The sequence below is a fragment of the Ruminiclostridium cellobioparum DSM 1351 = ATCC 15832 genome, assembly GCF_000621505.1.
Lineage (GTDB): Bacteria > Bacillota > Clostridia > Acetivibrionales > DSM-1351 > Ruminiclostridium > Ruminiclostridium cellobioparum.
In genome coordinates this window covers 57,672-101,152 of record NZ_JHYD01000032.1, presented here as the reverse complement: position 1 = coordinate 101,152, position 43,481 = coordinate 57,672, and the positions used below count along the sequence as shown (strand labels likewise).

Sequence of the window (43,481 nt, the reverse complement as noted above, 5' to 3'; positions counted from 1 at the left end):
GAGGACCGGGATGGACGAACCTCTAGTGCACCAGTTGTCATACCAATGGCACAGCTGGGTAGCCAAGTTCGGCAGGGATAAACGCTGAAGGCATCTAAGCGTGAAACCCACCTCAAGATGAGATATCCCACCGTAAGGGTAAGACCCCATGTAGACTACATGGTTGATAGGTCAAGAGTGTAAGTGCAGTAATGTATTAAGCTGATTGATACTAATAGGTCGAGGGTTTGACCCAAAGAAACAGGTATTCAAGAGTAGATAGTCTTAAAAAATCTATGAGTTAGTTTCAAATCTTCTTATTACTTCGATACATTATTTAATTCTCAATGAGTAGATCTCAAAGGAATTAGTTAAAAAGTTAAAATCTGTAAAATTTTCTGGTGGAAATGACGAGATGGATACACCCGTTCCCATACCGAACACGGCAGTTAAGCATCTCAGTGCTGATAATACTTGGCTGGCAACGGCCTGGGAAAGTAAGTCTCTGCCAGATTTATATCAAGGTCTTAAGCGTAACAGCTTAAGGCCTTGTTTATTTTTTGGTACAATATAGTAAGCACGAGAAACAAATTGCTTCAAGGGTAACCGTCAAATAAAAGGGTGGATTGTTTTCCACTCCTTATTCATGAGATAATCTCCATATATACTAGAACGCTAAAGTAACTTAAGGTTCTTAAGGCATTTTAGGTTTTGGATCCAAATTTGGAGAATACCTCATTCATATGCATCACCGGCAAGCATAGCTCACATAATGTATCAGAAATATGTAAATGCCGTTCCATTATACCGACAAGAGGCTGATTGGAAAAACCTCGGCCTGGAACTGAAACGTCAGACCATGTCGAACTGGATATTGGAAGCCTCAAAAGAATGGTTGATGCCAGTGGTAAATCTACTTCACCGGAAACTTTTAAAGGAAAAATATATACATGCTGATGAAACCAGGATTCAGGTATTAAATGAAAGATGAGAAGAAAAAACAGCGACAGGAACGTTTAAAGCTCGTTCTTGATGCCTTTTGGTCATGGGTAGCGTAAGTAAAGACACCTGTCTTCCAAAATCAAAGCTTGCAAAAGCATTCGGATATGCTTTAAATCAAAAAGAAGGTCTGATGAACTTTTTAAAAGACGGAAACATAGCGATTAGTAATAACCTTGCCGAAAATAGTATTAGGCCATTTACAGTTGGCAGACGTAACTGGTTGTTTTCCGGAAGCCCTGAAGGAGCTACCGCAAGCGCTGCCGTATACAGTATAGTTGAAACTGCAAAAGCTAATGGATTAAATCCTTACGAATATTTAAGATATATTTTAAAATTTATGCCTGGATTACGTTTTAATGAAGAATCTGAATTTCTTGAAGATCTTCTTCCATGGAGTCCGGATGTACAAGCGTTTTGAACTAAAGCCGAAAAGTGATTATTATATATCAACTTTCCGGCTTTTTCTATGCACCTTTTTATTTGACGGTTACCCTCATCCAGTAATAGTAGCTCTTAATCCCGACATTATTTTGCTCACACCATAAGGAGAAATTTAATTATGTTGGATGTTTCTTTATGACATCATACATTGGTTGGAGCCATTCATGATCTAACAGAAAGTTTATTGCTTTTATCTTAAATTTGTCGTAATAACTTGATATAATAATTATAACAAAATTAAAATTTCATTTTTTATAAGACTCAGTTTGGATGGACTTCTAACATCTTTAAGAAACAGGACTAAGGAAACTGTTTATTTTATTTGCTCAGATCCATAAAATTACCAGTTATTTATACAACTATTAGAGATAATGGTATTCAAGAAAACAAGAGTATATTAAGGGAGGCCTGGTATGTATAAACTTCTTATAGCAGAGGATGAAGAAATATTCAGAAAAGTACTGCCATCAATTATTGATTGGAATTCAATAGGATTTGAGATAATTGGGGTAGTAGAAGATGGATTTGAAGCTCTAAAACTTTTGGAACAAGTAGAAGTTGACGTTATCTTGACGGATATACGTATGCCGCATATAAATGGGTTGGAACTGGCAATGGAAGTGAAAAGCAGATTTCCAAGGATAAAAACTATTCTCCTCAGTGCATTCAATGAATTCGAGTATGCCAGAAAAGGGATTGACTGCGGTGTATATGGATATCTTTTAAAATCTGATGATGAGGAAAGCATTGAAAAGTACTTTGTTAAACTTTCAAAAGTGTTATCACAAGAAAACCTGATAGGAAAAAACGATGAAAGCCTGTGGGGTTATAGAGAAGCGTTTTTGAAAGATATAATCAATAATAAAGATTTTGATATAAATACTATTTTCGAGCGGGGAAAACAGGTTTATATAGACATACCTGCCGATAAAGTTTTCATATCAGTTATAAGGCTGGATGAATACAATAGTATAGTTCAAACATATAGTGCCGGAAAGGTAAAAAGTATTATTAAAACAATAAGGACATTTTTGGTTAAAAATGTTGAATTGAAAAAAAAGGGTTATATCATTGAACTTGATGATATGATATGTATAATATGGAATCAACCTGAGGCGGTTTTCAAACAAAATGTAGAAGCATTATTTAAAGAACTTACAACTGAGATGTCCATTTCGGAAGTTATTCATGGTAAAGAACTAACAGTGACTTTTGTATGCAGTGGATCTATAAATGAATTTCTTAGCATTGGACAAGTTTATAATAATATACTTAAGGCGTTTAAATATAGAACATATCTGGGTGGAAATAAAATCTTATTCATTACCGATTTTAAAGACAGAAATGAACCTGTAATGACTTTCGGTGAAGAGAATAATATTATAAGGAAAACTCAAGGATTAATACAAGATGAAAACTCAAACAGTGTTATACAATATTTCGACGAGCTGGAGGAAGAATTGGTAAAAAAATGTTTTACAGATATTAACCAAATTATTACCTTGAGTATTAAGATTATATTAACAGTTTCCAGTGATGTGGGGAGAATGAGAGGAAACAGCAGCCATGAGGTTTTTACAAAGTTTAGTTACCAGATAAGAGAAATTGGCTATTGTGAAACTATAGCATCTGTTTTCGGGCAGATTAAGGCATTCCTTGCTGAAGTAATTGTTCTGCTGAACAGAGAAAACTCTCCGATTAATAAAAAAATTATAGAAGAGGCTGTTAGATTTATTCAGGAAAACTATGCCAAATCCATTAATCTGGAAAGTGTTGCAAAACATGTAAATGTCCATCCTGTCCATCTTTCCAGACTGTTCAGCCAGGATATGGGAAAGACCTTTAAAAGTGTGCTTACAGATATTAGGATTGATGAAGCGAAAAAAATGTTGATGGATATTAATAATAAGGTTTATGAAGTTGCATTTGCGGTAGGTTATGAAAACCCGAGGTATTTTAGTGAACTGTTTAAAAATACTACCAATCTGACACCTGTTGAATACAGAGAAAAATTCAAATGCTGATTTCTAAGGAAGGTTGCGTCCAATTATGAAAATAAGCTTTAAATATACTCTTCGGGGCAAAACTGTAATTTATGGGACTATACTGTCAATGCTGGCTGTACTTCTTACAATTTCATCAGGTTATTTTGTAAGCCATAAGCTTACTAAAAATCAATTTGATTATGTTAATAAAATTACAACAAGTGCTGCAGTAGAAAGAACAAATATGTATATGGGTGAAATTGCCATGACTTTCAATTCGGCAATGAATAGCGACGCTTTCGATATTCTTGTAAGCAGCAAATATACCAGCGATTATAATTTATTTAAGGCACAGAATGACTATGAAGCATATTTAAAAAGGTTAATTCCGTTAAATGATAAAATTGATGCGTTAGTGCTGGTAAACAATAATAACGATATATTTATAAACATTGGAAATGTGGTAGGTAAAGATTTCAGCGAATACAAAGCTCCTGAATTTATCAAAAAAGTTCAGGGCTATGTAAAAGTAAGCGGCAATACAAATCAAGTTTATCTTAATAGGTACTCCAGAAACAGTTATGATAGAATTTCTGTTATTAACCCTGTTATTAATTCCGAAAATATGCAGGTTGAAGCAATAGTTATAGCTGTATTAAGTAAGAAACTTACAGAAGACCTGCAGTTTGCCGGAGGAACAATCAATCTTGCCGATGGAGCAGGAAATTATGCCACGGTTATAAATCAGGACAACTCGGAAATATTAGAGGACAATCAGTATACCTTTAAGAATAAGTTGAATTTTAACGGTTGGACTATTTATAATTCTTATAAATTTGACAAGATACAAAATTTATTAAATCTTTATTTTTTATCTATTATAAAATATGGATTATTGTATATTTTTCTATCCTTAATATTATTATTGTGGTTAAGCAAACTTTTGGTTAAGCCAATCAGCCAGATGGAAAGAGAAATAGGGAACTTAAATGTGCATGTTTTTGAAAATAAACCGATTAATTTAAAAAAGAGAAAATTGGGTTTCAAATCGACTATTTTAATATTATACACGGTTATTGTTACTATTCCTGTTGTATGGTTTACAACAGGGGCTTATATAAATTCCAATAACATTATTGAGAACAGATTAGGTTCAGTATTTGAATATGGAGCCAAAATTTTATATCAGCATATTGATTTTATCTTCAGTAATTATTATAAAAAGGGAGCGGAAATTGCAGTCTATAATAATAAGGTACAGACATACATGGATGAAATGAACAATTCTGAAACAAAGAGCAGCCTTCAGTATATACTGAATGATTTCCTATTGTCTAACAATTTTGCAGGAAACAAAATATCAAATGTTTCTATATTAGACAAATCTTTTAATATTATGTGTTCGTCAATATATAACAAGTCTCTTACATTAAATACTATTGAGAAAAAGGATTTTGAATATCTGAATAACAATTATGGAAGATCTTTATGGAAGTACTATACAGATACAAGTTTGAATAATAGTTTTGTAAGGATTGGAATGAGTATTAGAGGAAATGGCCAGGATGTGGAAGCGGGAAAACTTTTGGGCTATATGTTTATGGATTTTGAATCCTCCGAAATAAAGCAAATGCTGGATAACTTCTCTCAATACAGTAATGTGTGGGTATACCTGACTGATGAAAATGGGCAAAATACAATTGGAAAGGATGACATTATTCCCCGAACAAAGGATACTATACAGTTAGGTATTGGCTTATCCCAGGACAAAGGTAAAGAAAGGGTATCCTTTAAATCTGATGGAAACAGCTACATCATGATTGTAAAAGAGTTTGCTTTGAACAGTTTTAAGCTTATATATATACTTGAAAATTTTGATGAAGGAAGACAGATACTGTATACCAGCATTACAATACTTGCAATACTGATTTTCTTAAGCCTTATATTCTCTTATGGCTTTTCAGTTATGTTATCAAGAAATTTTACAAAATTGCTGAAAACTATATTAAAAATCAAGGCAGGGGATTTAAATGCCCGATTTAAAAGCAGTACTGTAGATGAGATTGGAGTTCTGGGGGATAGCTTTAATGAGATGTTGGATCAATTAAATAGAATGATAGATGAAAAGTATATTTCAGAGGTTAGGCTTAAGGACGCAGAGATAAAGGCCAGGGAGTATGAGTTAAATCTTCTTCAAGCGCAGATTAACCCGCACTTCTTGTATAATACGCTAAAAACCGCACAGTACATGGTATATGATGGTGATCCAAGAGCTGAAAAAATGATCAAATTACTTATTGCACTTTTTAAGACAGGTATTACCAGAGGAGAAAAACTTGTTTGCGTAAAAGATGAAATTGATCATGTAAAGACTTATATTGATATCCAGCAAATGAGATTTTCTAATAAGTTTGATGTTATATATAATATAAGCGATGATCTGATGAAATTTAAAATACTTAAGCTTATCCTGCAGCCGTTAGTTGAAAATGCCATATACCACGGTCTGGAATTAAAAGCTGGTAAAGGTGAAATTAGAGTTGACGCGATTAAATATGATAATATGATTGTGTTCAAAATCAAGGATAATGGATTGGGTATTAATACCAATAAACTCAATGATATAAAAGACCAGCTAAATGGAAAGAGCCAAAGTAAAAGCATAGGGTTAATTAATGTAAACGAAAGAATAAAGCTCCATTTTGGAAATGAATATGGCCTGGATATTGAAAGTCAAGAAGGTGAGGGTACAGAAGTAACTGCGACCATTCCTGTTTTGACCGATTGATAAATAAATCATTCTAATCAGTTAAATTTACAATATGTTTTTTGAGGCAAAAATAGAAAATAATTGCCCTCGACCCTAATAAAAGGTTTGGGGGTTTTGTTTTGCCCTTTTTTGAATAATTCGGATATTAATCCTGTTAAGAAATCTGAATAAATGCTAAATTTCATTCGTGTTTTTCTTATGTATACTTAGCTATAATATACACATGCAATCGCAAGATACAATATAAACATAAGGGGAGAACAAGATGAGCTCGCAGCAGACCGGTACCGAATGCTATAAATCAATTGGTCGACGTTTCACGTTAGAGAAGAAACTAAAATTGATTTTATACCATAAATATTTATATCTAATGCTAATTCCAGTATTAATCTGGTATATTATTTTTTGTTATGTCCCGATGTATGGAATAGTCATTTCATTCCAGGATTATAGCATGAGTAAGGGCGTATTTGGAAGTACATTTGTCGGGTTAACACATTTTAAGGAATTATGGCAGGATGAAGATTTTTGGAGGGCATTTTGGAACACCGCAATAATTGCTGTTTACAGAATAATAATTGAATTTCCTATTTCTATTGTAGTAGCTTTGTTATTAAATGAAATACGGCATATAAAGGTTAGAAAGACAATTCAAACCATAGTATACTTACCTCATTTTCTATCATGGGTAATAGTAGCATCCATATTCATGACCTTATTAAGTCCCGAGAGCGGCATTATTAATGCTATATGTACAAGTATGGGTATAAATACACCGGATATCATCTCAAATCCAAATATGTTCCGTGGAGTTCTTATATGGTCTGATGTCTGGAAAGAGGCAGGATTTTCTTCAATAATCTACGTTGCAGCTATGGCGAGTATAGACGCTGAGCTTTATGAGGCAACAGATATAGACGGAGCAAGCCGGTGGCAGCAGATATGGTATGTCACATTACCCGGAATAAGGAATATCATTGTCATTATGTTTATTCTGATGCTGGGACAGGTTTTAACATGGGGGTTTGATCAGGTTTACAATTTTTATAATCCAATGGTATATGACAAGGGTGATATTATAGATACTTATATTTTCAGGACAGCCTTGGGAGATAATAAGTTCAGTTTTGCAGCTGCCGCAAGTATGTTTAAGTCATTAATTTGTATGACATTGCTGGTTGTATCGAACTCTGTTGTTAAAAAATTAGGCGAAGAAAGTATCTATTAAGGATTATAAGGAGGACACTTATGAAATCAAGATTTAAATTCGGAATAGCTGATATATTAATCTATCTGGTATTGATTCTTTTTTCGTTAGCCATTCTATTACCTATGTGGCACATATTTGTCATTTCAACGTCTTCACCAGATGTATATTTGAGGGATACATACCATTTGGTGCCTAAAAGTTTTAGCTTAGACGAGTATAAGAGAGCATTCTCCAGTCTGGGCGGTATTATAAATTCATTATTTGTCTCAATAAAGGTAACCGGATTAGGCACGGCTTTAAGTATGCTGCTTACTTCAATGGGAGCATATGTTTTAAGTAAAAAGGGACTTCCCGGCCGTAATTTTTTGTTTAAGATACTGGTTTTTACAATGTTTTTCAGCGGAGGTTTAGTACCATTCTATGTACTTGTCAAAAATCTGCATCTGGACGATACAATTTTTGCCTTAACAATACCTCTGGCGATTTCAACCTATAACCTGATAATCATGAAAAACTACTTTGCAAGTCTCCCTGAAAGTCTGGAGGAAGCCGCCAAAATTGATGGCTATAATGATGTCCAGATTCTTTTTAAAATAATAATACCTGTTTCAAAGCCGGTATTTGCCGCTGTAAGCCTTTTCTATGGAGTAGCATACTGGAATGACTATTTCATGGCAACACTGTTTATTAGTTCAAATAATATGTATCCTCTACAAGTTGTTCTGAGACAGATGATTATACAAAATCTTGTTATGGCACAGGTAGGTGTAGCAACAGTGGCTTCCAATCCCGAACAGTTCAAAATGGCCTGTATAATTATCGGAATCATACCAGTTTTAATTATATATCCATTTGTTCAAAACTCTTTCAGTAAAGGTATCATGATGGGTGCCGTTAAAGGTTAATACAGATACTCACATAGAAAAATCCACCGTAAAACGGTTGATTAATATAAAAGGAGGATAAAATGATGTACAAGAACATTTCAAAGTCATTGGCAATATTTTTATCAGTTGTAATCCTAACTGCTGTATTAAGCGGTTGCGGGAGCAATAAAGCAGCTGATGAAACAGCTGCAGTAAGCAGTAGTTCTGCAAGTACTGGTTCGAAAGAGGTAGAAAAGGCGGCTACTGAGCCTGTTACTATCCGATGGGTCAGAGCCGCAAATGAACAGGATCCTGCCAAGGACAGAATTTTGATTGAATTACAGAAGAAAACAAATACTAAGCTGGATATCGTTACTTTTCCCTGGGATCAGTTTCCAAATAAACAGAATATAATGATGGCATCAGGAGAGCAGATAGATATATTGAACTGTGATGCAGGTAAAACGCTGAATGAGTGGGTAAAGAATGGTCTGGTTTTGGCATACGATGATTACTTGAAAGATGGTAAATATCCTTACGTGAGCTCAGTTATTAATGCGGATGTATATAAGCTGCTGAAAGTTAACGGAAAAGCATATTATAAACCGATAGGCTTATGTCCGCAACAATGGGCATACATAATCCGTCAGGATTGGCTGGATAATCTCGGGATGAAGGTCCCAACAAATATTGATGAGTTGTATCAGGTAATCAAAGCCTTTAAGGAAAACGATCCGGACAAGAACGGTAAAAATGACACCTATGGTTGGTTTGCAATGGAAAATGGGAAGGTTGATCCAGCAGATGTATTCCAATTTATAAACAGGGCATTTGCTGTTAATGCCGGTTCGGGAAAGTGGGTTGAAAAGGCTGATGGAACTGTAACCAGATGGGAAGTATCTGATGGAGCGAAGGAAGCAACCAGATTTGTTAATAAAATTGTAAATGAAGGACTTATAAATAAAGATTGGTTAAGTTTGAAATTTGATTCTGCACAGGGACCGGAATCAGATGCATTTGCTCAAGGTAAATATGGTATAGCATTGACATCTATCCCAAATGTATTTGTTGATAAACTCAAAAAAATTAATCCTAATGCAAAAGTTGCAGCCTTTGCACCAATAAATGGAGTTAACGGAGTCCCGGCAAATGGAGGACATACAGGCGGATACTGGTGGGGTAATGTTATTCCAAGTACAAGCAAAAATCCTGAAAAGGCAATAGAACTTATGGATTATACTCTGTCACAAGAAGGCAGAGAGCTCACTGAGTTTGGTATAAAAGGTGTGCACTTTACAGAATTCAAAGAAGAGAACGGCGGAAGAGTATATTATATAAATAAGGCAGAGTGCGATAAGGATTGGGATACAAAAAAGAATGGTTACCTTTATCCTTTGACTTGGGGCGCTATGAATTATCATGAATATGCGTATATTCCCATAAAAGAACACAATTTCAACTATGATGAGGCTTTTAAGGACGTCAGGTCATGGTTGCCTGACGATATGGCAACGGGACAGTTTGCAGACTGGCAGGCAAATAATGCCAAATATGCTATTGCAAGTCCTTTGACAAATGTAGTTGACGATTCAGTACTCGGTGATGCCAATAAACTGTTATCAATATTCGCGGAAGGGTATCTCAAGGCAGTAGTTGGAAATAGCAATGATTTTGATAAAGCATGGGGCGAAATGGTAGATAAATGGTTGAAAGCAGGCGGAGATCAGGTTATAAAGAATGGTAACGATTTTTATAAGGCTAGCAAATAATGCAACAGATGCAGCGATTGCTGTGATATGTATTAATAAAAAGTAGCCTAAGAATAACTGAATGGAGTGTTATTGCTTCATTCAGTTATTCTTAGGGGATACTTTTGAGGATATCGTTATTTTTAGTGAGGAGGTATTAATTGTGAGTAATAATTATGAAGAAAATACATATTTAATTGACCTGGCAGGACAATGGAATTTTCAACTTGATCCCGAGGATACAGGTTTCAAAAGTAAATGGTATATGGGTGAACTGGACAATAAAGGTTTTTGCCTGCCCGGGACAACAAATGAAAATAAGCAGGGTGAACCGCTGAAAATGGAACCTGTCCTGGCAAAGGAAACAGTTAAATGTCTAAGACAGAAATACAGGTATGTTGGGGCTGTGTGGTATCAAAGATCAATCAAAATCCCGCTTGAGTGGAATGAAAAAAGGATAGTAATTTTTCTTGAAAGAGTGATGTATCAATCTATATTATGGATTGATGGAAATGAAGTTGGCCAGCAGGATAGCCTGTCAACCCCACATGTTTATGATATTTCTGATTATGTAATTCCGGGGAGAGAGCATAATCTGACTATAATGATTGATAATAGAGATATCCATAAAATAGGACCGCATCCAAGTGCATATACAGACGAAACACAGACCATATGGAATGGTATCGTGGGAAGAATGAACATATATGCTACTGATAAGGTTTTTTTAAGTGATGTTCAGATTTACCCTGATCTTATCAATAGAAAGGTTTTTTTTAAAACTAAAATAGAAAATTATACAAACTTAGATTTAGAATATACTCTTACAGTCAACGTAAAAAGTATTTGTGATAATAACACTCATAGGATTGAACCGGCAATATTTAAAATAAATAATAAAGATGCTGGTATTTTGCAATTTGAATACCAAATGGGAGAACATTTGCTTTTATGGGATGAATTTTCACCCAATCTTTATGAAATGGAATTATTGCTTTCAGGTGCAGGAGGACAACAGATTATTTCGGACAGAAAAAATGTAGTTTTCGGAATGAAAGAGTTCAAAGCCTCAGGTACACAGTTTACTGTAAATGGCAGAAAAACATTTCTCAGAGGAACATTGGATTGCTGTATTTACCCGTTAACAGGCTATCCGCCTATGGAGGCAGAGGATTGGCACAAAATATTTAAGACAGTTAAGGAATATGGACTTAACCATATAAGATTTCACTCGTGGTGTCCGCCTGAAGCTGCATTCAAAGCAGCAGATGAAATTGGAATATACTTGCAGATAGAAGGACCGGTATGGATGGATACGTGGACCAATTATACCATAGGATGCTACCCGGAGCATTATTCATATCTGCCAGCTGAAGCGAGAAGAATTATCAGCACCTACGGTAATCATCCTTCCTTTTGTATGTTCAGCAATGGTAATGAACTAAATGGAGATTTTAATCTTCTGCATGACATTATTTCCATGCTTAAAGAAGAAGATGGCAGATTTGTTTATACCCTTACATCAAATTGGGACAGAGCAGCGGATGAAGCTGATGATTTTTTTGTAGCACAATCTGTAGATACGGTTGGAATAAGGGGACAATATTATCTTGATAAAATGGCGGAAACTACTGAACTGGACTATGAAAACGGGGCTGCATTAAGAAATATACCAATTGTATCCCATGAAGTTGGACAATATTGCGTTTACCCTAACATGAATGAGATATCCAAATATAAGGGAGTGCTTAGACCGATTAACCTGGAGGCAATTTACAATGATCTGGAAAATATGAATATGCTTAAATATTCTGAAAACTTCATGAGAGGTTCAGGAATGCTGGCACTACAGCTTTACAAGGATGAAATTGAAGCTGCCCTTCGGACTAATGGATTTGCGGGATTTCAACTTTTAGATATTCATGATTTTCCAGGACAAAGTACTGCCACTGTGGGTATACTGGACAGTTTCTGGGAATCAAAGGGATTAGTTGAGCCCGAGAAATTTAGACAGTTTTGCAGCCCAACAGTTCCACTCCTTCGAATGCATAAACGTATATACCTGAACGATGAAACCTTCGAGGCAGATTTGGAGTTTGCGCATTTTGGCAGTGATGATATTAAGTATTCAACAATTTATTGGAGTATCAAAGATGAACAGGGTAAAGAACTGTTTTCGGATAAAACAGGCGGAGTTTCAATACCCGTTGGAAATGGGATCAAAGTATATTCTATCCGCGGCATAAGCCTTAACAGTGTGAAAAAAGCTTCCAAGCTTACAATAGTTGCAGGTATACAAGATGCCAACGTAACAAATTCATGGGATATATGGGTATACCCTGTACAGGAATATATAGATGCAGATAAAATAAAAGAGAGTGATATATTATTTGCCAATACCATTACTGAAGAGGTTAAGGAAAAACTGAAACATGGCGGAAATGTGCTTTTGTGTCCTGAAGCATCACTTCTTAATACAGTTTATCCAGGTAAATTTTTTCCTGTATTTTGGAGCCCGGTACATTTTACAAGCAAAGATCCGTGTGGTATATATTGTGACAATTCTCATGCTGTTTTTAACGATTTTCCTACGGATTTCTATTCCAGTTATCAATGGAAGGATTTATTAGAAAACTCTGTATCTGTTTGCCTCGATAGCATGCCTGAAGGATATGAACCAATAATACAGGTTATACCGAATTTCTTTAATAATCACAAGATATCAAACCTCTTTGAAGCAAAGGCAGGCAATGGGAAACTGCTGGTTTGTTCGATGGATATTGAAAGTGAACTTGAAAAGCGCCCTGCTGCCAGGCAGCTAAGACAAAGTATATTGAAATATATGGGAAGCTCATGTTTTGAACCTTCACAGGAACTTACTGTTGAGCAAATAAGCTCTCTGTTTAATACAGACAAAAAAATTAATACAGATCTGCGACATAATCTGGCGCTGAAGAAACCTGCTGTTTCAGACAGTGAAAAATCAACAGGTTATTCCGCTTTAAAAGGAAACGACGGTAATATATACAGTAGATGGTGTGCCAATGATGCACATGCAGGTCACTGGTGGCAGGTTGACCTTGGTGAGATATATGCAATAACTGGCAGCAGGGTGGTGTTTGAAGAGGAAGGCAATTACCTATATGTTATTCAGGTCTCAGATGACGGACAAAACTGGAGACTGGCAGTGAATCAGACAGGACAAACAAGCAGTGCACGTATAAGGGAGGATAGCTTCAGTGAAAAGGCCAGATATGTAAAGATAGTTTACAATGGATTGCCTGACGGAGGCTGGGCTGGTCATTGTGAGTTTGATGTTTATGGAGAATAGCAATATAGTTTATGGTAGAAAATTATAATAACATTGTCATAGCGGATAGGGCTTATCTAAAAAATTAGTGGAAATTTTCTTTTATAACCGGATGTTAGAATTTTATGACATCCGGTTATTTTGTCTCCAGCAATAACATTGTCAATAGAGGGTATTATTTTCAAATAAAGCTCTAAATAATTACAAATATTGAATTATATGTAAAATAATGGTACAATATAATCAAACTAACGGTATAAATATACAATTTAGTGCAATACATATCTTTTATTTACAAAGTAGTGCAGAAAATATATACGTATACGGAAAAATATATTTGGAGGTGGTGGTCGGAAAAGTAGCAGTAAGTATTTCTTTTCCATAGGGTAAGTCAAGAGAAAGTAATAAAGTGGAGGTGGTAAAAATCAGAATTGTGCCTGGTCAGTTAATCAAGTAATAGATTTTATATGTAATAAAATTATTGTCATCGTATTTGCAATACATTTTATGATGAGTTTTTGTTAGCCAATCCTGAGAATGATATTTAAGTATATATCTTAAAGATGATTTTTTATTGCGTGTATATCCTAAAAACGAAAGGAATGAAAATTATGTGTAAATTATCTAATATGATAAGAGTATCTATTATTATTCTAGCAGTGGCTTTAGTTGTTTCATCGGGACAGGTCAGTGTGTTTGCAGCTGAAGTTCAACATCCGGACGGGTGGACTAAAGAGACTCATGGTGATGTAGACGGAAACTATACTGTGGTATTCCCGGATAATAAAGTTCAGCGTATGGATATAACTATCAGTCCTGAAAATTACAGGACAATGGAAACAGACCTTAACAATTTAAACATGACAAGTACTCAAAACCCCGTTTATGTACCTGCTACTATAAAATTTAACAATATTACATGGTGGAATGTGGGTATAAGGTACAAAGGGCAAAGTACACTGTTCACACCTAAAATGAGCGGAAAACATAAGTTTCCGTTCCGTTTGAATTTCGATAAATTTGAAGATCAATATCCTGAAATAAAAAATCAAAAATTTTACGGATTTAAAGAACTGGCATTTAGCAATAACTGGTTTGATCCTTCATTTGTCAGGGATAAAGTATTTAGTGACATGCTGCGGGACGGAGGTATACCAGCGGCTAGATCCACTTTTTGCAGAGTATATATAGATACGGGCAGTGGTCCGGTATATTGGGGATTATATACAATGACAGAGGACCCGGCGGATGAAATGCTAAAGACACAGTTCCCTAATTCCAAAGGTAATTTATATAAGGGGGAAACGGGAGCAGGTGCAGATTTGACCACATTTAACCAACAGGGCTTTGAAAAGAAAACCAATGAAAAAGCAAACGATTGGAGCGATCTTCAAGCACTGGTTAATAAGCTCAATGCACCAAGAACAAATGCAGCAAGTTGGAGAGCCGGACTTGAATCAGTCTTTGATGTAAACAAGTTCCTTCGGTGGCTGGCTATAAATACAGCTGCAGTTAATGTTGATACATATGGCTGGGTGACGAAAAACTATTACTTATACCAGGATCTGTCTAATAGCGGCCGGATGATTTACCTGCCATGTGACTTTAACATGTCACTCAATAATAATCCGTTTGGCATGCCAATGCCCGGAATACCTGCAAGTCTCTCGCTTAGGGAAATTGGCAATAATTGGCCTCTTATCCGCTTTTTAATGGATGATCCGGTTTATAATAATATATACCATAACGAAATGCAGAACGCAATGAGCGGTTGCTTCAATCAGACGGCTATAACATCCAGAATAAGGCAGCTGCATGAACTTGTAAGACCCTATGTGGTGGGAGCTGAAAGGGAAAGCAGCAATTACAGCTTCCTGTCGTATGGCGAGACCCAGTTCAACCAGGCTGTGAATGATCTGGTTAATCATGTAAGTTCCCGACATACTACAGTAAGGGATTATCTTGCAACTGTTCCTATCACACCGATATTTAAAAAGGGAGATATTAATAATGACGGGCAGGTTGATGCCTTGGACTATGCGCTCCTTAAAAAACATCTGCTAAATGAAGCCATTTTGTCGGGTGATGCATTAAAAGCGGCGGATGTGGATTCAAGCGGGTCTGTTGATACTCTTGATATGGTCATGTTTAAAAAGTATTTAATGGGACAGATACCTGGTTTTTAAATTCAATTGATGATTTATGGTCATTGATATTATAAATTGATTAAATTTATTGCTGAGAGCGTGAAATAATATACAGTTAACAAATAAAAGTAAATATTTAAAATTTAAAAGTAGATGAAAAATATTGATTAATATTTTTCATCTACTGCTGTTAGTAAAGATTTATTTTTTGTATTTGTACAAATTATAGATGTAGTCCATTTTTATCTGAATATTATTAAGCTAAGGTTTGTAATAAATCAAAATAAGTCACTTCCTTTAGAGTGGTATTGAAACTGCTGTCCAAAGAGCAAACTGAAGAGATGTGGAAATTATCAATTTCATACATTTCAAAGAAACATGATTTTAACTCGTTATCGGTAATGACTGAGATTGAATCATTATTTATCTCAATAGAAAAAGAGTCAAGAGGTAAGGATAGGCCTCTTCCATCTGCTTTTATATAGCTTTCTTTTAATGTCCATAGTGTGTAAAAATATCTTATCCGATTTTTTGGATCCTGTTTCACCAGGCTGTCATATTCATAATTTGTGAAGAATCTTTCGGCAATTTTTAGGTCTATATTTTTAACATATTCAACGTCTATACCGACAAGCTTGTCTGCTACAGCACAAACGGCCCAGTTGCCGGAATGGGATACATTGAAATGTAAATGCTCAGGGGCTACTAATAATGGCTTATTATATTCATTTACCATGAATTTAAGTTCACTGTTTTTTAACCCAGTTCTTTTACCAAGGGCGTAACGGGAAAGTAGATCTCCCAACAGGCACCTGAGAGCATCTTCTCTATGTACAAACCTTTTTATTCTTTCTTTTTTTTCGTTGGTAACCAATTGCATTAACGAATCTGTTGCTTTGCTGTCTAAAAAAGAATTGGTCCGAATTCTATAAGTATCTACCATAATTAATACCAGTCTTTAATTATTATAAAGTTCCAGTGCCATATTTATGCAAAGCAAAATATAAACTTTATTGGATATTTTAATTATATACAGGAATATTTGTAAAATCAACATTGATCATGAGTAAATAAAAATTTTTTTGAGGAAGAGACTTCCTGGGGAGAGCTCCTATTTTGCAGGTTCCAAAACAATTTTGGCATTTTGAACTGATTTGCACATGTCCAAAAGCTGATCACCGTTAATGCATTCAATTACATTTTTGTGGCAGTATACTTTTGTACATGATTTAAAATCACCCAAAGTTATAAGCATACCTCTGTAGATAGAGTTATCACTCATGCATTTGAACAGATTCATGGCTAATTCAACGTCTATAACCTGCTGAAGACCATGTTTCCACACCTCGGTAAATTGAATATTGTTCAACAGAAGGCCGCTTCCGTCTATTCCGCAAGCGGCAGTGGGTTTAACCCTATATCCCAGACGTTTTAGAACTTCCATGATGACAGACATATAATCCTTGAAGTTTAGATATAGCAAATCCTCTTTAGTATTTATAACTTTTAAGATTTGATTTATTTTTCTTTTATAAAATACCCTATAAGTTAATTCAGTTAATTTGATTAACACAAGTAATGTTATAAATAATAGCAGCATAGTAATCACCCGCTATTATTCTTTTCATTAAATCATTTTATATACCGGATATGGCGATTTTAGCAAAAAAAATAAAATGCCTGGGCTCTGGCCCCTCGGATTCAGTGCACAGTGTGCAGGCCCAAAGAGATCAAGTTTAAAAAACTTAATTTACCGCAAGACTACTTTAAACTACTTGTAAAATCGCACACTTCAGATATCCGGTCTCAGGTGATGCCAGTAAAACAGGATGATCCTTGGCCTGTGACCTGTACTCTGCAACCCTGACCTTGCGCCTGGAGTCGGCGGCGTCATACAAAATGTCCATAAACAGCTCAGAATCAACATGCTGTGAACAGGAGCACGTAATGAGATAGCCTCCTCGTTTAATTATCTTCATTGCGCGAAGATTTATTTCCTTGTAACCTCTGATAGCACCCTGAACCGCATTTTTGGTTTTGGTGAAGGCAGGAGGGTCAAGCACAATAGTATCAAAGGTTTCACCCTTATCGTAAAATTCGCGCAATATATCAAAGGTGTTTGCTGCCTGAAATTTCACGACGGTGTCCAGACCGTTTATTTCGGCGTTTTTGGCGGCACACTTCACCGCATGTTCCGAAATATCAATACCCAAAACACTGTCCGCACCAAAAAGGCCGGCATGTAACGCGAAGGAACCTGTATATGTGAAACAGTCCAGAACTTTGACACCTTTAACGAATGGAGCAATGGCAGCACGGTTTTCCTTCTGATCCAGAAAAAAACCTGTCTTTTGACCGTTCTCAACATCTACAAGAAACTTAACGCCGTTTTCGGTCATTTCCACAAGTGTATCAAAAGGGCCTTTAAGAAAACCTTTCTGTATTTCGAGACCTTCCAGCTGTCTGACCGGAACGTCGTTTCTCTCATATATGCCGCGGGGTTTTATTATATCGTCCAGGATATCGACGATTTCCTTTTTAAATCTGTCCATACCAAGTGCAAGAGTCTGAACAACCAGAATATCCGAGAATTTGTCAACGACCAGTGCCGGCAGAAAGTCCGATTCGGAAAAAACCGCGCGGCAGCAGTTAACATCTGCCGTTGTTTTCTCAATCCGGGCATATTTAATTTTCTGAATGAGGCTTTTGACATGTCTAGTTGTCTTTTCTCAGACTCCTTCTGTTACCGTCTTTGTCAACGATTACCGTATTGTCAAGCGTTGCCTTCAGATTTGCCTTGAAGGCGGCAATATATTCTTTTCTAAGTTCATCTCTTTCAGCAAGTTCAGCTTCTGAAAGGGATGAAGTTTTGGCTTTTTTAGCAAGCTCATTCAATCTTTCAATCCTGCTTTTTTCCATAAAGACCGTCCTATCTATATTATTTAAAACCTTTTTTATTTGCAGCATTTTTTACATTTAATATGGAGGATATGAATTATTACTATTGTATTTATTATTCAAAATGGCACAGAATTTATTATATCAAAAATAATGTCCTTTAAAAAGCGTGTATTGTGTGATATTATTAAAAATATGATACACAAAATTTGGGAGGTGTCGGGAATGGCTGACATACAAGTTGTTATATTTACATTGAACAATGAATTATGCAGTATAGAGGCATCAATGGTATTCAAAATAGAAAAATACAGCGAAGTATCACTTATTCCACAAATGCCCGATTACATAAAAGGACTTTATGATCTCAGAGGCAGAGTAGTTCCCGTAGTTGATTTAAATAAAAAGTTTAATTTGGGCGATTCGGAAATTACTAAAAAGACAAAGATTATAATTACCGAAAAAGAAGGACAGCTGTTTGGCTTTATGGTAAACAATGTTCTTGAGATAATTAATCTGAATGAAAATTCAATTGACAAGTCAGAGGCAATAATCAAAGTCAACAATAAGAAATATATTAAGGGCGTTGGGAAAAAGGATGAAAAGTTGTTCTCAATCATTGATCTTAACGAAGTTCTCCTTGACAACGAAGTTGAGCAGGTTACAGAAGTAATTGCAAGCAAGGTGTAGTAGTAACGGTTAAAATTGCAGCTTATATGATAAATTCATATAGGCTGTTTTTTTGGTATAATGCTATGACAAGCAAGGCGGCAAGCATACTATGACAGAGGGAAGAGGCAAGCTGACACGTATAGATATACGGTTTTCGACAGCCTGAAAACAGTGGTGAATCCTGATAATAAAGATTAAGCCAAAAGTGTGACCTTATGGGAAATGCGGCTTGCAGTACCGACTAAAACAGCAACAATACTGTTTATACTTATGACAACAGGAGACTAATGCTGGAAAGGAAGGTATTGGAGACAGGTGATAGAGTAAGCTGTACCTATGATGAAGCCGGAGACAGAAAAACCATGTCTGATGCCTGGCGGAATAAGTTTTTATAGACATTACGGCAAGAATAAGTTATAGCTATGACCAGGTCTTAGTTTAAACCCATTTTAAACAAAACCCCCTTCATATCTCCATTTAAAGATATGAAGGGGGTTAAAACGTTATATTATCATCATCAAATGTATCACTTTTAAGTTCTTACACATTAAACCTGAACAGCGTCACATCGCCGTCCTGCATAACATATTCCTTGCCTTCTGATCTGACCAGGCCCTTTTCCTTTGCGGCGTTATAGGTGCCGCAGGCCATAAGATCGTTATATGCCACAATCTCAGCTCTGATAAAGCCTCTTTCAAAATCGCTGTGTATTTTGCCTGCTGCCTGGGGAGCCTTTGTGCCTTTAATTATGGTCCAGGCTCTGACTTCCTGCGGGCCTGCGGTAAGGTAGCTGATAAGGCCGAGAATTTTGTAGCTGGCTTTTATCAGTTTGTCCAGTCCGGATTCGTCAAGTCCCATTGCTTCGAGGAAATCGGCCTTTTCTTCATCAGCCAGCTGAGCGATTTCTTCCTCAACCTTGGCACAGATGACCATTACCTCTGAGCCTTCATCGGCGGCAATTTCCTTCAGCTCAGCTAAAAACTTGTTGGCTTCCAGGGAAGAGAGGTCGTTTTCCGATACATTCCCCGCGTACAAAACAGGTTTCAGCGTGATAAGGAACAGCTGGTCGACTATTTGCTGCTGCTCACTGTCAAAGGTCATTGACCTGGCAGGTTTTCCGCTTTCCAGGTGAGCTTTGATTGACTCATACAGTTCCATTTCTATCTGGAACTTTTTATCACCGGATTTGAGATTCTTCCTGGTTCTGTCGATTCTTCTCTCCAGCATTTCCAGATCTGCAAAAATCAGCTCAAGATTAATGGTTTCCACGTCTCTCTTAGGTCCGATGGAACCGTCTACATGGACAATATTTCCGTCTTCAAAACATCTTACAACGTGAACAATTGCATCTACTTCTCTAATATGGGAAAGAAACTTATTTCCAAGACCTTCACCTTTGCTGGCACCTTTAACCAGACCGGCAATATCAACAAATTCAATAACCGTAGGGGTTATCTTTTCGGGATTATACATTTCGGCCAGCTTGTCAAGTCTTTCATCAGGAACTGCTACAATGCCTACATTGGGCTCAATAGTACAAAAAGGGTAGTTTGCACTTTCTGCACCGGCTTTTGTTATGGCATTAAACAGTGTGCTTTTACCTACATTCGGAAGTCCTACAATACCTAGTTTCATTAATATATCTATCCTCTCATTATTACTGTCATCGAAAATACCATAAAAATTATATACTATATAGTACTTCAATGCAATAATAGTTGAAATTCAAGGGACATATCAATCGGATATTTCATACCATAAGTACATCTTTATAGTACTCAACAATCAATTTATCCAGATCCTGACTTAAAGCCAAAAGCGACTCGTTGTCCAGACTGCAGTTTTCAACCTGTTCATTAAGAACCTCTCTTAAGTTATTTATTTCATCAACCAGCATATTAAAACCCCCTATCCAACATTTTTTCTCATAAAACGTCAAAAAGCTCATTTTTTGTCTAATGTGTTCGTGCGATGGTTCGTAATGCAAACTTCCAATATAGTTGAATTATGTAATAAATTGGTATTAAATTTATTATAAAATGCAAAACGCAATTTGTCAAATAAAAATTTTAAAAAAATAGTTGAAAAAAGTCATTATGAAGTTTGAGAAAAAAGTAATTAATTGACATATAAACAAATTTATAGTTATAATATTATAAGAAATATGTCAGAATAAATGTGAGGAAAATGAACCTATGGAGATAACGATTGGTGAAAGGTTAAAACAATTGGTCAGCAGGAAGTTGCCATCCAGCTTAATTTAAAAATACCCACCTTCAACGGTTATGTAAGTAACAAAAGGGAACCGTCAATATCAAAGCTGAAGCAGCTTGCGGAATATTTCAACGTATCTGTGGATTACCTGATAGGTTACAGTGACATAAGAGAACCGTATCTTAAGCATTTGCCCGAAGAGATAAGGGACTTCATACATGATCCCTCAAATGAACCGTACCTGGGGTTGGCAATGGATATCAAGGAACGGACTGCGGCAGTGGGCAGTACTCATTATAAAGAAATCAAACGATAAATAATACAATAAATAAAACGGATACAAATATCATAATTACCAAAACATATAAAGTTTTTTCTACAGGTTAGTATTTATTCAAGGAAATTTTATAGTCCTGAAAAATGAGCCATATTAAAGTTGACAATGGACATCAAGGACCGGTTGCTACGGTAGGCAGCAATGATTATAAAGAAATGAAACGGTAAATAAAACGGAAATATTTTCATTACTATCACCTCTTTTGCCAATAAAAAATTATTTGCTTATTGTGTTCCATGTTCTTTATAAAGATTTTTCGCAACATCCTCAATGCCCATGCCAATATCATTTAGTTTCCACCTAACATTGTCAAAATTTGAATGATCCGCATACAACTCTATATCTTTCAATAATTTATTTAGTTTTTCCGAAGCAAGCTTTTTATCTTTGGTTACCATGGAATTCCTGAGATATTAAGTATTGGAAATAAAGCGACACCTGTAATTATGAATATTTGTGAAGTACGAGGTATAGATATAAGCAATTTGTCCAATATAATAGCTGAGCCGAACATTTGAAGAGACAGTATATTAGCAAGTACTAATAAGCAAAGTATCACTGCAACTACAGGACTTGAAAGTATGGCTTTTATTAACCATCCCTTCACCAGGGTACGTTTCCGGCTTATCAGATATGTAATTAAACTAAGCTGTAAAAAACGTGCAGGCAGTGAGGTCATAAAGTATATTAATAAATTGTTTCTGATATCATCCATCGTCAACCCGGTTCCATATAACACAAACGGCAAATATATGAATTCAGTAATTCCAATAGAAAGAAAGCCATTATATAGAAGATAAAAGCTTTTAATATCCACTTTATTGCACTTACATCTCCGAAAATATCATTTCTAAATATTATAAGAACATACATTAAAAGCGGGGTTAAAAACTGAAAAAAGCCTGAATGCGAACCAATATTTATTAAAATATTGGATAACAAAGCACCTACGGTAGTCGGCAGGAAAACCCTGACATAGTCGAATCTGATTTAAATTTATAATTAAAAAGATAAAGTTATACGTTATTTAATCCGGATTTAATGAAATTAAAAAAGCCATGCCCTGCGGGGGTTATTGAAAATATCTCAAGCAGCACTCCGAAACATATTGCTATAACATACATTTTCAGGTTAAAAAATAACAGAATGCAGCAAAGTACCAGCAATATGCCAAGGTATACGATGGAAAGCCTCTTAAATTTAATAATAGCGGCAGGATCGGTTATAGGTTTGGTTGGTGTATCTTTTGGAGCATACTTTATCAGCATATGAAGGCTAAATGCAGATACAATAAACAAAAATATAGCAACTGCTGCCATACTCCAGTAGATATGAGTATATTGAGATATCAAAGCAGTCATTATGGTGAGTGCCATTGAAACAAAAAGACATTTACCGTATGTATCGAAGTGATACCCTCCTGCAAATAGTCTTAAGGAGGCCAATACTACTACAGTCACCAAGGCTGGAATAAAAATTCCTAGAAGTAGAGATACAGAAATCAATATAATACCTTTTACCAGTGTACCAAATAAAACATAAAAGCCATAATAGTAAACTGATCTCTTATTATGATTTTCATTCAAAACATACGCTAAATGTTTTGCACAAGCATATGACCACTTTTGGACAAACCTCATTTAATCTGCTCCTTACATAAATATTCAATATATTCCAATTTTATCATAGCGCCATACAAAAATCACCATATTTTTGAAGTTTTGGCGATGAACACCTGTAAACTGCCTAAATACATCATTTTTAGTAGACTTTTTTAAAAAATTAATATATATTAATCAGGTATAAATAAAAGGAACTATATGTAAAATTCTACTAATTTTAATATAGGATAATTTATTTCAGACATACTTTGTACTTAAGCGTATACTTAGGTGTAATACATTTTCGAAAGTTGTATGAAAAGACGAATGACTTAACGATAAATATCAAAACAGGAGGTAAATATTATGTATTGTAGAAATTGTGGTAACGTTATGAACGATCAGGCAGCGATATGTGTTGCGTGCGGAGTACCTGTTGGAAAGGGAAATAATTATTGTCCGTTGTGCGGTGATATAACAGATTCAATGGCTCAGGTCTGTATGAAATGCGGGGTTAATTTTAACGCATATGGCCAGCAGAAATCCAAACTTGCAGCAGGTTTGTTCGGAATTTTCCTCGGAATGTTCGGAGTTCACAGATTCTATTTGGGATATATCGGACTTGGCTTGGCACAGCTGCTCCTAACGTTACTATCATGCTTCATATTCTCACCGTTTATATATATATGGGGTTTGATCGAAGGTATACTGATATTGGCAGGTACCATAAACAAGGATGCAAAGGGTTTTCCTTTAAAAGACTGATAAACGGATAAAGTTGAATATAAATAAATTGAGAAGGGGTTGTCGCATTAGCTAAAAATAGCTGCGCAGCCCTGTTTTTGTGCCTTATTTATATTTTTTATAGAAATAATTTCTACACTATGGAGTCAAAGTTTGATGTTATTTGAGATATAAAAATAACTTAGTATCCTGATTTTAATTTTAGTTATAACAATAGCGTTTTTTATACTTTTAGTGTACTAACCGGGCACAATACGGTGCCGTATCAAAATGGAGCAAACAGTTGAATAGATCCGACAGATTTCTACAATGCTTCATGCAGTGGATCACGCTTGTGTCGAATATGTAAAAGAAGGATTATTTTACAAAAAATATTTACATAATTCGACAATGATGTTAGAATTAAATGGATAAAATGGTTTTTTCTAAGTCAATACAGTCATATTCCATTGGTGTGTGATTAAAACGTATTTACAAATAATAAATGACAAACGGAGGACGAAAAATGAAGAAAAAATATTTATCGATTGTAGCTGTTCTGGTGCTTCTTTCCTTTACTTCTGGCGCATTTGCGGCAACGAATGTTACCGCCATCAAGGCGTTCCTTAATAAAGGGATTGTTATCAATATCGATAATGCAAAATTCCAGCCGAAGAATGACAAAAAGGAGATATTATATCCCATTGTCTATAATGGGAAAACATATGTGCCAATAAAGGAATTTGCAGAAGACCTTGGTGCTGCGGTCAAATATGACAGTAAAGGTGACGGTACATATAATGTTACAAGTACAGCGGGTGAAGATGGCATACCGACGCAGGATGGCAATTCTTCAAGCGGATCCAAAACAAGCGGTTCAACAACAAGCGCCGATGGTTCTTTAAGCTCGCCCGTTCCTATAAATGAAAAGTTTACCTGGTCATCAACCTCTCAGTTGACAGAGAAAGATAATAAAATCAGCGGCACTTATTCTTGTACCGTAAAAAAAGTTACTCCAATTACCAAGGATGAGATTGCTGCATTGGGAATTAAGAATAGTTCAAATGATTCACGGATTGAATATGTTATGGTTAACATACTATGGGAAGTAAAAGATGCAAAAGTATTGATAAATAATACAGGCATGAAAAGCAGTTTGTCAACATATTGGACCCCTAATATCTGGGGAGTGGAAACAGCGGATAAAAGTTGGATTATCGGAACAAGAGACTATGGTTTTGAAGGCTCTCTGAGCAGTGCGGTAAGCAAGGCCGGGACTGCGAGATTGGATGTTGGTATGACGGAATCATACTCTGCCGAAGGAAAAGCAATTATTCCGGTATATAAGAATGATACCAATTATTTAGTGCTTCGTAAATCAGGAGAGAAGGATGCTGAAAAATCCAAAATACACTTTAAGCTGAAATAAAATATTTTCTATGCTGCACATTGTACTGAATAAGTGCTGCAAATTTAATACAGAAAACATGAGAGTAAGTCTGTGAAATAACGATTGCTCAGCGCCAAGCAGTTGGTGTCGTGATCATATCTAATCAGGTGTAAAACAAAAAGGCGTTGTCTTTATAAAAAAGGCAGCGCCTTTTTACCGGATGACAAAAAGGAGTATAAAGTTATGTTAGTCTCAAAATTTAGCAATGAGTATATTCATGAAAATATCAATATTTTTGAAGATAAGTCTGGTCCATTTACGCCTTTCCGATTAATTTCTTCAGCCTTCCCCCAAGAGAGGTGCTTTTCCGTTCTCTCCAGCTGGTGATATTTCTGTCGACCTCCTGGAAGTGTCTGTCAAGTTTGATCTCAAGTTTTCTTGAACTGTTTTCAACACATGCTCCCAGCTCAAGCTTCGATTTATGTATCTCCTTTGATATCTGTTCCCTGGTTGACAAAAGCTCTGTAGAAATATTATTAAAAACCTGTTCCTTCATATTGTTGAGTGCATCGATAATTGCAGTAAGCTCGGTGCTGCTCAGTTGTGAAGCAGCATGGCCCATGATCGCGGGCAACTGAGCCTCATTAAGCTGAACTGATGAATTTAAAGCTGTACCCGGAGGATTGACCTTTATGATATGCTCATCTTCCAGTATTTTTCTTATGGCTTTAAGTTCGAGTCCCTGATCGCGCATATCCTTGATCTGGTACATGACATTCGCCAGCTCGGTGGTATAAAATCTCCTGCCTCTGCTGTCCTTGGGGATTTTCAGCCCGAACTCCTTTTCATAAAATCTTAAAGCATGATCAGTTATATTTAAACATTCGCTTAACTCTGTTATAGAATACCGATCCTTTAAAATATCCATATAAAATTCCTCCTGACAAATCCTTTTTCATTTGTAGAACCGGTATTTTAACCCGGCGCAAATCTATTTCATATGAAGATAGTAGCATATCAGGAGGTTGATGTAAAATATTTACAGACTATTTCGCATTATTTCCAGCACTGCCTTCATGTCCTGGGGCAGTTCAGCATTGAAGATAACTTCCTTATGGGTTTCAGGATGAACTATTTTGGTAATATGGGAATGGAGAGCCTGGCGGGAAATTAATAAACCTGTATTTTCAGAATAAAGTGTATCTCCATATATGGGAAAACCCATGGCCTGGCAGTGGACTCTGATCTGGTGGGTTCTTCCGGTTTCCAACTTAAATTTAAGTAAAGCTGCATTATGCAAAGGGAAACTCTCCATGACCGCATAATGTGTTACCGAAGGTGCTCCCGTCTCGGAAACATGTCTCAGCATAATGCTTCCGGGCTTTCTGTCAATGGGCAGATCAATGGTGCCTGCGTTTGAAAGTGGTATACCCTGGACAATGCCCAGGTACTCCTTTTCAAAAATTTTTGCCTTCATCTGCCGGATAAGTGCCTCCTGTGCAAACTGATTTTTTGCAAAGATAATAATGCCGGAGGTTTCTCTGTCCAGCCTGCTGACAGGTCTGACTTTTTTGGAAATGCCTTTTCCCTTAAGATAATAAACAATCCCGTTTGCTATTGTGGAATCGGGATGGCTGCTGGTAGGGTGAACCACGGTTCCGGACTGCTTGTTCAGCACCAGGAGACAGTTATCCTCGTAAATTATATCTATGGGAATGTCCTGTGGTTCAATATACTCACAGTATTCTTCAAGTTCGAGTTCAACTCTAATCTGATCGTTTTCTTTTATAATAAAATTTACGTGAACAGCTTCACTGTTTACATAAATTTTATTTTGGAATTTTAGTTTTTTAACCAACCTTTCGGATATTTGCAGTCTGCCCTTCAGAATGTATTTCAGGGGCCTGCCTGCATCGGAAATATCAGCTTTGTGCTCTAAAATCATTATTTCCTCCATGGTTGAGCAGCCATAATAAAACTTCTACAGCTATTATACAGGCATTAAATAATTAGCTCAACTTTGAATATTCTTATTTTGTAAAGTAAATTACGGAAAAATATGATAAACATATTGGCAGGCTCGAAATGATAAAACGAAAAAAATCACAAAATAAATAATATTGTAATTAATTGAAATATATTCCAAGCGGTGTTACAATAAACATAAACTGGAAGATAATGTATTCTGTAATATTATCTGTAGTTTAAAGGAAGCTTTCGATCAATTCTTACTTGGTCGGTATTCTTGATCGAAAGCTTTCACCAACCTCTTTACAGAGAAAAGGTATATTCATTATATACCTCTATGGGATATTTGTGAAGAGAGAACTAATAAGAAGGAGGAAAGTCAGGTACTTGTTATCTTATCCCATGAAACTATAAATTTTGGAGGTATTTTTATGAAAAGATTTAAAAGTTTTTTATGTATTTTAATTGTTTTGTGTTTCAGCATATCGGTTTTTGGTATTTATGCTGAAAATGATGATCCTGCTGTTAAACCGGATTTATTCATTGGAACAGAAAAAGTATGTGTAGGTTTGGAAACTTCAGCAAGTAATGTGGTTATTGAAAGTAACGGATATTCTGAATTTGTTGATTGTTATGCAACATTGGATGACAATACAGTAATGAATGTTAACTATGATGCAAAATGGGAGACTGATAATCAAAATATTGCTGTTGCATTTGAGGGCAGGATATTAGCAAAAGGTAAAGGGAAAACAAGGATCAAAGTATCATACGAAGGGTTTGAAAAATATATTGATGTTGAAATTTTAAAAGAGATAGACCTTATTAAAGAAGAAAAGGCTTTAAATGAAATTTTTAAAAGTAGGAAAAGCAATGATGACATGCTTGGAACTCTTAGCTTAACCAATTCTGAAAGACAAGAAATTCGTGATAAGGCTATGGCTATGATAGCGTATATATGGAGACCTGCTAAAGATTTAACAGGATGGAAAGACTTATATACATTTGAGAAAGATACGACCTGTATTGGTATTCCATATTCACAAACACCAAACCAAGTAGATGAAGCAGGCTTTAAATCTGCACAGTCAAAAAGTGATTTTTATACTTCAATTACTTCTCCAAATATTATGCCAAGATATGGGAATGATTGTTCCGGTTTTACAAGTTTCTCATGGGGGATATCAAGACAAACCACTTTAAGTTTTTATAATGGCATAAAAAAAGGTACTTATCCAAAAGTCGGCAGTTATAATGCAGATACTCCTACTTCGCCCTCGGCTTCAGAACTAAAAAATTCATATAAGTTGTTGCAGACCGGTGATGCTGTTGTATATCGAACTTCAGACAACACTGGAGGCCATGTTTTTGTGATCGCAGTCAATTTTACCACGGATTCAAAAGTTCAGTGTTTTGAGCAAACGGATCCTTATTGTGATATTACATATTGGACTTATGATCAATTGGCAAATAGGAAATATATGCCTTTCGCTAAAAAATAGGTAATTATAAATGCCTTCGTAAACATAAAAAGTTTTTTATTGCTCTTTACGAAGGCATTTTAATTTTTATTGTATATAATGGAATTAAGAAAATAAGTGGAGGTACTATTTTATGAAGTGGTTGGCAAGCTTTAAACTGGTTGTATTGGTTCTGTCAATTTTAATTCTGCTGCCGGGGTGCAGTACAATAAATGAAAATAACTCGAATGAACCTTATGGCACACATGGGAATCAAATAACTTCAACTTCCACCGGAGATGAAGTTACACTGGAAAAAACCGAATCAAAGTTATTTGCAGATATAAGCAAATATACAATAGAAAATCCCAAAGCATACAGTAATGATGAATTTAAATTAAGTGTAGATTATCCTGCAGAGTGGGAAGTTTCCATTGATGGCAAATCATCACCTGATTTGCCGGATGGTGATCCCCAGCGTGGTATTTCCATATATGTTGAAAGCAATAAAAATGATCTCATCTATGTTTATCATCAGTTTGGTCACATCGGCCTCCTGACAGACGGTTTTACAAGTGAAAACTTTACCACAACTGCCGGAGTCAAAGGGAAAATTCTATACCAGAAATCACAAGAAAATATAAAGATTTATCTTGTTCTTGGAGATGCATTCAACGGTGCAATAATAAAAATGAGTGAAACTTCATTTCAAAAAAACAAGGGGCAGATTTTAGGTATTTTAAAAAGCATAAAAATTGCAGAATTTGAATAGCACATAAGTCGACTTCCAATTTGAATAAAATTTTGTTCAATTACAATTAAATATTTATTATCTCTTAATTATTGCATTTATCCTCCGCCTTAGCTGCAAAAATTTTCTACGCCGGCAATATACGTTTTAGATGTTACAGACACTAGCTAGCGGCTTCAAAATGGTATATAATTCTATTAAAAAGCTAATTTTTATTTATACTTATACGAAAGAGGAATGGTTGATGGATTTTAAAATAAGGGAATATTTGAAACAGTACTTTGAAATTGAGGACAGGGTGATTGAACTGGCTGAGCAGGCCGAAAAGGACGCTCAGAAGGTTTTTGAAAGAATAGAGAATACCAAACAGATAAACCAGTTAAAAGTAATCAAGGCAATGCAGGACAACAAACTCAGCGATTCACATTTCAACGGAACTACCGGCTACGGTTATGATGACAGGGGAAGGGAAGTTCTCGACAGTGTGTATGCAAATATTTTTTGTGCGGAAGATGCACTGGTCAGACATCAGATAGTCTCAGGTACACAGGCTCTGGCACTGTGTCTTTTTGGCAATCTCAGACCGGGAGACCAGCTGGTGGCCGTTACCGGCAAGCCCTATGATACATTGGAGGAAGTAATAGGGATCAGAGGTGAGAACTGCGGTTCTCTGAAGGAATTCGGAGTCAATTACAGACAGGTGGAATTAAGGCCTGACGGGAAACCTGATTTGGAACAAATACGCAGGGTTGTCACGCCTTCAACAAAAATGGCAATGCTCCAGCGCTCAAGAGGGTATTCCTGGAGAGATGCATTGTGCATTGAAGACATAAAAAGTGTTATAAGCACTGTCAAGTCCATAAACAGTTCAATAATTGTCATGGTTGACAACTGCTACGGGGAATTTGTAGAAGAGGTTGAACCGATTGAGGCGGGGGCAGATATAATAGCAGGCTCCCTTATAAAAAATCCGGGAGGCGGACTGGCTTTGACAGGGGGCTATATTGCAGGCAGAAAAGAGCTGGTGGAGCAGGCTGCCTTTAGACTGACATCTCCGGGACTGGGAAAAGAAGTAGGGGCTTCACTGGGCAATAACAGACTGATGTTCCAGGGCCTGTTCATGGCACCTCATGTTGTAGCCGAAAGCTTGAAGGGAGCGGTGTTCTGTGCTGCCCTTATGGAACGTGCCGGCTTTGAAACACTGCCTTCAGTCGATGCAAAAAGAAGTGACATAATCCAAGCTGTAAAATTCGATAACGAACAAAGCCTCATAGCATTCTGCCAGGGTATCCAGAAGGGTTCACCGGTGGATTCCTATGTAACACCCCAGCCCTGGGAGATGCCCGGCTATGATTCCCCGGTGATAATGGCGGCAGGAGCCTTTGTTCAGGGCTCCTCCATAGAGCTCAGCGCCGATGCGCCCATAAAGAGTCCGTATATAGCGTATATGCAGGGCGGTCTGGTATATGAGCATGTAAAGCTTGGAAATATCATAGCGCTGCAGAAATTGTTCAATAGCAGGGACAAATAGCCGCTGCGGAAATGGAGTTGTACATGAGTGTTTTTAAAAAGCAGAGTGTCAGAATAGGAACCCTCATAGCAGGTGTATTTCTGTTAATATACCTTCCGGCGCTGTTATTTATCATATATGGAAACGGTGTCGAAACTGACATACTCAAAATAGGCAAGATAGAGGACACACAGAATATAGACGGAGTTTTCATAAGAAATGAAGAACTCATTTTGTCGCCCGAAACAGGCAATTGTGTAATGGATGCGGTAGACGGGGAGAAGGTCCCTGCCTTTTACAGAATAGCTTCTGTAGTCAAAAATGTTCCGGTATCCACCTATGAGGAGCTAAAAACCAAGGAAATGGAGATTGAGCGGGCACAAAAGGCACAGAAGGAAAATATAAATATGTTTTCCAGTGACATAAAAAAACTGGATTCGGAAATAATTGAAGAGGTTAAAAATCTTGCCCAGCAATCCATCCGCGGCAGCCTTGTTGAAAGCTACAACAGTCTTTCCAGCATAGACAGGATCGTTTACAGGAAGTCTGATATTTTTGGTGACAGCAGCAAGTCGGCGGCGTATATAAACAAGCTTAAGAATGAAAAAGCCGCTATACAGGGCAAATTGAACAACAATATCAAAGAAATACGGACAAAGAGTTCAGGATTGATATCCTATGCCATAGACGGCTATGAATCCATACTCACTCCGGAGACCATCAGGAATATTACACCGAAGGAGCTTGAGAAAATAACAACCAGGGAAACCAACAGGGATTTCAATGTCATTGATGCGGCCAAGGGGAAACCTGTTGCAAAGCTGGTCAAGGATCTGGACAGCTACATGGTGACGGCTGTTGATGAAAAATACTGCAAATCCCTGCAGCTTGATAAAACCGTCACCCTCAGGATCAATGATACGGGTTTGAATATCGAAGCAAAGATAGTTTACAGCTCTGACCTTATAGACGGAAAAAGAATCATAGCCTTTAAATTTGATGCGGGCTTAAATGAGACAGTGGGTTTGAGAAGGGTAAACGCAGATATAATATTATCCAGCTATACGGGTTTGAAAGTACCCTACAGTTCTTTGCAGAACATTGATACCAAAAACAAAACTGCGCTGATCACCGTTGTCAAGGGTCATACGGCTGCCATAAAAAAGGTGAGGATCGTAGGTATGAATGAGAGTGCAGTCATTATCGACAATTTAGAGGGCGAAAATACAAATACCATCGCCTTGTATAATACATATATCCTAAATCCTAAGAATATACAGGAGGGACAGACAGTTGATTGATACAGAGATTAAAAGCAATCTGGATAATATTTTTAAAAGGGTGGGAGCGGCAGCCGAAAAGAGCGGCCGCTCAGTGGAAGACATCAGGGTGATAGCCGTTACCAAAACTGTTGAGGCAGACAGGATCAAAAATGTATATGAATACGGTATTCTTGATATGGGTGAGAACAGAGTGCAGGAATTGACCGAAAAATATGACAGGCTTCCTTCAGACTGTAAATGGCATTTGATTGGGCATCTCCAGACCAATAAAGTCAAATATATAATCGATAAGGTTGAAATGATACATTCCGTGGACAGCATGGAGCTTGCCAAAGAGATTAACTCAAGGGCTGCAAAGCATGGGAGGAAGATCGATATTCTTTTGCAGGTCAATGTTTCGGGAGAGGATACAAAATTTGGAATAAGTCCTGGTGATGTAGATGAATACGTAGGTATAATTTCCCGGATGGAAAATATTTCTCTCAGAGGACTTATGACCATAGCCCCATTTACTCAGGACCCACAGGTCATAAGGCCTGTATTTAGGAATCTTTATAATATATATATTGACATAAAGCATAAAAATATAGATAATGTTAATATGGATTATCTTTCCATGGGTATGAGCAACGATTTTGAGATAGCCATTGAAGAGGGGGCAAACATTGTCAGGATCGGTACCGGTATATTTGGAAAGAGGGATTATACAAAGAAGTAAATTTTACAAGCGAAAAGATTAAATAAATTACTAAAGACGCAGGAGGTATTTGAAATGTCAAAACTTCTAAACAAAGTTTTTAATTTCGTCGGATGGGAAGCAATTGACGAGGAAGAGGATGAAGACTTAGATCTTCGCGATACCGACTATAGGGACGATATTAAAAGCGAACCTATTCAAACGCACTTCTTCAACAATTCCAAAAAGCAGCAGCAGTCAGGCAAAGTAGTAAATATTCATTCTGCAAATCAGTTTAAGATGGTTGTTTCTCAGCCGGATACATTTGATGATGCTCAGGATATCTGCGACCACCTGAAGAGCAAGAAGCCTGTGGTTATTAATCTGGAAGGCATAGAAAAAGCAGATGCCCAGAGGATAATTGACTTCTTAAGCGGTTCTATCTATGCTCTTGACGGAAGCATACAGAAGGTATCCTGTGATATATTTGTTATAGCTCCAAACAATGTGGATGTCAGCGGAGACTTGAAGGAAGAACTCAGAAATAAAACAGTATTTCCATGGGCTAAATAGGAGAACATTGACTGGTGATATTTGGGGCTGATAATAAGGTTTTCTTATTTCGGAGGAATTTTGATGGATGCAGTTTTATATGCTATAGATTGGGTATTGAAAATATTTGAGTTTGCACTCATTGCCAGAGTGCTTATCTCATGGCTGCCGGTATCGAGATATAACAAGGCAGTTGATTTGTTGTACACAATTACCGAACCGGTGCTTGCACCAATAAGAAAAATGTTGAATCAATCCAGGCTAATGAACAATTCCATGCTTTCCATGATTGATTTTTCGCCCATAGTTGCATTTATACTTATAGGTGTGCTGAGAAGAGTAATTTATATTTTGTTTAATATGTTTTATTTTTGACGCTATATATGAATAAAAACGAATTATTAAAAATGGTTTCCGGGATTGAGGATAGGGTAATGGTTTCGCGTCTTCTGGATAAGGCAGAACAATGCCGTTATTCCTCTTTTGTGTATTCGGATTTTCTTTCTCCCCATGAGGCGGTTATTGTCAAACGTGTATTGGACAAGGTCGACGGGATTTTTTATACCTTTACGGGTGGTTTTGAAGGGGCGGAGCGGGTTATGGCCGCTATGAGCTCTGACTTCATTGATGAAGAGGAAGCTCTGGACAATGCTCCCATAAGCTATCTGAGGATAACACCTGTTATTGATAAGGACTTGTCTCACAGGGATTATCTCGGTTCGATCCTGGGCCTTGGGATAAAGAGGGAAAAGGTAGGGGATATACTTGTCTACGAGAACTATGGTGATGTATTTTTAATTGATAAAATTGCGGAATATATTTCATACAATCTGGACAAAATTGGTAATACAAGGGTTGAATGCGAACTTCAGCAGGTCTACCGGTACACCCCTCCCGAAAGGAAGGAAAAAATAATCAATACCACAGTTGCGTCTGTAAGAGCTGATTCTGTGACTGCAAGCGGTTTTGGCATGTCCAGGACCAAGGTTATGGAGTATTTTAAAGCCCAGAGGGTAAATGTAAACTGGGAGCCGGTTTCAAACCCGTCGAAGCAGCTGTCGGAAGGCGATGTAATTTCCATTCGGGGCAAGGGAAGGATTTTATTGGACAAGGTTGGCGGAACTACTAAAAAGGATCGCATTAATATAATTATCAAACGTTTTGAATAAGGATATTATATCAAGGAACTTTTAATTCCTTGGAAAGGTTGGCTTATTATGAACTATACTCCAAATGATCTTGATAATATCAAGTTTAAGAAGAACTTCATGGGCTATAAGGAAGATCAGGTTAATGAAGTTCTGGACAGCATTATACAGGACTACGAACTATACATAAAGGAAAACATTGAACTCAAAGACAGAATTTCTGTTTTAAACGAAGGAATACAGCACTACAAAAATATAGAAGAGTCCTTGCAGAACACATTGATCGTAGCACAGCAGACAGGTGAGGAAATAAAGAAAAATTCCTACTCCAAAGCCGAAAATATTGTAAAAGAGGCTGAATTAAAGGCCCAAAAGATTATCAATGATGCAAATCAGGAAGTAATAAAGATCCGTTTTGAATATGAAGAAATGAAAAAGAGACTGCATTTGTTTAAAACCAAATCGGAAACTCTTCTGCTGTCACAGCTTGAACTGTTGAAGCAGGTCTTTAGCACGGACGATGATCTGGAATAACTGACTATATGTATATTTCTCATAGTTACTCAAACCCCCAAAAATGAACCAGGCAGCGTTGAAGCTTGGTTCATTTTTGGGGGTTTTATATTAATAGATGACAAAGAAGCGGACTTTTGACGGGTGTAATTTATAGTGCTATACTGAATTATCTAAAAAACACACATATATGGCTTGATAGGAGAATTTACATGGAATCTTCAAAAAAGTCAAAAAGGACCCTTTCTATCAGAACAAAGATATTTCTGTTTATGCTTGCGGTAGCAATCATCCCCACTATTCTGATCACTGCGCTGGCTGCGTTCAATACCTATGATTCGCTGTACAGGCAGTTGATTGCAATAAACAAGGATGGAATGCTGTGGGGCAGCGACAGGGTGTCACAGTTTTCAGACGAGTTGAAAAATACCTTCTACTCCATGGAGTTCGACAAAAGCTTCAGAAACGCTGTCCTCAAATGGGGTAAAGACAGCGATTCCTATCAGGACAGTGCAATTCTGCGAAATACCTTCAATGCTACCTTAAATAAAAATAATCTGTTCTCTTCCATAGAATTATACCTTGTCAGTGACAGGAGTGTTATTAAGGCCAAAAGAGCCGGAACAACACTTCAAAGTGATGAGGAGGGTTTTTCCAATACCTTTAGCCGCCCGGCCGAGATGCAGACCAATATGTATTTGAAACTAACCGGTCAGGGCCTGTATGCCGTACATAACATAAATACTTTCGAAGACCGCAACCTGGTTGCAAAACTGGCATTGCAGCTGCGGACGGTAGAGCTTCAGGGAATTCTTGAAAAGCTTAAAACAAGTCAGGATGAACGGGTTTATCTTCTCAACGATCAGAGTGAAATTGTCATGTCAATTAATAAGGGGTTTGATGATAAGCAGCTTTTGGCAAAAAGTATAAGCCTCATCAATACCGGCGGTTCCGGAGAGTACTTTTCAATTGACAACAATATAATATTTTACGGTCAGGACAGGGGTGGGAAACTTGGCATAATAAAAATAATTCCCCGGAATGAAATAGTGAAAGATACCAGACCAACCGTATTTGCCGGTATCTTTATGGGTATTGCCTGTGTTTTTGCCGCAATAATGCTATCAGCATTGATTTCTTTTTATATAAGTTCTCCTATCCTGAAATTGACCGACAAGGTAAAGAATATACAAATGGCCACGTTGGAGATAAAAACAGGTGAGGATTCCAGGAATGAAATCAGTGTACTGGAAAATCATATAGCCCTCTTTGTTCAGAGGATTAAAGATCTGATACATCAGGAATACATCATAAAGCTCCAGGCTAAATCAGCCCAGATCAAGGCCTTGCAGGCCCAGATAAATCCACATTTCCTGCACAACACCCTGCAGCTGATAGGCAGCATATCACTGTCAAGGGGAGTCAGGGAGGTCTACAATATTGCAGGTGCATTAAGCAGCATGATGCGCTACAGCATGGATTTCGAGAGCGGGTTTGTGACATTGGGAAGTGAATTGGAGCATCTTGACAATTATTTGCTCATACAGAAGGAAAGGTTCTATGACAAATTCAGTATCGAGCTGGATATACAGGAGGAAGTAAAAAACTGCCTCATGCCCAAGCTCCTGCTGCAGCCCATAGTTGAAAACTGCTTTCAGCATGGATTTGACAGGAGCACCGGGGATTGGAAACTCTGGGTAAAAGCATATTTGTCTGAAGATAAAAAGGTTCACATTACAGTCCGGGATAATGGCGGCGGAATGAGCCGGGAACAGGTGGAGGCCCTGAATGAGGAAATGAAGGATGCGGCCTGTGGAAGCATAAAGAACGGCCGGCATATCGGACTTATGAACGTAAATTCCAGGATAAGGCTCAACTTTTCTGAAAACGACGGGATAACCGTATACAGTGAAAAAGAAGAGGGCACCCGTATAGAGTATATATTTGATGCACAGGGAGTGGGGGAAGACAATGGGTTACCGGGTAGTGATAATTGATGATGAAGCCTGGACAAGGGATACAATAAAGAGAATCGGTAACTGGCAGGAATATGGGTTTCAGATGGTAGGCGAGGCCGCCGACGGGGTTTCGGGTATAGAATGTATCAAACAGTTGAAGCCCCATTTGATAATAACCGATATGAAAATGCCGGGAATTGATGGGGCAGAGCTGCTTCAGCTGCTCTCACAGCAGAATATAAAGGCCAAGGTCATAGTTATCAGCGGCTATTATGATTATAACTATACCAGACAGGCGTTGAACAGCCATGTAATGGATTATTTGCTGAAGCCCATAAAAGAGGATGAATTCAACCGGCTGATAAAACGCTGTTCTGATGAACTGGACCGTGAAATGCTGATGGAAGAACAGAATGAAATAAGTCTGGTTGGAATTGCCGATACAAGCTGGTTGACGAAATATATCGAAGCACGGGATGACACCAGAAAATGCCTTGAAGGCCTCTCCAAAAAAGGAGTCCGGTGTGCTCTGGATAAAATGAAGGCTTTGCTTGAGCAGCAAAAGGATGACAGGGCAAAGCTGAAACTGGTCATTAATATGAATTATGATCTGCACAAGATAGTGGAGGAAACAGTCATTGCCAAATATAGTGCAGCCGTGGACCGGTCATTGGCGGTTGAGCTGCCCTTTACCATCAGAGAAAGCGGAAGCCAAGAGGAGTTTATCAGGCACTATACTGCCATAGCGGATAAAATAATAGATGAAGTTAATTTGCAGAGGCAGAGAAAAAACAAGATAGATATTCTGGCAATCAAGCAGTTTGTGGATAATAATTTTTCCGGTAACATTTCTCTGGAGGAATTGGCCAAAACCAATTTTGTAACAAAAGAATATCTGTCTTCCGCATTCAAAAAGGAGCTGGGTATTACTTTTTCCGATTACCTGACCGGAGTCCGCATGGAAAAGGCAAAAGAGCTGATTGTGGAATATGGTCTGCCCATACAGGCTGTTTCGGACATGACCGGTTACCTGGATATTGCCCACTTCTACAAAACCTTTAAAAAGTATTTTGGAACGTCCCCGGGTAAAATGAGATAAAAAAGCTGAAAATTATGACATTAAAATTTGACTATAAATGTGATTAACAAGGGCAAATGTAAATTTGCATTTTCCGAAGTATGATAATGGTACAGAGAATAATTTATTTAGGAGGAATTAAAATGAAAAAATTACTGTCGGTACTGTTAGTCATTTGCATGATCTCAGTAATGCTTGCAGGGTGCGGCAGCGACACTCAAGGCACAAGCGTAGCTTCGGCAGCGCCGTCTTCGGCTGCGGTTTCCGGTCAGGCTGCAGCCTCAAGCAAAGCAGAACCAACCAGGGCAACTCTTAATGTCATGATGAGTTTTCCACGTTTTACAGATCAGATGGAAGCATATTTGAACCAGTTCAAGGCAAAAATTCTGGCTGAAAAGAATGTGGAAGCTGTAATAAACCTTGAAATGCCAAGCAGTGACCAATACGGAAATATTATTCAAACAAGACTTTCTTCCAATGATGCTCCTGATCTTTTTACACTTCATGCCTCTGCCGATCTGCCTACATACGTTAAAGCAGGTTATGTTGCAGATCTGACCTCACAGCCTCTGGCTGATAAGCTGTACGACGACGTACGCAAAACAGTTACCATTGATAACAGGGTTTATGCCGTACCATTTGAGAGTACTGTATGGGGCTATTTATACAACAAGGACATATTTGATAAATTGGGCTTAAAGGTCCCGGACACTCTCGACCAGATGAAGACAGTAGTAAAGATCTTAAAGGACAACGGGTATACTCCTTTTGAACTTGCCTTCCAGGAACAGTGGGTGCCGCAGCTTATGACCGCACTTACTCTGGGAGGAAAAGTAAGCGGAAGTATTCCTGACTGGACCGACAGAATGTACCAGGATCAGGGCTCCTACAAAGAGGTTGCTGAAATTTTTGATGTTATAGACCTCATTATGCAGAATGGAACCAAAAATGCTCTGGATAAGGGCTCTGAACAGGGGGCCGCCGATTTTGCAAACGGCAAGGCGGCAATGTTTGTACAGGGAACCTGGAGTGCCGAAAGCATATTAGGGGTCAATCCCGATATAAAAATCGGCGTGGGCGCACTTCCGGTAAATAACGATATCAACTGTACAAAGATAAATCTGGCCACAACCACTTCTCTTGCAGTGTATTCAGGCACGAAGGAAATAGAGACGGCGCTTGCTCTGGCAAACTATATGCTGGATGACAAGGATTCCTCAGCTTTGTATAAAGAATTAAAATTTAACCCGGTGGCAAAATGCCACAGCTTTGCACAGTATTCCTGGGCAAAAGAGGCAAGCAGCTATGTTGAACAGGGACGTTCCTACCGGGATCTCGTATTGCCCAATGCCGTCACCGATGAACAGGGCAAGCTGCTGCAGAGCTACTATGCAAAGAAAACCACTAAAGATGAGTTCATAAAAGTTATGGATAAGACCTTCAAGGATGCCAACAGGGCAGCGGCCCAGGCCAAATAAATATAACAGGTGTGGAACCGGCTGTATCAAAAAATAAGACAATTGCAATACAAGATTTTCACATGTATTTCAATTGTTTTTATTTTTGAGCAGAAATTATTTTTAAGTCTAATTCAGCTGGGGGGTGGGATAATTGAACATTAATAAAAAACAATCTCAGAATTTTACCTTGATTTTATTCGTATTGCCCGCATTTGTATTCTTTGCGGCCTTTAAACTGATTCCTGCGGTACTGGGACTGTGGTACAGCTTTACCAACTGGAACGGAATAAATCCTACATATAAAATTATAGGCTTTGAGAATTTTGCCGAGATATTTACAGGTGATGCGGATTTTTGGAGGGCTATGCTGTTCACCTTGAAATACGTAGGGGCAGCAATAGTTGCGCTGAATGTATGTGCACTCGTGCTTGCCGTGTTGATTGAGTCTGCCCGCAAAGGCAGGAGCTTTTTCAGGACGATTTTTTATATGCCCAATATGATAAGCATGATTATAGGCGGGTATATGTGGAACTTTATATTTACACAGGTTCTTTATTATATTGCCGACAATACCGGGTTGGAGTTTTTAAACAAGTCCTGGCTGGGAGATCCGAAATATTCCTTCACAGCAATTGTTATAGTTGCCGTCTGGGGCGGTGCTGGTTACCTGATGGTGATTTATATTGCTGCAATACAAAGTGTTCCCACAGCATTGATAGAAGCGGCGGTGGTGGATGGGGCATCAGCTTTCAGACGTTTTATAAGTATTACGCTTCCCATGATAAAGCAGGCCTTTACAATATGTCTCTTTGTTACATTAAACAGTGCTTTTCAGGTTTTTGATGTGGTATTCTCCCTTACTGGTGGCGGACCGGGCAGGTTGACACAGGTGGTTGCCATCAATATTTATGAAGAGGCCTTCGGCCGTTCAAACAGGCTGGGCTATGCAACTGCCAAATCAACAATACTTTTTTTAGTTATAATGCTGATTACACTTGTGCAATTGCGGGTTATGAAAAAGAGAGAGGAGGAAATGTAATATGCATTTGTCCAAAAAAGCAGGAACAGGAACTGTCCCTGTGACGGTTTTTCTTTGTGCCGCATCGGTATTTTGTTTGTTTCCGGTTTTAATGGCTTTGATGAACTCCTTTAAAACAAAATCCGAAATATTTACAAACATTCTGGCTCTTCCGGCACATTTCAATTTTGACAACTATGTGCGAAGCTTCAATAAAATGAAGTATTTTACCAGCTTCTTCAACACATTGGCCATTGTTGTCATTGGCATCCTGGGAATAGTTGTATTTTCGGCAATGGCAGGCTGGATTCTCTGCAGGACCAAAACCAGGCTGAGTTCCTTTGTTTTCGGGCTCTTTGTCTTCTCCATGCTGATCCCCTTCAATGCAGTAATGATACCCCTTTACAGGGTGGCTAAAATATTGCATTTCTCCAATAAAATATATGGAATGGGATCAATTTATATAGGCCTGGGAGTGAGTATGGCAATTTTCATGTACCATGGCTTTGTAAAGGGAATACCGTATGAAATTGAGGAATCGGCTTATATAGACGGTTGCAGCAAGGCTCAGATGTTCTTTAAAATAGTTCTTCCGCTGCTGGGACCAATAACTGCCACAATAAGTATAATGAATGTCCTGTGGATGTGGAATGATTTTCTGCTGCCGCTGATCATACTTGCCACACCTCAAAAATATACTTTGCTGCTTTCCACAAATATGCTGTTCGGACAGTATACCAGTGACTGGCCCGCAATACTCAGCGGACTGATCCTGACTGTGATTCCGGTAATACTTTTATATGCATTGCTGCAAAAAAATATTTTAAAGGGTGTTGTGGACGGGGCACTGAAAGGATAATGTGGATATGGAGCTTCTTAAAACATGCGGAACAAGAATAGTTAACGAAAAGAATGAGGAGATTTTACTGCAGGGCTTCGGGCTGGGAGGCTGGCTTTTGCCCGAAGGTTATATGTGGAAGCTTTATACAAAATGTGACCGCCCGCGGAGAATGGAAAAGCTCATAGAGGAATTATGCGGACCGGCATATACTGAAAGCTTCTGGGAACGCTATCTGGACAGCTACATAACCCGTACGGATATTGCTTTCATAGCCCAAAAAGGTTTCAATTCCATAAGGCTCCCTCTAAATGCGCGGACACTTTTTAATGAGGAGACACAGTCTTTTTATCCCGGTATGATTGCCCGCATAGATAAGCTCATTGAGTGGTGCCGGGAATTTGGAATATATGTGATCCTGGATATGCACGGTGCTCCCGGCGGTCAGACCGGTACAAATATAGACGACAGTGAAAATGACATGCCCGAACTTTTTACTGTTCAAAAACACAGGGAGGATTTAATACTGCTCTGGAGCCTGCTGGCCAGGAGATATAAAGATGAGAACTGCATTGCGGGATATGATCTGCTCAACGAACCGCTGCCAAATTGGTTCGGCAGTTATAACGGGCTGGTGCTTCCATTGTACAAAGACCTTGCAAAGGCAATCAGGCAGGTGGATACAAGGCATATGCTCATACTGGAGGGTGTCCATTGGGCAACGGATTTTGAAATATTTGATGAACTGGAGAGCGGGGAATTTGACGGCAACTACATGCTCCAGTTCCACAAATACTGGAGCACTCCGGACATAGAGAGCATACAGAAATATGTCGATTGCGCCAATAAACTCAATGTACCGCTTTTCATGGGCGAAGGAGGCGAAAACAATCTGGATTGGTATGCGGGATTCTTCAATATGCTGACCGGTCATGGAATTTCGTACAGCTTCTGGAGCTATAAAAAAATGAAATGTTACAACTCTCCCGTGACATTTGAAATTCCCGGGGGCTGGGATAGACTCATAGAGTACATGGACAACCGGGCAAAGCTTTCACTGCCGGAGGCATGTGACATATTTGACGGATTTATAAAAGAAATAAACCGCTCTGTAATCAATAATGATGTCATAAATGCCATCAGGAGGCAGATACCCGTATCAATACCGGCCGAATACTTTGATGAAGGCTGTTCTGTTTCCCGAAGGGAAAAAGGTGCAGAAATCAGAATGACAGAGGGTATTACAATATTATTCGAAAACGGAAAAACCGGTGTCCCCGATTACAGGCGCTACGACGGTGAAGTACAGCCCGATACCGAGCTTGTGGCTGTCAAACTTTTAGGTGGAGAATGGGTAAGGTACGATTTTGAAGTGCCGGAGGAAGGGAAATACCAGATACAGGTTCACTGCCGGGCCCGGGAGGATAATACCCTGGCATATATAGTGACGGACCGGGGCATTTCAGCAGACATAAAAATCGGTGTGCAAATGAGCGGAATAAATGCCGGTGGGGAATTGTTTCTTGAAAAAGGCCGGCATAGCATTAAGATTTGCTCCAAAGGCATTATTTACTTGAGTAAGATAAGAATTGCATGAAACTGAATAAAGTATTGTAAAAGAAGGGGATTTCTCAAAGTGAGATCCCCTTCTTTTGCATACTCTAAACCTGTGTGGAATAATTCTCGAAAATGTGATATAATTTCTTCGTGTGCCAGCAAAAGGCAATATATTTGGTTTATACTTAGATTAACTACTAATGAGGGGTGTTACTTTTGAAAGTCAAAAAGGTTCAAAAGAAGAAAAAATACAGGAGAGTTGAAAGCGGTTTTTCAAAGTACAGGAATGAAATTTTAGGCCTGGTGCTTTTTGCCTTTGGTGTTTTGGCACTTTTCAGTTTTATATTCAGCAAATCAATGGGTGTTTTCGGAAAAGCCGTTACTAATATTCTTCTGGGTTTTTTAGGTGCGCCTGCTT

At 37.7% G+C, this 43,481-nt stretch carries 37 protein-coding genes, 2 rRNA genes and 2 pseudogenes (1 of these 41 only partly in view); 31 read left to right on the top strand and 10 right to left on the bottom strand.

The features are described 5' to 3' along the window. The 10 genes and pseudogenes from T344_RS0113195 to T344_RS0113145 all read left to right on the top strand — a co-directional run. A 23S ribosomal RNA gene (locus T344_RS0113195) occupies positions 1-235 on the top strand; the annotation flags it as partial. A gap of 141 nt (positions 236-376) precedes the next feature. Continuing rightward, a 5S ribosomal RNA gene (rrf, locus tag T344_RS0113190) occupies positions 377-493 on the top strand. Between the two features lie 216 nt (positions 494-709). Beyond that, a pseudogene (locus T344_RS31565) lies at positions 710-1,399 on the top strand (IS66 family transposase); the annotation flags it as partial. 436 nt (positions 1,400-1,835) lie between these two features. Then, positions 1,836-3,446, top strand: a complete 1,611-nt coding sequence (locus tag T344_RS0113175; RefSeq protein ID WP_027629105.1) for a response regulator transcription factor — start codon at positions 1,836-1,838, stop codon at positions 3,444-3,446. Between the two features lie 25 nt (positions 3,447-3,471). Then, positions 3,472-6,195 (top strand): sensor histidine kinase, encoded by a 2,724-nt coding sequence (locus tag T344_RS0113170; protein WP_027629104.1) that lies wholly within the window; start codon positions 3,472-3,474, stop codon positions 6,193-6,195. A 436-nt stretch (positions 6,196-6,631) separates the two neighbouring features. Beyond that, positions 6,632-7,405, top strand: coding sequence for an ABC transporter permease (locus T344_RS0113165; RefSeq protein ID WP_242842078.1), 774 nt, complete (start codon positions 6,632-6,634; stop codon positions 7,403-7,405). Positions 7,406-7,425: 20 nt separating this feature from the next. Beyond that, positions 7,426-8,292 (top strand): carbohydrate ABC transporter permease, encoded by an 867-nt coding sequence (locus T344_RS0113160; RefSeq protein ID WP_027629102.1) that lies wholly within the window; start codon positions 7,426-7,428, stop codon positions 8,290-8,292. Positions 8,293-8,354: 62 nt separating this feature from the next. Further along, positions 8,355-10,022 carry a type 2 periplasmic-binding domain-containing protein gene (locus tag T344_RS0113155; RefSeq protein ID WP_027629101.1) on the top strand — a complete coding sequence of 556 codons (1,668 nt, stop codon included), beginning with the start codon at positions 8,355-8,357 and terminating at the stop codon, positions 10,020-10,022. A 142-nt stretch (positions 10,023-10,164) separates the two neighbouring features. Then, positions 10,165-13,332: a galactose-binding domain-containing protein gene (locus tag T344_RS0113150; RefSeq protein WP_027629100.1), complete on the top strand. Its 3,168-nt coding sequence runs from the start codon at positions 10,165-10,167 to the stop codon at positions 13,330-13,332. A gap of 590 nt (positions 13,333-13,922) precedes the next feature. Further along, positions 13,923-15,497 carry a CotH kinase family protein gene (locus T344_RS0113145; protein WP_027629099.1) on the top strand — a complete coding sequence of 525 codons (1,575 nt, stop codon included), beginning with the start codon at positions 13,923-13,925 and terminating at the stop codon, positions 15,495-15,497. 217 nt (positions 15,498-15,714) lie between these two features. On the opposite strand, the gene T344_RS0113140 is transcribed toward T344_RS0113145, so the two are convergent. The 4 genes from T344_RS0113140 to T344_RS0113125 form a co-directional block, all read right to left on the bottom strand. Further along, positions 15,715-16,401, bottom strand: coding sequence for a 4'-phosphopantetheinyl transferase family protein (locus T344_RS0113140; protein ID WP_027629098.1), 687 nt, complete (start codon positions 16,399-16,401; stop codon positions 15,715-15,717). 168 nt (positions 16,402-16,569) lie between these two features. Beyond that, a complete protein-coding gene (locus tag T344_RS0113135) occupies positions 16,570-17,058 on the bottom strand; it encodes a restriction endonuclease (protein WP_027629097.1) in 489 nt (162 codons plus the stop codon). Between the two features lie 166 nt (positions 17,059-17,224). Next, on the bottom strand, positions 17,225-18,010 hold the full coding sequence (locus tag T344_RS28220; RefSeq protein WP_242842077.1) for a class I SAM-dependent rRNA methyltransferase: 786 nt from the start codon (positions 18,008-18,010) through the stop codon (positions 17,225-17,227). 163 nt (positions 18,011-18,173) lie between these two features. Continuing rightward, a complete protein-coding gene (locus tag T344_RS0113125; RefSeq protein WP_027629096.1) occupies positions 18,174-18,377 on the bottom strand; it encodes a DUF896 domain-containing protein in 204 nt (67 codons plus the stop codon). A 204-nt stretch (positions 18,378-18,581) separates the two neighbouring features. On the opposite strand from T344_RS0113125, the gene T344_RS0113120 reads away from it, so the two are divergent. After that, a complete protein-coding gene (locus T344_RS0113120; protein ID WP_027629095.1) occupies positions 18,582-19,046 on the top strand; it encodes a chemotaxis protein CheW in 465 nt (154 codons plus the stop codon). A 522-nt stretch (positions 19,047-19,568) separates the two neighbouring features. On the opposite strand, the gene ychF is transcribed toward T344_RS0113120, so the two are convergent. Then, entirely contained in the window at positions 19,569-20,663 is a 1,095-nt protein-coding gene (gene ychF / locus T344_RS0113110) for a redox-regulated ATPase YchF (RefSeq protein ID WP_027629094.1), read from the bottom strand. A gap of 115 nt (positions 20,664-20,778) precedes the next feature. Beyond that, complete coding sequence (locus T344_RS30360) at positions 20,779-20,925, bottom strand: aspartyl-phosphate phosphatase Spo0E family protein (protein ID WP_004630722.1); 147 nt, start codon at positions 20,923-20,925, stop codon at positions 20,779-20,781. Between the two features lie 330 nt (positions 20,926-21,255). Here T344_RS30360 and T344_RS31745 point away from each other — a divergent pair. Continuing rightward, positions 21,256-21,381 (top strand): annotated as a pseudogene (locus T344_RS31745) (helix-turn-helix domain-containing protein); the annotation flags it as partial. Then, a complete protein-coding gene (locus tag T344_RS31560) occupies positions 21,382-21,558 on the top strand; it encodes a hypothetical protein (protein ID WP_242842076.1) in 177 nt (58 codons plus the stop codon). 245 nt (positions 21,559-21,803) lie between these two features. On the opposite strand, the gene T344_RS31015 is transcribed toward T344_RS31560, so the two are convergent. Further along, a complete protein-coding gene (locus tag T344_RS31015; protein WP_154669446.1) occupies positions 21,804-21,977 on the bottom strand; it encodes a hypothetical protein in 174 nt (57 codons plus the stop codon). 618 nt (positions 21,978-22,595) lie between these two features. Next, positions 22,596-23,219, bottom strand: a complete 624-nt coding sequence (locus T344_RS0113090; protein ID WP_027629092.1) for an accessory gene regulator ArgB-like protein — start codon at positions 23,217-23,219, stop codon at positions 22,596-22,598. Positions 23,220-23,546: 327 nt separating this feature from the next. Here T344_RS0113090 and T344_RS0113085 point away from each other — a divergent pair, with 327 nt between their 5' ends. Continuing rightward, on the top strand, positions 23,547-23,945 hold the full coding sequence (locus T344_RS0113085) for a TM2 domain-containing protein (RefSeq protein WP_004630730.1): 399 nt from the start codon (positions 23,547-23,549) through the stop codon (positions 23,943-23,945). Between the two features lie 484 nt (positions 23,946-24,429). Continuing rightward, on the top strand, positions 24,430-25,332 hold the full coding sequence (locus T344_RS29750; protein ID WP_051571849.1) for a stalk domain-containing protein: 903 nt from the start codon (positions 24,430-24,432) through the stop codon (positions 25,330-25,332). A 277-nt stretch (positions 25,333-25,609) separates the two neighbouring features. Here T344_RS29750 and T344_RS0113075 read toward each other — a convergent pair whose 3' ends face one another. Then, on the bottom strand, positions 25,610-26,221 hold the full coding sequence (locus tag T344_RS0113075; protein WP_027629091.1) for a MerR family transcriptional regulator: 612 nt from the start codon (positions 26,219-26,221) through the stop codon (positions 25,610-25,612). A gap of 111 nt (positions 26,222-26,332) precedes the next feature. Beyond that, entirely contained in the window at positions 26,333-27,238 is a 906-nt protein-coding gene (locus T344_RS0113070) for an RluA family pseudouridine synthase (protein ID WP_027629090.1), read from the bottom strand. Between the two features lie 454 nt (positions 27,239-27,692). Between T344_RS0113070 and T344_RS0113065 the strand changes: the two genes are divergently transcribed. The 16 genes from T344_RS0113065 to T344_RS0112990 form a co-directional block, all read left to right on the top strand. Continuing rightward, positions 27,693-28,763 carry a hypothetical protein gene (locus T344_RS0113065; protein WP_027629089.1) on the top strand — a complete coding sequence of 357 codons (1,071 nt, stop codon included), beginning with the start codon at positions 27,693-27,695 and terminating at the stop codon, positions 28,761-28,763. Between the two features lie 112 nt (positions 28,764-28,875). After that, the gene (locus T344_RS0113060) at positions 28,876-29,493 is read left to right on the top strand and encodes a hypothetical protein (RefSeq protein WP_027629088.1); all 618 of its coding nucleotides are present in this window, start codon (positions 28,876-28,878) and stop codon (positions 29,491-29,493) included. 223 nt (positions 29,494-29,716) lie between these two features. Further along, positions 29,717-31,003, top strand: coding sequence for a methionine gamma-lyase family protein (locus T344_RS0113055; protein ID WP_027629087.1), 1,287 nt, complete (start codon positions 29,717-29,719; stop codon positions 31,001-31,003). 23 nt (positions 31,004-31,026) lie between these two features. Beyond that, on the top strand, positions 31,027-32,283 hold the full coding sequence (locus T344_RS0113050) for a biotin/lipoyl attachment domain-containing protein (protein WP_027629086.1): 1,257 nt from the start codon (positions 31,027-31,029) through the stop codon (positions 32,281-32,283). Then, the gene (locus T344_RS0113045; protein ID WP_027629085.1) at positions 32,276-32,983 is read left to right on the top strand and encodes a YggS family pyridoxal phosphate-dependent enzyme; all 708 of its coding nucleotides are present in this window, start codon (positions 32,276-32,278) and stop codon (positions 32,981-32,983) included. Before T344_RS0113050 ends, T344_RS0113045 begins: the two co-directional genes overlap by 8 nt. 54 nt (positions 32,984-33,037) lie before the next feature. Next, positions 33,038-33,514, top strand: a complete 477-nt coding sequence (locus T344_RS0113040; RefSeq protein WP_027629084.1) for a cell division protein SepF — start codon at positions 33,038-33,040, stop codon at positions 33,512-33,514. Positions 33,515-33,577: 63 nt separating this feature from the next. Further along, complete coding sequence (locus T344_RS0113035) at positions 33,578-33,868, top strand: YggT family protein (protein WP_027629083.1); 291 nt, start codon at positions 33,578-33,580, stop codon at positions 33,866-33,868. A gap of 8 nt (positions 33,869-33,876) precedes the next feature. Continuing rightward, positions 33,877-34,662, top strand: coding sequence for a YlmH family RNA-binding protein (locus T344_RS0113030; protein WP_027629082.1), 786 nt, complete (start codon positions 33,877-33,879; stop codon positions 34,660-34,662). 48 nt (positions 34,663-34,710) lie between these two features. Further along, a complete protein-coding gene (locus T344_RS0113025; protein ID WP_027629081.1) occupies positions 34,711-35,175 on the top strand; it encodes a DivIVA domain-containing protein in 465 nt (154 codons plus the stop codon). 191 nt (positions 35,176-35,366) lie between these two features. Beyond that, the gene (locus tag T344_RS0113020; RefSeq protein WP_027629080.1) at positions 35,367-37,151 is read left to right on the top strand and encodes a sensor histidine kinase; all 1,785 of its coding nucleotides are present in this window, start codon (positions 35,367-35,369) and stop codon (positions 37,149-37,151) included. Beyond that, positions 37,126-38,211 carry a response regulator transcription factor gene (locus T344_RS0113015; protein WP_027629079.1) on the top strand — a complete coding sequence of 362 codons (1,086 nt, stop codon included), beginning with the start codon at positions 37,126-37,128 and terminating at the stop codon, positions 38,209-38,211. The genes T344_RS0113020 and T344_RS0113015 overlap by 26 nt, the downstream gene beginning before the upstream one ends. 122 nt (positions 38,212-38,333) lie before the next feature. Then, entirely contained in the window at positions 38,334-39,668 is a 1,335-nt protein-coding gene (locus T344_RS0113010; protein ID WP_027629078.1) for an ABC transporter substrate-binding protein, read from the top strand. 133 nt (positions 39,669-39,801) lie between these two features. Next, on the top strand, positions 39,802-40,689 hold the full coding sequence (locus tag T344_RS0113005; RefSeq protein ID WP_027629077.1) for a carbohydrate ABC transporter permease: 888 nt from the start codon (positions 39,802-39,804) through the stop codon (positions 40,687-40,689). A gap of 1 nt (position 40,690) precedes the next feature. Then, a complete protein-coding gene (locus tag T344_RS0113000) occupies positions 40,691-41,527 on the top strand; it encodes a carbohydrate ABC transporter permease (RefSeq protein ID WP_027629076.1) in 837 nt (278 codons plus the stop codon). A 7-nt stretch (positions 41,528-41,534) separates the two neighbouring features. Next, positions 41,535-43,103, top strand: a complete 1,569-nt coding sequence (locus tag T344_RS28205; RefSeq protein WP_051571847.1) for a cellulase family glycosylhydrolase — start codon at positions 41,535-41,537, stop codon at positions 43,101-43,103. A 176-nt stretch (positions 43,104-43,279) separates the two neighbouring features. Continuing rightward, a protein-coding gene (locus T344_RS0112990) for an FtsK/SpoIIIE family DNA translocase (protein ID WP_027629075.1) crosses the window boundary here: on the top strand, positions 43,280-43,481 show its 5' end (the start). It continues 2,384 nt past the right edge of the window; the window shows 202 of its 2,586 coding nt (coding positions 1-202); the start codon lies at positions 43,280-43,282; the stop codon falls past the right edge of the window.

Coding starts and splice junctions, on each gene's coding strand:
- T344_RS0113175 (WP_027629105.1), top strand. CDS start 1,836: ATGTATAAACTTCTTATAGCAGAGGATGAAGAAATATTCAGAAAAGTA.
- T344_RS0113170 (WP_027629104.1), top strand. CDS start 3,472: ATGAAAATAAGCTTTAAATATACTCTTCGGGGCAAAACTGTAATTTAT.
- T344_RS0113165 (WP_242842078.1), top strand. CDS start 6,632: ATGAGTAAGGGCGTATTTGGAAGTACATTTGTCGGGTTAACACATTTT.
- T344_RS0113160 (WP_027629102.1), top strand. CDS start 7,426: ATGAAATCAAGATTTAAATTCGGAATAGCTGATATATTAATCTATCTG.
- T344_RS0113155 (WP_027629101.1), top strand. CDS start 8,355: ATGATGTACAAGAACATTTCAAAGTCATTGGCAATATTTTTATCAGTT.
- T344_RS0113145 (WP_027629099.1), top strand. CDS start 13,923: ATGTGTAAATTATCTAATATGATAAGAGTATCTATTATTATTCTAGCA.
- T344_RS0113140 (WP_027629098.1), bottom strand. CDS start 16,401: ATGGTAGATACTTATAGAATTCGGACCAATTCTTTTTTAGACAGCAAA.
- T344_RS0113135 (WP_027629097.1), bottom strand. CDS start 17,058: ATGCTGCTATTATTTATAACATTACTTGTGTTAATCAAATTAACTGAA.
- T344_RS28220 (WP_242842077.1), bottom strand. CDS start 18,010: ATGGACAGATTTAAAAAGGAAATCGTCGATATCCTGGACGATATAATA.
- T344_RS0113125 (WP_027629096.1), bottom strand. CDS start 18,377: ATGGAAAAAAGCAGGATTGAAAGATTGAATGAGCTTGCTAAAAAAGCC.
- T344_RS0113120 (WP_027629095.1), top strand. CDS start 18,582: ATGGCTGACATACAAGTTGTTATATTTACATTGAACAATGAATTATGC.
- ychF (WP_027629094.1), bottom strand. CDS start 20,663: ATGAAACTAGGTATTGTAGGACTTCCGAATGTAGGTAAAAGCACACTG.
- T344_RS30360 (WP_004630722.1), bottom strand. CDS start 20,925: ATGCTGGTTGATGAAATAAATAACTTAAGAGAGGTTCTTAATGAACAG.
- T344_RS31015 (WP_154669446.1), bottom strand. CDS start 21,977: ATGGTAACCAAAGATAAAAAGCTTGCTTCGGAAAAACTAAATAAATTA.
- T344_RS0113090 (WP_027629092.1), bottom strand. CDS start 23,219: ATGAGGTTTGTCCAAAAGTGGTCATATGCTTGTGCAAAACATTTAGCG.
- T344_RS0113085 (WP_004630730.1), top strand. CDS start 23,547: ATGTATTGTAGAAATTGTGGTAACGTTATGAACGATCAGGCAGCGATA.
- T344_RS29750 (WP_051571849.1), top strand. CDS start 24,430: ATGAAGAAAAAATATTTATCGATTGTAGCTGTTCTGGTGCTTCTTTCC.
- T344_RS0113075 (WP_027629091.1), bottom strand. CDS start 26,221: ATGGATATTTTAAAGGATCGGTATTCTATAACAGAGTTAAGCGAATGT.
- T344_RS0113070 (WP_027629090.1), bottom strand. CDS start 27,238: ATGATTTTAGAGCACAAAGCTGATATTTCCGATGCAGGCAGGCCCCTG.
- T344_RS0113065 (WP_027629089.1), top strand. CDS start 27,693: ATGAAAAGATTTAAAAGTTTTTTATGTATTTTAATTGTTTTGTGTTTC.
- T344_RS0113060 (WP_027629088.1), top strand. CDS start 28,876: ATGAAGTGGTTGGCAAGCTTTAAACTGGTTGTATTGGTTCTGTCAATT.
- T344_RS0113055 (WP_027629087.1), top strand. CDS start 29,717: ATGGATTTTAAAATAAGGGAATATTTGAAACAGTACTTTGAAATTGAG.
- T344_RS0113050 (WP_027629086.1), top strand. CDS start 31,027: ATGAGTGTTTTTAAAAAGCAGAGTGTCAGAATAGGAACCCTCATAGCA.
- T344_RS0113040 (WP_027629084.1), top strand. CDS start 33,038: ATGTCAAAACTTCTAAACAAAGTTTTTAATTTCGTCGGATGGGAAGCA.
- T344_RS0113035 (WP_027629083.1), top strand. CDS start 33,578: ATGGATGCAGTTTTATATGCTATAGATTGGGTATTGAAAATATTTGAG.
- T344_RS0113030 (WP_027629082.1), top strand. CDS start 33,877: ATGAATAAAAACGAATTATTAAAAATGGTTTCCGGGATTGAGGATAGG.
- T344_RS0113025 (WP_027629081.1), top strand. CDS start 34,711: ATGAACTATACTCCAAATGATCTTGATAATATCAAGTTTAAGAAGAAC.
- T344_RS0113020 (WP_027629080.1), top strand. CDS start 35,367: ATGGAATCTTCAAAAAAGTCAAAAAGGACCCTTTCTATCAGAACAAAG.
- T344_RS0113015 (WP_027629079.1), top strand. CDS start 37,126: ATGGGTTACCGGGTAGTGATAATTGATGATGAAGCCTGGACAAGGGAT.
- T344_RS0113010 (WP_027629078.1), top strand. CDS start 38,334: ATGAAAAAATTACTGTCGGTACTGTTAGTCATTTGCATGATCTCAGTA.
- T344_RS0113000 (WP_027629076.1), top strand. CDS start 40,691: ATGCATTTGTCCAAAAAAGCAGGAACAGGAACTGTCCCTGTGACGGTT.
- T344_RS28205 (WP_051571847.1), top strand. CDS start 41,535: ATGGAGCTTCTTAAAACATGCGGAACAAGAATAGTTAACGAAAAGAAT.